Genomic DNA, 54,678 nt, shown 5'->3' on the forward strand with positions numbered 1-54,678 from the left:
TGCGCCGCCTCTCCTCCTGGACTTCGCTGCGCCCGCCACCCGGCGCCGTCGGGCCGCCCGCGTGAGAGCATTCCGGCGGTTGTGCGCGACCATTCTCCCGGATCGGGGTGACGTGGCGCTCTGTGGAGCGAAGTCAAGGAGGAGGGCTGGCGAAGCCAGCCCGGGGGACATGAGCGGAACAGAGCGCCACGGCGCCCCGATCCCGCGAGGTCAATGAGAGAAAGAGCCGCGAAACTTATTCGCCCTCAAGCTTCAACATCTGCGAACCTTCACCCAAAGACAAGAGACCCGACTTGGCGTAGATGCCCAGCTTGGCCCGCGTGTCGGTGATGTCCAGGTTGCGCATGGTCAGCTGGCCGATGCGGTCCAGCGGCGAGAACGGTGCGTCTTCCACCTTCTCCATGCTCAGGCGCTCTGGCGCGTAGGTGAGGTTGGGGCTTTCGGTGTTCAGGATCGAATAGTCGTTGCCGCGGCGCAGCTCCACCGTTACTTCACCCGTGACCGCGCGCGCCACCCAGCGCTGCGCCGTCTCGCGCAGCATGATCGCCTGCGGGTCGAACCAGCGGCCCTGGTAGAGCAGGCGGCCCAGGCGCAGGCCGTTGATGCGGTACTGCTCGATGGTGTCCTCGTTGTGGATGCCGGTCACCAGGCGCTCGTAGGCGATGAACAGCAGCGCCAGCCCGGGCGCCTCGTAGATGCCGCGGCTCTTGGCCTCGATGATGCGGTTCTCGATCTGGTCGCTCATGCCCAGGCCGTGGCGGCCGCCGATTTCATTGGCCTTGAGGATCAGGTCCACCGGGCTGGCGAAGGTCTGGCCGTTCAGGGCGACCGGCTGGCCCTCCTCGAAGCGCACGGTCACTTCCTCGGCTTTCACGGCGCAGTCCTCGCGCCAGAACGGCACGCCCATGATGGGATTGACGATGCGCATGCCGCTGTTGAGGTGTTCCAGGTCCTTCGCTTCGTGCGTGGCGCCGAGCATGTTGCTGTCGGTGCTGTAGGCCTTCTCGGCGCTCATCTTGTAGCCAAAACCATTGGCTGTCATGAACGCGCTCATCTCGGCGCGGCCACCGAGCTCGTCAATGAAGGCCTGGTCCAGCCAGGGCTTGTAGATCTTCAGGCTCGGGTTGGTCAGCAGGCCGTAGCGGTAGAAGCGCTCGATGTCGTTGCCCTTGAAGGTCGAGCCATCGCCCCAGATGTGGACGTCGTCCTCCTTCATCGCGGCCACCAGCATGGTGCCGGTGACCGCGCGGCCCAGCGGGGTGGTGTTGAAGTAGGTGATGCCCGCCGTGCTGACGTGAAAGGCGCCGGCCTGCAGCGCCGCAATGCCCTCGTGCGCCAGTTGCGTGCGGCAGTCGATCAGGCGCGCCTTCTCGGCGCCATAGGCCAGGGCCTTGCGCGGGATCTCGTCGTAGTCCGGCTCGTCGGGCTGGCCCAGATTGGCGGTGTACGCGTAGGGGATCGCACCTTTCTGCTTCATCCACAGCAGCGCGGCCGAGGTGTCGAGACCGCCGGAGAAGGCGATGCCGACTTTCTGTTTCAAGGGGAGGTTCTGGAGGATGGTGGCCATGTGTGCGGGCCCTTCGACGGGCTCAGGGCGAACGGTGGAGAGGAAGACGTCGGTCGATCAGCCGAAGTGGCAGATGTAGTGGTAGGGCTCGGTCACGCGGATGTCGAAGCTGCTGTTGCCGGGGATGCTGAAGGACTCGCCCGGGCCGGACTTGAGCCAGACCTCGCTGTCGGCCAGCTTGTACTCGCAGCCGCCGGCCACGCATTCCATGATCTCGGGCGCGCCGGTCTTGAAGGTGAGCGCAGCGGGCAGCACCACGCCGACCGATTTTTTCGTGCCATCGGCCAGGGTGATGCCGTGGCTGACGCACTTGCCGTCGAAGTACACGCTGGCCTGGGTGTTGACGGTCACGCCGTCGAATTGGGTGGTGCTCATGGTGTGGGGAGTGAGGCGAGGACGAACGAAAGACGAAAGGCGAAACCGGAAAGGCGAAACCGCGATTTTAGGCCGCGGGCCAGCGTGGCGCTTGCGGGCTCAGAGGCGCTGCTGCCAGGCGGGGGCGTCGAAACCCACGGTGATGCGGCCGTCTGCCCACTGAACCACCGGGCGCTTGATCACGCTCGGGTTCGCCAGTGCCACGGCGCGCGCGCCGGCGGCGTCGGTCACCGAGGCGCGCGTGGCCTCGTCGAGCTGGCGCCAGGTCGTTCCCTTGCGGTTGATCACCACCTCCCAGCCAGCGGCAGCCAGCCACTGGTCGAGCGCGGCCTCAGGCACGCCCTGCCTCCTGAAATCGTGGAAAGTGTGCGCGACGCCGTGTTCCGCCAGCCAGGCGCGGGCCTTCTTCACGGTGTCGCAGTTGGGAATGCCATGGACGGTGATCATGGCCGGCATTGTCCGGCATCCGTCAGGGGCGGGCCGCGATGGGACAATCGCGGCCATGCTCGACATCCCGGTTCCCGATCACCCCACCACGCTGGCCGACTGGCTGGACCATGCCGAACGCCTGCACCCGGTCACCATCGACATGGGGCTCGATCGCGTGCAGCGCGTGGCGCGGCGCATGGGCCTGGCGCTGGACTGCCCGGTGATCACCGTGGCGGGCACCAATGGCAAGGGCTCGACCTGCGCCATGCTCGAAGCCGTCTACACCCAGTCGGGCTACCGCACCGGCGTGTACACCTCGCCGCATCTCGTGCACTTCGAGGAACGCTGCCGCATTGCCGGCGAACCGGTGGCCGCCAGCGAGCTGCTGCCGGCCCTTGCCGAGGTGGAGGTGGCGCGCAAGGGCCAGGCCGGGGATGACGAAGGGGGCGAGATCAGCCTGAGCTACTTCGAGTTCACCACGCTGGCCATCCTGCGCACGCTCGCGCGCGCCGGGCTGGACGTGGCGATCCTCGAGGTGGGCCTGGGCGGGCGGCTCGACGCCGTGAACATCGTCGACGCCGACTGCGCGGTCATCACCAGCATCGCGCTCGACCACATGGCCCTGCTCGGCAACGACCGCGAGGCCATCGGTTTCGAGAAGGCCGGCATCATGCGCACGGGCCGGACGGTGGTGGTGAGCGACCCGGTGCCGCCGCAGAGCGTGATCGATCGCGCGCTGGAGGTCGGTGCCGACCTCTGGCGCCTGGGCAAGGACTTCCATTTCGCGGGTGACCAGCAGCAATGGGGCTGGGCCATGCACCCCTCGCACGGCGGCCGTCGCTACGCCGGTCTGGCCTACCCGGCGCTGCGCGGTGCCAACCAGCTGGTCAATGCCGCCGGTGTGCTGGCGGCGGTGGAAGCACTGCGAAGTCGCCTGCCGGTGACGGCGCAGGCCGTGCGCACCGGGCTGGCCCTGGTGGAGCTGCCCGGGCGCTTCCAGATCGTGCCCGGCACGCCCACGCTGGTGCTGGACGTGGCGCACAACCCGCATTCGGTGGCCGCGCTGGCGGAAAACCTCGACGCCATGGGCTTCTACCCGGGCACCCACGCGGTGTTCGGCGCCATGGCCGACAAGGACCTGGGTGCCATGCTCGAACGCATCGCGCCGCTGATCGACCACTGGCATGTGACCGACCTGCCGCTGCCGCGCGCGAGCACCGCCGCCGCGCTGGCCGGCATGCTCGACGCCCATCCGGCCACCGCGCCAGGGGGCAAAAGCCGCGTCGCGGGCCGCCATGCCAACCCCATGGATGCCCTGCGCGCGGCGGTGTCCCTGGCGGACCCCGCTGATAGAATCGTCGTCTTCGGATCGTTCTACACCGTGGGTGGCGTTTTGCAGGACGGCGTGCCCCGCATGTCGGCGAAACACCTGTCCTAGCCCCCCTCAGGAGCGTGCCTCCCGCCAGGCCTTTCATGGCGCCACGGTCCCATCCCGAATGTTCAAATCCCGTTCAGGTTCCCAGGGCAACGCCTCGACCCCACCGCCGCAGAGCATCGAGGCCGTGCGCCGCCGCGCGCGCCACCGCCTGATCGGCGCCTGCGTGCTGGTGTTGCTGGGCGTGGTGGGGTTCCCGCTGCTGTTCGATACCCAGCCGCGCCCGATACCGGTGGACATCCCGATCGAGATCCCCGCCCGGACGTCCACGGCTCCGCTGGCCAGGCCCGCTGCCGAGCCCGCCGCGCCCCGCGAGGAAGTGGCCGAGGTCGCGCCCAAACCGGCGCCTGCTCCCGCGCCGGTGACCGAGACCAAGTCCGCGCCTGCCCCTGCGCCGGTTGCCGAAACCAAACCCTCTCCCGCGCCTGCACCCGAACCCGCGAAAACGCCAGCGCCCGCGGCGGCGGACGCCGAGCGCGCCCGCGCGCTGCTCGAAGGCAAGCCGGCGCCGGTGCCGGCCAAGGCGGCCGCCGACGCCCCCGCCGCCGCCGAGCGGCTGGTGGTGCAGGTGGGCGCGTTTGCCGAGGAAGCTGGGGCGCGCCAGGTGCGCCAGAAGCTGGAGAGCGCCGGACTCAAGACCTACACGCACGTGGCCCAGACCGCGGAAGGCAAGCGCATCCGTGTGCGCGTGGGCCCGTTCGACAGCCGCGCCGATGCCGACAAGGTCGCCGCGCGCGTGAAGGCCCTGGGCCTTCCCGCCGCGGTCCTGACGCTGTGAGCTTCACGCGGGTGCGACGCCGATGGTGCTGACCGACTGGGTGCTGCTGGGGGCTTTGCTGCTGTCGGTGCTGCTGGGCCTGTGGCGCGGGCTGGTGTATGAGGTGCTGTCTCTGGCGGGGTGGGTGGTGGCCTTCGTGCTGGCCCAGGCCTTCGCCGACGAGGCCGGTGCCTGGGTGCCGATGGAGGACCTGTCACCGCCGCTGCGCGTGGCGATCGGTTTCGTGCTGGTGTTCGTGGCCGTGGCGTTCGCGGCCGGTCTGGTGGCCTGGCTGGTGCAGAAGCTGGTGGCCTCGGTCGGTTTGCGTCCGGTGGATCGCGTGCTCGGAGGCGCGTTCGGGCTGGCGCGTGGTGCGGTGATCCTGCTGGCGGTGGCGCTGGTGGTGAGCATGACCCAGATGCAGGCCGCCTCGTGGTGGGCGGACTCCGGCACGGCCGGGGTGCTCTCGGCGGCGCTGCAGGAGGTCAAGCCCTTGTTGCCCGAGGCGGTGGCCCAACATGTGCGGTAGAACCTGTTCGCATTGTTTTTCCTGAGGATCGAATCATGTGTGGAATCGTGGGCGTGGTCAGCAAGGCGCCGGTCAATCAGCTCATCTACGACGCGCTGCTGCTGCTGCAGCACCGCGGGCAGGACGCTGCGGGCATCGTCACGCAGCAGGGACGCAAGTTCTTCATGCACAAGGCCAAGGGCATGGTGCGCGACATCTTCCGCACCCGCAACATGCGCGCGCTGCCCGGCGTGTGTGGCCTGGGGCAGGTGCGTTACCCCACGGCGGGCAATGCCTACAGCGAGGAAGAGGCGCAGCCGTTCTATGTGAACGCACCCTTCGGCCTGGTGCTGGTGCACAACGGCAACCTGACCAACGCCAAGGCGCTGGCGCAGGAACTGTTCCAGACCGACCACCGCCACGTCAACACCGAGAGCGACTCCGAGGTGCTGCTCAACGTGCTCGCGCACGAGCTGGAAAAGGTCACGCGCGGCATCACGCTCAAGCCGGCCGATGTGTTCGCCGCCGTGCGCGGCGTGCACCAGCGCGTCAAGGGCTCCTACGCCGTGGTGGCGATGGTCGCCGGCCACGGCCTGCTGGCGTTCCGTGACCCGCACGGCATCCGCCCGCTGTGCATCGGTCACAACAAGGACGGCGGCGTGATGATCGCCAGCGAGTCCGTCACGCTCGACGGCAACGGCTTCGAGCTCGACCGCGATCTGGTGCCCGGCGAGGCGGTGTTCGTCGACCTCGAAGGCCACATGCAGTTCCAGCAGTGCGCGGACAAGGTCAGCCACAACCCCTGCATCTTCGAGTACGTCTACCTCGCCCGGCCCGACTCCGTGCTCGACGGCATCTCGGTCTATCAGGCGCGCCTGAACCTGGGCGTGACGCTGGCCAAGCGGGTCGTCTCCACGGTGCCACCCAACGAGATCGATGTCGTCATCCCGATCCCCGAGTCCTCGCGCCCCAGTGCCATGGAACTGGCGCAACTGCTCGGCCTGCCGTACCGCGAGGGCTTCGTGAAGAACCGCTACGTGGGCCGCACCTTCATCATGCCCGGGCAGGGCGTGCGCAAGAAGTCGGTGCGCCAGAAGCTCAACGTGATCGGTAGCGAGTTCAAGGGCCGCAACGTGCTGCTGGTGGACGATTCCATCGTGCGCGGCACCACCAGCCGCGAGATCGTGCAGATGGCGCGCGACGCCGGCGCACGCAAGGTCTACCTGGCCAGCGCCGCGCCGCCGGTGCGCTACCCCAATGTCTACGGCATCGACATGCCCACCCCCGGCGAACTCGTGGCGCACGGCCGCACGGTCGAAGAAGTGCGCGAGATCATCGGCTGCGACGCGCTGATCTACCAGGACGTCGACGCGATGAAGCAGGCCATCGGCTCGCTCAATCCGAAACTCACGGGTTTCGACGCTTCCTGCTTCGACGGCGTGTACGTCACCGGTGATATCACGCTGGACGACATCGCCCGCCTCAACGCCGGCCGCGACCAGGGCGAGGAGGGCGAGGAAGACACCTCGCGCCTGGCCCTGCCCAATGCACAGGCCGTTTGAAGGGGCCGGTTCATGACGAAAAAGACACCTGCTGCTCAGGCCCTGCACCGCGACACGCTGGCCGTGCGCGAGGCCGTTGAACGCAGCCAGTACGGTGAGAACTCCGAGGCCCTGTACCTCACCAGCGGCTACGTGCAACCCAGCGCCGATGCATCGGCTCGCCGCTTCGCGGGCGAGGAGGACGGCTACACCTACGGCCGCACCGGCAATCCCACTGTCACCAGTTTCGAACAGCGCCTGGCCGCAATGGAGGGCACCGAGGCCGCCATGGCCACCGCATCGGGCATGGCGGCCATCATGCTGATGTGCTTCAGCCTGCTGCGCTCCGGCGACCACGTGGTGTTCTCGCAGTCGATGTTCGGCTCGACCATCAAGCTCATCGGCACGGAGTTCGCACGCTTTGGCGTCGAATCGACCATCGTCGCCCAGTCCGACACCGATGCCTGGCGCGCGGCGGTGCGGCCCGGCACGAAACTGCTGTTCGCCGAAACGCCCACCAACCCACTGACCGAGGTCTGCGACATCGCCGCGCTGGCCGACATCGCTCACGGCGCAGGCGCGCTGCTGTGCGTGGACAACTGCTTCGCCACGCCGGCGCTGCAGCGCCCGGTGCTGCTCGGCGCCGACATCGTCATGCATTCCGGCACCAAGTTCCTCGATGGTCAGGGCCGCGTGATGGCTGGTGCGCTCTGTGCACCCGAGGCCATGGTGCGCGAGAAATTCCTGCCGGTGCAGAAGAACGCGGGCATGGTGCTCTCGCCTTTCAACGCCTGGGTGGTGCTCAAGGGACTGGAAACACTGAGTCTGCGCATGAATGCGCAGAGTACGGCCACGCTCGCGCTGGCGCAGTGGCTGGAACAGCACCCGGCCGTGGGGCGCGTGTACTACCCGGGGCTGGCCAGCCACCCGCAGCACGAACTGGCCATGCGCCAGATGGGCGGTGTGGGTGGTGCGGTGCTGTCGTTCGAAGTCAAGGCTGCGGACGCCGCGCAGGCGCGTGCGCGTGCCTTCCATGTGCTCGACGCGCTGCAGGTGCTGTCGCTGTGCACCAATCTGGGCGACACCAAGACCTTGCTGACCCACCCGGCCAGCACATCACATGGCAAGCTGGCCGAGGCACAGCGGCAGGCGGCCGGCATCGGCCAGGGCCTGATCCGTGTCGCGGTCGGCCTGGAGCACCTCGACGATTTGAAAGCCGACCTCGCGCGCGGCCTGGACACCCTTTCATGAGCACCGTCAGAACCCGCTTCGCCCCGTCGCCCACCGGCTTCATCCACCTCGGCAACATCCGCTCGGCGCTCTATCCGTGGGCCTTTGCGCGCTCGACCGGTGGTGCCTTCATCCTGCGCATCGAGGACACCGACCTGGAGCGGTCCTCGCAGGCCGCGGTGGACGTGATCATCGAAGGCATGAAGTGGCTGGGCCTCGACCACGACGAAGGCCCGTTCTACCAGATGCAGCGCATGGACCGTTACAAGGCCGTGCTCGCCGAGATGGTGGCGGCCGGGCTGGTGTATCCCTGCTACATGAGCGTGGCCGAGCTCGACGCGCTGCGCGAACGCCAGATGGCCAACAAGGAAAAGCCGCGCTACGACGGCACCTGGCGCCCCGAGCCCGGCAAGACCCTGCCACCCGTGCCCGAAGGCGTGAGGCCCGTGCTGCGCTTCAAGAACCCGCAGGGTGGCGTGGTGGCCTGGGACGACAAGGTCAAGGGTTGCATCGAGATCGCCAATGACGAACTCGACGACCTCGTGATCGCGCGGCCCGACGGCACGCCCACGTACAACTTCTGCGTCGTGGTCGACGACATCGACATGGCCATCACCCACGTGATCCGCGGCGACGACCATGTGAACAACACGCCGCGCCAGATCAACATCTTCCGCGCCCTCGGCAAGGAGCCGCCGGTGTACGCCCACCTGCCCACCGTGCTCAACGAGCAGGGCGAGAAGATGAGCAAGCGCAATGGCGCCAAACCCGTCACGCAGTACCGCGACGAGGGCTACCTGCCGGATGCCATGGTGAACTACCTGGCGCGCCTGGGCTGGAGCCACGGTGACGACGAGATCTTCAGCCGCGCACAGTTCCTCGAATGGTTCAACCTGGACCACCTGGGCCGCAGCGCCGCGCAGTTCGACGAAACCAAGCTGCGCTGGGTCAACGCCCAGCACCTCAAGGCCATGGCCGACGACGCGCTCGCGCCGCTGGTGGCCGAGCAACTGCAGCGACTGGGCGTGGTTGCCGACGCGCGCCTGCCGCGCATCTGCGGCCTGTTCAAGGACCGCTGCGACACCACCGTGGCACTGGCGCAATGGGCAAAAGCCTTCTACGCCGACATCGCGCCCGATGCGGGTGAGCGCGCCCAGCACGTCACCGACGCTGTGCGCCCCGCGCTGGCCACGCTGGCCGACAGGCTCTCGGCCTGCGCCACGTGGGACAAGGCGGCGATCTCGGCGGCCATCAAGGAAGCGCTGGCTGCGCACAGCTTGAAGATGCCGCAGCTGGCGATGCCGGTGCGCGTGCTGGTGATGGGCACGGCCCAGACACCTTCGCTCGACGCCGTGCTGGAGTTGCAGGACAGGCAGGTCGTGCTGTCCCGTTTGCAGAAGGCCTGAAAAAATCGCCTATAATTTGAGGCTTGCTGAAATGCACCGGGGGATGAAGATCGCCAGGGACAGATCGGCAAACCCTGTGGGGGTATAGCTCAGCTGGGAGAGCGCTTGCATGGCATGCAAGAGGTCAGCGGTTCGATCCCGCTTACCTCCACCACAATTTGAAGTCGCAATGGGTCTCTCATCGCGGCAACGGCAGGAAAAACAAGCTCTGCCGCTGCTACAATGCGAGGCTCTTTGAGTCCAGGTTATGACCCTATCGTCTAGAGGCCTAGGACATCACCCTTTCACGGTGAGTACCGGGGTTCGAATCCCCGTAGGGTCGCCAAACTAGCCGCAAGGCAGGCAGGCACAAGTGGTTGGCACTTGGTTCGCAAGAACGAAAGCCATCTACCAGGAGTGGTAGTTCAGTTGGTTAGAATACCGGCCTGTCACGCCGGGGGTCGCGGGTTCGAGCCCCGTCCACTCCGCCATTTTGGCCCAACGTAACCACACGTTGGGCCACAGAAAACCCGCTAAATCTTACGAGAAGTCGTTGATTTTGTGGGTTTTTTTACGCCTGAACCCAGCGAAACCCCACATGACGCCCACTACCCGCACATGGCCCCCACGGGCCTAGTTTGCTGGTATCCCTGCTGGTATCGGTAGGAATCTTTGTGGGCATCCATTCGGCCCCATGCAGGCATCCAGAGTCCGCCATGCCGGCCCACCTTCGCACTTGCCGCAACTCTTGCTTGATTCGCGCAGCGTGAGTATGTAGCTTACTTACTGCTAATCAAAACGCCGCGCCCGCCCGCTCGACACGAATGGGAAAGCTCGACCAAATAGGCCGAGCCGCGACGGCAAAACTCTCACCCCCATCCGCAAGAGACTATGACTTTTGAACGTGACCCCGCGAGTTGTCGGCAATGCAACCCTGCACCTGGGCGACTGCCTGGAGCTGATGAAGGCCATCCCTGACGCAAGCGTCGATCTGATCCTGTGCGACCTGCCGTATGGGACAACGGCCTGCAAGTGGGACAGCGTTCTTCCCTTTGAGGCGCTGTGGGAGCAATACCGACGCATAGCGAAGCCGACAGCTGCCATTGTTCTGACTGCGGCTCAGCCATTCACAACGGCTCTGATCGCCAGCAACATGCGCGAGTTCGCCTATTGTTGGGTCTGGGATAAGAAGTTCGCCGCGAACTTCGTGCAGGCGAAGCGTATGCCGCTGCGCGTGCACGAGGACGTTGTTGTCTTTTGCATCTCGGGGAAAACTCCGACCTACTACCCGCAGATGACCCGGCGCGACACGCCAATCAAGAAGGGTGGCAACAAGCAGTCCGCCGCCATCCCGATACGACAGACAGAAACCTCTGTAGCCTTCTCAGCAGCAGGCAAGACATACGATGAGAAGTGCCCGGAGACGATCATCGAGTTCAACTGTCGTGAAGGGCGCGGGCTTCACCCGACACAAAAGCCAGTCGCCCTGATGGAATACCTGATCCGCACTTACACCAACGAAGGTGAAACGGTGCTCGACAACTGCATGGGCAGCGGAACCACTGGTGTTGCATGTGTGAACACAGGTCGCAGGTTTATCGGAATGGAGCTGATGCCGGAATACTTTGAAATTGCCAGTGAGCGGATCGAGCTGGCTGCTACCCCAGTACAGCCAGAACAGCCAGACCTGCTGGAAATGGCCGGGGCTTGACCAAGCCCCGCTAACAGACTTGCCCGTGATTCCTCACAGCCTCCCACGCGGAGGCTTTTCTTTGCCCGTTACCATCTGTGCGTTCAAGTTCGAACGAAATCCAACTGAGGAGCACACGAATGGCGAAAGCGGCATACAAGGTCGGAGATGTTGTGAAACTGAAGTCAGGTGGGCCTGACATGACGGTCAAGAGAATCATTCCATCAAGCACACAGAGCGACTCTTACGAGTGCCAGTGGTTCGCAGGCAAGGGTTTGCAGAATGGCATATTCGCCCAAGAGTCACTTGAACCCAAGCAGCCGTGACCGCTGACGACGCAGCGAAGTGGATGCTTGGGCAGCTGGACGCAGACGGCTGCATCTACCAAGACGACGTTGTTGACTACTTAGTCAAGGGCGGTGCCGAAGAGCTGTTGCGCGAGAACGCAGACGGCAATCTAGTGCTCGGTCGCCCACTGCTTGATGCGTTCAAGAAGGTATCCGCAACCACGGTTGTGTGGGTTCGCGCTGGTTTCTACTGGCGCTGGCGAGTTGCCGAGGACGAAGACGGTCGCGATGCCATTGGGTAGCCCTTGTTCAGCGCACCAATTTAACCCACTGAACCCCCCAAAAATCCACATCAGATTGACGGTATTCTTGACGGTATCGGAGGTACAATCGCCCCGCAACCCGCATGAATGCTGGGGATTCGGTGTTCGTCCACTCCGCCAGAAATCAACGGGTTGCAGCAGAAATGCCGCAGCCCGTTTTTCTTTTGGCGGCGCCGCGCATCGAAGCGCTCGCTGCCTTCACCTCCCCTCTTGAAATCGTTTCTCCCGCGCCTATCTCCTTGTCCGGAAGCGCTGGAGACGCCTCCGGCGCTCTGTTCAACCCTGAATGGAGGTATTCGCCATGTACCGATCCCTGTTCCCGCGCGACGTGTTCGCCGAGATGGATCGCCTGCAACGCGAGATGCAGCAGGCCTTCGATCTGTCTCCCACCATCCGCGGCTTTGCCCGCAATGGCTTTCCCGCCCTGAATGTCGGTGGGACGCCCCAAACCATCGAGATCTATGCCTTCGCGCCCGGTGTCGATCCGGCTTCGCTCGAGGTGGATCTCGAGCGGGGCCTGCTGACGATCAGCGGTGAGCGCAAGAACCCGTTGCCCGATACCGACAGCAAGGCGACCGTGCACATCAATGAACGCTTCGAGGGCCGCTTCCGCCGGGTGCTGACCCTGCCGGACGACGCCGATCCGGACGCGGTCGACGCGAACCTGCGCGACGGCGTGCTGCACGTCACCATCCAGCGGCGCGCCTCCGCGCAGCCGCGCCGCATTGCCATCCACTGAGAACACGCCGCAAGAAAGGAGCGCACCATGAACAGCAGCAGCAACATCATGCAGATGGCCCAGCCGGCGCGTCAACCGAACGAGGTGGCGCGCCATGCGCGGCCCGGCGGCGAACCGCGCCAGAGCGAGGCTGCATTGACCCCGCCCGTGGATGTGATCGAGGACGCCAATGGCATCACCCTGTACGCGGACCTGCCCGGCGTCAGCCGCGACAAGCTGAACCTGCAGGTGGAGTCGGACACGCTCACCATCGAGGGCGAGTCGGACCTGGCCGCGCCGCAGGGCCTGACGTCCAGCCACACCGAGGTGGGCCTGGCGCGGTTCCGGCGCGCGTTCACCCTGAGCAAGGAGCTGGACACCGAGCGGGTGGAGGCCGAACTGGCGCAAGGCGTGCTGAAGCTGCGCATTCCGAAGGCGGCGCATGCGCAACCCCGGCGCATCGACGTGAAGCTGGCCTGAGGCGTGCGGGCAATCGCAGGCGGGCGCGATTCGAGCAACATGCCGCTCGCCTGCGATTCATTCCGAAAACGTCATCGCGCTCCTCGGGCGTCCAGCGCCACCGCCAGCTGCGCCGCGATGTGGCGCACCTCGGACTCATCCAGCGCCACCAGTTCCAGATGCACCAGGGCGTTTTCCAGGCCATGCTCCATCACCCGGATGCTCGGACGCCCTGATGCGAGGATGCCGACTACGTCCCTGGCCGCGGCCACGCCGCCCCTGAACGCGAGCCGGATCCGCTGAAACGGCATGCCCGCCGGGTCGTCTTCCGCGCGGACATCGAGGTCCTGCCGATGGTGCAGCAGGTCCATCAGCAATGCCACTTTGTTGTCCTGCCGGGCCCGCCAGCCAGCGGTATCCAGCTGCGAGCGTTCCTCCAGCGCCGCCAGCACGCCGAGGACGGCTTCCTTGGAGGGTTTCATGGCGCGGCCGATGCCGCGTTCCTGTGCCCTGAAGGCGTCGATGAAGGCCTGGGTACCGAGGACCAGGCCGGCGGTCGGGGAGGCAAGGTATTTGTGGGCGCTCACCAGGATGGCGTCGGCCCCGGTGCGCAGCAGTTCCGGCACGCGCAGGTCCTGCGCGGCGCCGTCGATGACGGTCGGGATGCGGCGTGCACGCGCCAGGGCCACCGCACCCGCCCAGTCGAAATCCTGGAACGCGGTCAGCCGCGACGACACCAGCAGCAGGCCGCAGACGCCGGGTGTGTCCAGGCAGCGTTCGAGTTCGGCCAGCGGCAGAGAAGACCGGTCGCCCGCCCTGAGCGCGCGCGCGCCGGCCAGGCGGATGTCCGTCAGGATGGGGTGTCCATAGTCCACGCAATGCCCCTCGGGGATCACCACCGTGTGGCGGCGGTCCGCCACATCGGGCAGGTCGGCGACCGCGGCCGCATCGGTGCCCGTGATGCAGGCCGCGACGGCCTGCGTGATGGCGGCGCTGGCGCAGTGCGTGACCGCGCCAGCCTGTGCACCGCTGAACGCCGCCAGTTGCCGGGAGGCCAGTTGCTGCAGTTCCTCGATGACGAAGAAGGCCTGCAGCGCCTGCGCCGTCTGGCGGGCCACGAACGCAGAAGAGCGCGATACCCCGAGCGGGGTGTAGGAGCCGGCGGCGTTGATGACAGGGGTGAGCCCGTACTTGTCGTGCAGGGTGGTCGTCGGGTTGTTCATGTGCGAAACCCGCGTCTCAGACCGCGCGCTCCAGCCAGCGCAGCTTCACCAGCCCGGTGGCCAGCGCCGTGCCGCACACGATCACCATGCCGCAGCCGACCATCCAGGGTGTGATGGTTTCGCCCAGCAGGGTGGCGCCGTAGAACAGCGCGAACACCGGCACCAGGAAGGTGACGGTCAGCGCGCGGCTGGGGCCGGCTTGGGCAATGATGCGGAAGAACAGGATGTAGGCGATGGCCGTGCACAGCAGGCCCACCGCCAGCAACGCGCCCCAGGCAGTGGCGCTTGCAGGCTGGCTGGGCCAGAACCAGATCGTGGGCAGGGCCAGGCCGAGCGCGGCCCCGATCTGGCTGCCTGTGGCCGTGGCCAGAGGGTGGGCGCCCGTGAGGTAGCGCTTGGTGAAGCTGGCCGCCACGCCGTAGCACAGCGTGGCCAGCAGGCAGGCACCCATGGCCAGCAGGGTGGTGGCGATGTCGTCTGCGCCGGCCGCACCAGGGAGGCTGAAGCCGGACTTGCCGAGCACCAGCAGCGTGACGCCGATGAAGCCGATGGCCAGACCCAGCATGCGCGAGCCGTCGGGGCGGTCCTTGAGCCAGAGCCAGGCCACCAGCGCGCCCGAGAGTGGCACCGTGGCGTTGAGGATGGAACTCAGCCCGGTGCTGATGTGCAGCACGGCGAACGCAAACAGGGCGAACGGCAGGCCCGAATTGAGCAGGCCGACGAACAGGATGAGTCTGGCGCGCGCACGGAAGTCGGCCCACACGCCCTTGACCAGGAACGCTGGCAGCAGGAACAGGGCGGCCAGCGTGACACGCATGCCTGCGGTGGGCAGGGCGCCGAACTCCGCCGCGCCCAGGTGCATGAAGAGAAAGGACGCGCCCCAGAGCGCGGCGAGCAGCACGAATTCGAGGGCGAGGGCCGGGGTCATGGCGTCAGATTGTGCATGCCGGCAGGGGCTGGCTGTGCCGGCGATTGATGCCGTGTGGGGCGTGGATTGATGAGTGGGCCGGCACAATGCCGGCCCGGCCGGTCAGACCAGGACAGCGCCCTCCAGTGCCAGCAGCGCGGTCTTGCGCTCCAGCCCGCCGGCGTAGCCGGTGAGCGAGCCGTCGGCGCCGAGCACGCGGTGACAGGGCACGACGATGCTCACCGGGTTGCGGCCGACCGCCGCGCCCAGCGCGCGCACGGCGGCGGGTTTGCCGATGGACGTGCTCAGGCTGCCGTAGCTGGTGGTGGCACCGGGCGCGATGCCCAGCAGCGCCTGCCACACCCGCTGCTGGAACGGGGTGCCGCCCTGCAGGTCCAGCGGCAATTCGAAGCGCATTCGTTGCCCCGCGAAGTACTGGCCCAGTTGCTCGATGGCCTGCTGCAGCACCGGGTGCGCCGGGTCGCGCCGCCAGATCGAGGTGTCGGGCCCATGGCGCTGGCCGTCGAACCAGACGCCGCTGAGGCCGCGCGGCGTGGCAGCCAGCGTCATCGCGCCGAGCGGGCCCGGCCAGGTGGTGAAAACGGTGAAGGGATCGTGCTTCATGGTGACAAGGCTCCAGGGGTGGGGACGACGCGGCCGGCCGACCAGGCCCGCACGACGGCGTAGCTGCGCCAGGGTTTCCAGGCGAGCGAGAGGGCTTCGGCCTCGCGGGCCGGGTGCTTGCTGTCCTGCACGCCCAGCGCCTTGTGCAGGGCCACGTCGCCCGCGGGAAAGGCATCGGGCCAGCGCAGGGCGCGCATGGCGATGTACTGCGCGGTCCAGTCGCCGATGCCGGGCAAGGCCTTGAGCGCATCGAGCGTGGTGGACACATCGGCGCTGCCATTGAGCACCAGGCCCTGCGTGGCCACCGCGCGCGCCAGCGCCACGATGGCCGCCTGGCGCTGCCGGACGATGCCCAGCTCACCCAGCGCGTCGCCGCCCGCCTGCGCCAGCACCTCCGGCGCCGGGAACAGCCGCGTGAGCGGTGCGAACGGTGTCTCGATCGGTTCCCCGAAGCGGTTCACCAGGCGCTGCGCGAGCGTGCGCGCGGCCGCCACCGTGATCTGCTGGCCGAGCACCGCGCGCACGGCCAGCTCGAAGCCGTCCAGCGCGCCCGGCACGCGCAGGCCATCACCTTCGGGAAACGGGCCGTGCAGCACCTCGTTGATGGCACCGGGGTCGGCGTCCAGGTCGAGTGCGGCGCGCAGGCGGTGGATCACCTGGGGCAGCACCTCGCGCAGGGAGTCCCCGACGCGCAGCGTGAGCTGGAAGCGTGTTTCGTCGAAGCTGGCCACCAGCCAACCGGTGTGCGTGCGTCCCCCGACCTCCATGCGCAGGGTCTGGCCGAGCCGCAGGTCGTCATCCAGAAAGGCCACGCCCTCGATCATGCGCTGGCGCAGAAAGCCCAGCGTGGCCGCCACGTCGTACGGGGGCCGGTAGCCCAGGCGCACGGCCGTGCCATGGCCCGTGTCGCGTCCCTTGCCGGTGGCCTCGCGCCGCAGCTGCGTCGGATTGAGCCGGTAGTGGTCGAGAAACGCGGCGTTGAAGCGGCGCACGCTGCCAAAACCGCTGGCCAGCGCGATCTGCGTCACCGGCAGGTCGGTGTCGGCCAGCAGCTGCTTGGCGGTGAGCAGCTTGCGCGTGAGCAGGTACTGCAGCGGCGAGACACCCAGCCGCTCCTCGAAGACGCGGCGCAGGTGGCGGTCGCTCACGCCCAGGCGGGCCGCCAGGCGCGCGCCCAGGGCGCCGGCGTCGTCCAGCCAGTGCTGCGGGTCGTCCAGCCAGCGCGTGGCCTGCTGCGTCAGGATGGCCGAGGCGTCCTCCATCGACCAGTGGCGCTCCAGCGGCGCGAGTTCGGGCCGGCAGCGCAGGCAGGGGCGAAAGCCCGCATGCTCGGCCTGGGCCGCGTGGGCGAAAAAGCGGCAGTTCTCGCGCCGCGGCGTGCGCACGCGGCAGACCGGGCGGCAGTAGATGCCGGTGGAGGTGACGGCGGTGAAGAAGCGCCCGTCGAAGCGCGCGTCGTGCGAGCACAGCGCGCGGTAGCAGGCGTCGTCGTCAATGCGGTCGGTCGGGTTCATGGCAGCCATGGTAGGCCTTGCGGGCGAAGCTGGCTGGCCGTTTCCGGACATGTGCATCCGGGTGCCGGGATACCCCCTCCTACAATCGCGGTTTTGCCCTTCACAGGAACCGTCCATGCAAGTCGCCGCGTCCATCTTCAAGGCCTACGACATCCGGGGCGTCACGCCCACCGCACTCAACGAAGGCGTGGCCGAGGCACTGGGCCTGGCGTTCGGCTCGCGGGCCCTGCAACTGGGCGAGAAGACGGTGGCCGTGGGGCGCGACGGGCGCCTGAGCGGGCCTGCGCTCTCGGCGGCCCTCATCCGCGGCCTGGTGGCCGCCGGCGTGGACGTGATCGACATCGGCCTGGCAACCACGCCCATGCTGTACTTCGCCGCCGCCACGCTGTGCAACAGCGGCATCCAGGTCACGGGTAGCCACAACCCGCGGGACTACAACGGCTTCAAGATGGTGCTCGGCGGCCGGGCCATCTACGGTGAAGAGATCCAGGGCCTGCGCAAGGTCATGGAGGAGGAAACCCACGTGCGCGCCGACGGCGGGCGCGTGCGCCTGGTCAACGTCTCCGCTCCGTACAAGGACCGCATCGTCTCCGACGTGAAACTCGCGCGCCCGATGAAACTGGTGGTCGACTGCGGCAACGGCGTGGCCGGTGCCTCGGCCCCGGCGATCTTCCGCGCGCTGGGCTGCGAGGTGATCGAGCTCTTCAGCGAAGTCGACGGCAACTTCCCGAACCACCACCCGGACCCGAGCAAGCCCGAGAACCTGCAGGACGTGATCCGTACGCTGCGCGAGACCGATGCCGAACTGGGCCTGGCCTTCGACGGCGACGGCGACCGCCTGGGCATCGTGACCAAGGACGGCGCCACCATCTACCCCGACCGCCAGATGATTTTGTTCGCGCAGGACGTGCTCGCGCGTGTGCCGGGTGGCGACATCGTCTTCGACGTCAAGTGCTCGCAGCGCCTCGCCCCGGCGATCGAGGCGGCAGGCGGTGTCGCGCACATCTACAAGACCGGCCACTCGCTGATCAAGGCGCGCATGAAGGAACTCGACAGCCCGCTCGGTGGCGAGATGAGCGGCCACATCTTCTTCAAGGAGCGCTGGTTCGGTTTCGACGACGGCACCTACGCGGGTGCGCGCCTGCTGGAGATCCTCAGCCGCAGCCCGGACGCGAGCGAGGTGCTCAACGCCCTGCCCACGAGCTTCAGCACGCCCGAGCTCAATGTGGCCTGTGCCGAAGGCGAACCGCACGCGGTGGTCGAGAAGCTGGTGGCCGTGGCGCAGTTCGACGCGCCCGCCAGGCTGTCCACCATCGACGGTGTGCGCGTGGACTGGCCCGACGGCTTCGGCCTGATCCGCGCCTCCAACACCACGCCAGTGCTGGTGCTGCGCTTCGAGGGCCACACGCCCGAGGCGCTGCAGCGCATCGAGGGCACGATGCTGGCCCTGCTGAAACAGGCCAAGCCCGACGCGGTCGTCGGCGCGAGCGCGCACTGAACATGAACGATCACGACCTGCTCGATCAGGTCACCGTCGTGCTGGTCACGTACCACAGCGCCCATTGTCTGGACGCGCTGGACGCGCTGCTCGCACACTGCCCGCACATCCTGATCTCGGACAACGGCAGCACCGACGGAACGCCCGGGCAGGCGCGCATGCGCTGGCCGCAGGCCGTGGTGCTCGAACATGGCCGCAACCTGGGTTTCGGCACGGCGAACAACCGCGCGATCGCGCAGGTGAAGACGCCGCTGGCCTTTCTGCTCAACCCCGACTGCGAGGTCACGCCCGACGGCCTGCGCGAGCTGGTGCGCGCAGCGAACGGGCTGCCCGAGGCCTCCATCGTGGCACCGCAATTGCAGGGTGCGCCCGGGCAGGCCGATGTCAATTACCGCTGGCCACGAATGGCCTGGGCCTCGCGCGGTCCCGGTGCCGAAGGCCCGGCCTGTGTGGGTTTCGTGGTCGGCGCGGCCATGCTGTTCCGGCTGGCGCGTTTCGAGGGCGTGGGCTTCTTCGACGAGCGCTTCTTCCTGTACTACGAGGACGACGACCTCTGCCTGCGGCTGTTCCAGGCGCGGCGGCCCATCGTGGTCTGGCCTGCTGTGGCGGCCGTGCACCGCGCGCGCGGCTCGGTCCGGGGCAAGACACCCTGGAGGAGCGAGTACCTGCGCGGCTACCACCATGCGCAGTCCAAGCTGATCTACGCCGCCAAGCACCGCTCGACCGCGGCCGCGCAGGGCCTGCGCTGGAGCGTGCTGCTGGGCACCACGCTGGCCTTGCCACTGCGCGTGATCGTGTTCTCGCCCAAGCTGGTGGCGCGCATGGCGGGCCGCTGGATGGGCTTGTGGCGCTGGAGGCTGCATGACTGAGGCGACGCCGCCAGCGCGCCCCACGCTGGGCATCGCGGTGCTCACGCTCAACGAGGCTCAGCGCATCGAGGCCTGTCTTCGCAGCGCGGCATTTGCCGACCAGGTCGTGGTGATCGACAGCGGCAGCACCGACGACACCCGCGAGCGCGCCGCGCGCCTGGGCGCCGAGGTGCATCAGCACCCGGACTGGCAGGGCTTTGGCGTGCAGCGCTCGCGCGCACTCGATCACCTGCGAACCGACTATGTGTTCTTTCTCGATGCCGACGAGGAGATTTCCGCCGGCCTGCAGGCCGAGATCACGCGGGCCGTCGCCTCGGGCGAGGACGCCGCCTGGCGCGTCTGGTGGGACGAGGTTGCGTTTGGCCGCGCGCTCACGCGCATGAAGTCGCGTGGCGGCATCCAGCGCCTGTTCCGGCGTGCCACGCTGGAGCGCTTCGACGGCGCGGTGCACGAGGCGCCCGTGCTGCGCCATGCTGTGCCGGTCCGCGCGTTGCGTCAGCGCCTGCTGCACCACTCACGCACCACGGTCTATGGCAGCTTGAGAAAACTTGCTCAATACGTGCAACTGGGTGCCGCCAAGCGTGGCGCGCAGGGCAAGAAGGGCGGTGTGTTGCGTGGCCTCGTGATGGGCACCGTGGTGTTTCTGCGGGTGTACCTGTTCCAGCGCGCGTTTCTTTGCGGTGGTCCGGGCTTTCTCTACGCGCAGTTCATTGCGCTCGAAACCTTCTTCCGGTATGCCGCGCTGCGCTATGACATGCACGACGGCCCGGGCGAGCTCGCTCGGCGTTAGCCCAGCCGCATGCTCAGCTTGAGCCGGTAGTACGCCAGCCGGTCGGTCCAGCGCAGATCGAGTTGTGGCCGGGCACGGTCAGGGTTGCGCAGGGCGGGCTGGATCAGGTGTTCGTCGAACAGGCCCATCACCACCTGCGGGTTGTAGCGCGCGGAGTAGCGGTCCCACGATCCCTTCCTGAGGGCGCCGGGGTCCAGTTTCCCGAGGATGTCGACCAGCGACCGGGTGTCCGTGTAGTACATGCCGCTGTCGCCCAGCACGTCGATGTGGTGCCGGTGCTTGCTGCGGGCGTAGGTGATGACAGGCTTGTTGCGGATCGAGAATTCGCCACACGCCAGCCCGAAGGATTCGCCCTGCAGGCGTGCATGCAGCATCGCGTCGCAGGTGTTGATGAAGCGCGTCTTGTAGGCCATGTCGCTGCTGCCGTGCAGGAACAGCGCGCGGGGGTGGTCGACGAAAGGCGTGATGTTGAGGAACACGAACCAGGTGTCGTTCGACTGCGCGAGCACCTGACGCACGGCCTCGATGGCGCAGGGCACGTCGAAGCTGCGAGCGCCGCCATGGCAACCCAGCACACGGGCCGCCCGCGGGATCTGCAGCGCGTCGCGCAAATCGCCGTCGACGTCGGGCAGGGCCACGATGTGCGGCACGCTGGGAATCCGGCTGTTCGCGCAGTGCCGGCTGAGCCACTCGGAGATGTAGGCATAGGAAGCGCCATGCGCTTGCGAAGGGCTGGTGGGAAACACGGCATGCACCATGGTCGGCACCGTGCGCGACCACAGGCCGTCGTTGCGGCCGGCCTTGATCGCGTAGAGCAGGTCCGCCTTGTGCCGCGCGAGCAGGCCGTCGAGTTCAGCCGGTGTCTGGTAGCCGATCACCTCGAAGCGTGCACCGAACTTGGCCAGTGCCTCTGCATCGTTGTGGGCGCTGGTCGCGTCGTACACGATGAGGCTGTCGTGGCCCAGCACGGTCTCGTTGTGCAGCGCGTAGTCATACAGCGCTACCTCCGTGCCGCGGATCGACAACTGATTGGAGTGGAAGGCGATGGTTTTCTTCATGGCGCCTTCACGTCAGGTGCGCTTCTTCGCCGCGCCGCAGCCATGAGCAGCGCCGTCATCAGGATGAAGAAGTGGTTCTCGGTGGAGAGCCAGAAGGAGCTGTGGGTCATGTTGGCGACGAGCAGGATGGTCAGGAAGGCCAGCATCAACGCCCGCCGCCGCGCCTCCTCGCCCCAGCCTTGACGAACAACCGCCAGTAGCAACCATGCAAACAGGGCCAGGCCGATCAGGCCCTGCTCTACGAGGAAAAACGCAAACTGGTTGTGGGGGTGCACGCAGACGACCGAACACCAGTCAGGGTCGACGAAGTGGGCCGTTGCCAATACGGGATACGCGGCGGTGCCGTGCCCGAGCAAGGGACGTTCCCGCGCTTGATCCAGGGTAAAGCCGATCATCGCCATGCGCGATCCCACCGAAGTGACCTCACCGGTGGTGCTGGCCACCTCGGTCCATGCCTGAGTCATGCGTTTCTGAAGCGCCAGTGAGGTGCCGCCCGCAACGACGAGGGCAACGAGCACGCCGGTCACGGTGGTCACGAGGGCTGTCCGCGACCGGGCCACTGTGACCAGCAGGCTGAACACGAACATGGAAAGGAACCCCGCGAGATAGCCGGTCCGTCCAGAAGACAGGAACAGAATGCTGAAGGCGGCCAGTGCCGACACGCACCACCAGATGGTGGCACCTCTCCATGTTCTGGACTGGAGCGCCTGATACGCGCCAAGGCAGGCAAAGAACGACATCATGATGCCCTGAGCAATGTAGTCCTTGAACACCGTGTGGTCCTCGCCGAAGCCCTGGTTGTGCGTCCGTGTCCAGGAAAAATCGAACCAGACGTTCAGCCAGGTGACCACCAGCGTGATCAGCATCGCCACCGCGAACGCCTGCCAGCAGCGGCGTCGCGTGGTCGGGTCCTGCAACAGGCCGATGAAGAGCGGGAGCATCAGGAATTTGCTGTATTTCTGCAAGGCACCCGCGATCTGTCCACCGTCGGCGGGCGACCACAGCGCCGCCACCACCACCCAGGCGAACAGCGCCAGTGCCGGCAGCGCGACCGGGTTCGAGAGCGCCTGGCGGGTGTCGCGCAGCGAACTGCCCCACACGCAGCCCAGCAACCAGAAAATCAGCGTGAACAGCAGCCCGACGTTGGCCAGCGCCACGGACACCGGGAACGCGAAGAACACCAGAACGAGTGAGGCGCGGGCAGCGGGTTGGATGAAGGAAGAAGGGTTCATGGGGCGGAATAAGGAGCTTGATAGCCGGCCAGCAGCGCGGCCCAGTCGGCCTCGCTCCAGTGGTAGGGCGTCACGCGGGTGGCTTCCTTGCGCAGCGAGCGCAGCAGCCGCTGCAGGTTCAGGGGCTTCCAGTCGTCGCCGGTGCGCACCTTGCATTTGTCGAAGTCCACCACCCAGGCACGGCCTGCGCCGTCGAGCAGCAGGTTGTGGGCATTGAGGTCGGCGTGGAACACCTGCCGCTCGTGCAGCCGCCGTATCGCCTGGCCGACCATGGTCCATTCCGGGGTCGCCAGCGGCCGCTGTTGCAACAGCTGCACCAGGTTCGCGCTGTCGGGGATGAGCCCCACGATGATGTCGGCCTGGTAGAACAGCGGCCCGCGCGGCCAGTGGCTGGCGGCGATCGGTTCCGGCACGGGCAGCTGCCACGAGCGCATCAGGCGCAGCAGGCTGAATTCGCGCATGGCCCGGCTGTCATGCGGCGCGGCGCGCCAGAAGCGATCTTCGCTCACGCGCGCCATCAGACCGCCACGCCGGTAGTGGCGCAGCACCTGGCCGCGCCCGCCTTCGGTGATCAGGAGCGCCTGGCCACGGCCGCTGCCGGTGGCCAGGGCGGTGCCGCTGGTGTGTGCCGAGGGGTCGAAGGCCTGCGCCGACACCTGGGTCAGGTGGGTGGGGTCGAACCAGCAGGTGCGCCGCCCCGCCAGCGTGGCGGTATTCATCCGCGAGACGTTGCCGCTGTGCGCCGGCGCCCACATCGGGCGCAGCACCGCCATGCAGCGTTCGGAGGAGCCCTGGTTGCGGCTGATCAGCTGGCGGGCGGCGCTGGCGCGGGCCGCCAGCACGGGCGGGTGAGTCAGCCAGCGCACCGCCGCGTCGGCCAGCTCGCGCGCATCGCGCACGCAGGCTCCCGCGCCGGTGCGTGCGATTTCGTCGAACAGCGGGGCCGCGTTGTGCGTGTGCGGACCGAACAGCACTGGCTGGCCCACCGACATCGGCTCCAGCGGGTTGTGCCCGCCTATCGGAGAGAGTGTTCCCCCGACGAAGCACAGGGCGGCGTGCTGGTACCAGTGGACGAGTTCGCCCATGGCGTCGATCAGCATCACCTGGGTGTCGGCGGCGGGTGCTTCGCCACTGCTGCGGCGCACGTGCCGCAAGCCGCAGTCCTGCAGGCGCCGGGCCACGTCGTCGAAGCGCTGCGGGTGGCGTGGCACCAGCACCAGAAGCCAGTCGGGGTGGGCAGACGAGAGTTCCGGCCAGGCATCGAACCAGACGGTTTCGTCGCCTTCGTGCGTGCTGCCCGCGACGATCAGGGTGCGGTCCTGCAGCTCGGGTGGCAAGGTCACGCGGGCGGCGGGCACCGCGACGTCGAACTTCAGGTTGCCGGTGTCGTGCAGGCGTTCGGGCGGCACGCCGAGCGCGAGCAAGCGCTCGGCACTCACGGTGTCGGCCGCCGCCACCGTGACCTGCGGCCACACCGGGCGCATCAGTGCCGCCCAGCGCTGGTAGGTGCGCACCGACTTTTCCGCCAGGCGCGCGTTGATGAGGGCGACGGGCACGGCGTGCGCGCGGCACTGTTGCAGCCACTCGGGCCAGAGCTCGCGCTCCACCAGGATCAGCAGGCGCGGCTGCAGGCGGTCGAGGAAGCGCGCGACCGCGCCAGGGGTGTCGATGGGTGCGAACACGTGCCGCAGCTGGTCACCCCAGTGCGCGTGCAGGGCGCGTGCGCCGGTGGGTGTCTGGGTGCTGACCACCACGGCATGCGCGGGCCACTCCTGCAGCAGGGCGTGCAGCAGCGGCTGCACCGCCTGGACCTCACCGACCGAGGCAGCGTGGATCCAGATGCAGCCGAACTGCTCGGGCTGGACCGGGATGAAGCCCAGGCGGTGGCGCAGGTCTCGCCGGTAACCGGGTTCGCGCCGTCCGCGCCACCAGAGCCAGCCCAGCAGCGGCAGGGACAGGGCGCGGCTGACCAGCCGGTAGGCCCGATGGGGCAGGGAGACCGCGCTCAGCGCCAATGGTCGGCGACCCATTGGGCAGGCAACACGCGCCGGTACCACTTGCCGCTCACGCCGGCAATGACGTCGGGCGGGTTGGGCTTGCCATGGAACACGATGATCTTCGCGCCCGGCGGGATGGTGGGCGGCGAGAACCATCCCAGGATGCCCGGGCGCATGCAGTGGCGCTTGAAGCTGCGGCACCAGGCGTCGGGCCAGTAGCTGACCTTGCCCTGGCGGTTGAGGAAGCCGGTGATGTATTCCTGCTCGTTGCGCACGTCGGCTATCGATTGCGGGTAGCCGTTCTTCAGGTGGTCGAGCGCGTCGGTGTGCGCGCCAATGGTGAAGAGGTAGCACGAGGTGTTGCCCGTGCCGTCCTTCTTGTCCCACTCCCGGATCACGGTGAAGGCGCCGGGCTGGTCGAAGAACTCGTCCAGGCTGTCGACGATGACGATGTCCAGGTCGAGGAACAGCGTCTTGCCGCTCAGGTCATACAGCGGGTCGGCGAAGCTGGTGAGCTTGAGCCAGCCATGGCCGAAGGTCCAGGGCTTGCGCTGGTCGAATTCGTCGAAACCCACCGCCGGGATGGGCTTGACCTCGACGTCCGGGTGAATGCCCTCGCCGTCGTCGGTCAGGCAGACGAAGCGGAAGGGCCGGTGCAGGTGCCGCGACACCATGCTGTGAAGCTTGTTGACGTACTCGGGGCCGTACTTCCTGCCCCATTTGATGCACAACACGTTGACGGTTTGCACGTCTGGCTCTCCTGGGAGTGCTTGTTGGAAGAATGTGTCCGCACTGACGCCGACCCGCGCGTCGAGTGTAGCGGAGCTCACTTCGCCAGCAGCGCGTCGATCGGTCGCAGATCCTCCGGCTGCAGGCTGCCACTGGCCTGGCGCAGGCGCAGGCCGCTGAGCAGCACGTTGTAGCGCGCCTGGGCCAGGTCGCGCTTGGTCTGGAACAGCTGGCTCTGCGCGTTGAGCACGTCGATGTTGATGCGCACGCCCACCTGGTAGCCCAGGCGGTTCGCGTCCAGTGCGCTCTGGCTGGAGGCCTCGGCCGCTTCCAGCGCCTTGACCTGGCCCTGGCCCGAGACCACGCCGAGGTAGGCGCTGCGGGTGGACAGGTCGACGTTGCGCCGCGCGGCCTCCAGGTCGTTGCGGGCCTTTTCCTCCAGCGCCAGCGTTTCCTTGACCCGGTTCTGCACGGCGTAGCCCGCGAACAGCGGCAGGTTGAACTGCAGGCCCACGCTGGCGGTGTTGGTGCGCACATTGCCGGCGGTGGGCAGGGTGGTGGAGGGGCCGCGTGCCACCTGGTACTGCCCGACCAGGTCGAGCGTGGGCTTGTGCCCCGCCTCGGCCTTGCTGGTCTCCAGCTGGGCGATTTCCAGACTGCGCGTGGCCTGCAGGAGGGCAGGGTGGGCATCGGCCGACCGGTTCACCCAGGCCTGCGGGTCGGCGGGCAACAGCTCGGGCAGGGCCACGGGCGCCACCAGGGGGCGGGGCGCCACGGCATTGCGGCCCACGAGCTGGTCAAGCGCGAGCTTCTTCACGCGCAGATCGTTCTCGGCAGCAATCTCGCGCGCCAGCACCAGGTCGTACTGGGCCTGCGCCTCGCGCGAGTCGGTGATGGTGGTGGTGCCGACCTCGAAGTTGCGTCTGGCGGCGGCCAGCTGTTCGGCCACCGCGGTTTTCTGCGCCTGCACGAAGGCCAGGGTGTCCTGCGCGGCGAGCACGTCGAAGTAGGCCTGCGAGGTGCGCACGATGAGGTCCTGCTCCGCCTGCGTGAGGCGCGCCCTGGCGATGTCCACGCTGAGTTCGGCCTGGTCGTTCGTGAGCTTGTTGACCGGGCGGTACAGCGGCTGGCTGGCCGAGAGCGTGGCACTCTGGTTGTCGCTGGAGCCACTGAGCGCGCTGCTGCCGCTGATATCGCGCCGCGCCCAGCTGGCCACCGCGCCCAGGCCGGCCTGAGGCAGAAGGCCGGCGCGTGCCTGCGCGGCCTGGGCCAGGCTGGCGTCGTACTGCGAACGCGCGGACAGGTAGGTGGCGTCGAAGCCGCGGGCGGCCTCGTACAGCTGCACCAGGCTTTGCGCCCGCGCGCCGGTGGCGAACAAACTGCCCAGCAGCAGTACCGCGCCCAGCGCCAGCGGGTTCAGGGGCATCGGACGGCGGCGCAAAACCGGAAGGCGGGCGGACGGGGCGGCGTTCATGCAGGGATCCTTTGGGGCAGGCAGGTGTGGCCAGGGCGCAAGGCGGGAGACGGCAGGGAGTGAGCTCAGTACACCGGGACGCCCGGATCGCGTTCCTGCGACCAGGCGTGGATGCCACCGTCGATGTTCACCACGTGGGTGAAGCCCAGGCTTTCCAGGTACTGCACCACCTGCGCGCTGCGCGCGCCGTGGTGGCACAGGCAGGCAATGGAGTGGTGGCGGTCGAGCTCCGGGTAGCGCGCGGGGACGCTGCGCATGGGCATGTGGCGCAGTTCGAAGCCTTCGGGCTTGACCGAGGCCGTCTGCAGCTCCCAGGGCTCGCGCACGTCCAGCACGACGGGCAGCGCCTCGGGCTGCGCCGGGTCGCTTGCCTGCTGCAGCCAGTCCTGGAGTTGCGCGGGGCGGATCGAGTTCATGGTCAATGTCCGTGGTGCGGGTTGATGGGCGGCGTTCAGAAGCTGAAGCGCGAGGGCTCCGGGAAGTGGAGCAGGCGCGGCGCCACGGTGTCCCAGGGTTGCGCGGTCTGGTACGCCGCGTCGCCCGTGCGGGTGACGATGGTGACGCGCATCATGGGCTCGTAACCCACGATCGCCGCCAGGCGGCCGCCCGGTGCCAGCGAGGCCAGCAGCGCGGGCGGGATCTCCGCGACCGAGCCGCTGAGCACGATGGCGTCGTAAGGCCCATCGACGCCGCAGGCGGCAAAACCGTTGGCCGCGGCGTCGGCGCAGCGCACATCCGCGTTCGTGATGCCGGCCTGCTGCAGGTTCTGGCGCGCCTGGCGGGCCAGCGCCTCGTCGATCTCGATCGTCACCACGCGTTGCGCCAGGCTGGCCAGCAGGGCCGCCATGTGGCCGCTGCCTGTGCCCACTTCCAGCACCTTGTCGGTGCGCTTGAGCTGCAGGTCCTGCAGCAGGCGCGCCTCGACCTTGGGCGCGAGCATGGCCTGGCCCTCCACTGCCGGGTGGGTCAGCGGCAGGTCCATGTCGGCAAAGGCCAGGGCCTTGTGGGCGGTGGGCACGAAGTTCTCGCGATGGACGCGGTCCAGCAGGTCCAGCACCTGGGCGTCGAGCACTTCCCAGGGGCGGATCTGCTGCTCGATCATGTTGAAACGGGCCTGGCTCAGGCCCGGGGTGGCGGGCGTTTCGGGGGGAGTGGAGGTGGTCATGGCATCGACTCGGTGGAACGGGGTTTCGGGGGGACGGTAACCGGGCAATTTTACGGAGTGGTACCGGCTGGCAGCACGGTGGCGGGGGGCAGGCCAAGCCGGCGGCGGCACCAGGCGGCGAGGTCGTCCATGTAGCAATAGACCACCGGCACCACGACCAGGGTGAGCAGCGACGAGGTGATGACGCCACCGATCACGGCCTGGCCCATCGGGGCGCGCTGCTCGGAGCCTTCGGTCAGCGCGAACGCCAGCGGCACCATGCCGAAGACCATGGCCAGCGTGGTCATCAGGATGGGGCGCAGGCGCACGCGCGCGGCCATGAGCAGGGCCGACTCGCGGTCCACCGGCGGCCCGCCCGCGCGGCCTTCGCGCGCGCGGATGGCGAAGTCCACCAGCAGGATGGCGTTCTTGGTGACCAGGCCCATCAGCAGCACGATGCCGATCACCGAGAACATGCTCATGGTCGATCCGAACATCAGCAGCGTGAGCACCACGCCGATCAGCGTGAGCGGCAGCGAGGTCATGAGCGCCAGCGGCTGCAGGAAGCTCTGGAACTGGCTGGCCAGGATCATGTAGATGAAGATGATGGCCAGTGCCAGCGCCGAGAGCGCGTAGCCGAAGGACTCCTGCATGTTCTTCGTGGAGCCGCCGAACTCGTAGCGGTAGCCGGGGGGGAAGGCGATGCCGTCGAGCACCTGCCGGATGTCGGCAGAGACCTCGCCGGCAGAGCGGCCGTACACGTTGGCGTTGATCGCGACCTCGCGGTTGAGGTTGCGCCGGTTGATCTGGTTCGGGCCGGTGGCCTCCACCACCTCGGCCACCTGGCCCAGGCGCACCACGCGCGCCGTGCCGTCGGCGGCCGTGCCCACCTGGAAGGGCAGTTGCTCCAGGTCGCTGGCGCGCTCGCGCCGCTCGGGAGCCAGGCGCACGTTCACGTCGTAGCTCTGGCCGTCGGCCGCGCGCCAGTTGCCCACCGTGGTACCGGCTACCAGGGTGCGCAGGCTGTTGCCCACGGTCGCCACGCTCACACCGGCGTCGGAAGCGAGGTCGCGCCTGAGCTTCACGTCCACGGAGGGCTTGTCGGGCTTGACGCTGGCGTCCAGGTCGACCAGGCCGACGATGGGCCGGATGCGTTCGAGCACCACCTGGGTCAGGCGGTCGAGCTCGGCCAGGTCGTCACCCTGCAGCGAGAACTCCACCTGCTTGTTGCCGCCCACGGCGTCCAGCAGGCCGGCGTGCGTGACCGTGATGCCGGGCACCGTGCGCAGTCGCTCGCGCAGGCGGGCCGACATGGCGTCGGCGCTGAGCGCGCGCTCCTTGCGGTCGACCAGTCGCACGTAGACGCTGGCGTACATGGTGCCCTGTGCGTTGCCGGTGTTCAGTGTGGACAGCGTGTAGTTCACTTCGGGGAATTCGCGCAGGATCGCCTCGACCTCGCGCGTCTTGGCCTCGGTGGCCTGCAGCGAGGAACCCACCGGCGTGTGAAAGCTCAGCGAGGTTTCCGAGAAGTCCGCCTTGGGCACGAACTCGGTGCCCAGCAGGGGCACGACGAACAGGCTGCCGACGAAGGTGGCCAGTGCCAGCCCCAGCGTGGCCAGCTTGTGCCTGAGCGACCAGCGCAGCGCGCCCTGGTAATTCTCGGCCAGCACGTCCTGGAAGCGGTCGAACCAGCCGGTCACGCGGCCGATGGTCCGCCCGTACAGGGATCGATCGCCCTGACCGTGCTTCTCGATTTCCGGGTCGTGCCACACCGAGGACAACATCGGGTCGAGCGTGAAGCTCACGAACATGGAGATCAGCACGGCGGCCACCATGGTGATGCCGAACTCGTGGAAGAACTTGCCGATGATGCCGCCCATGAAGCCGATGGGCAGGAACACCGCGACGATGGACAGCGTGGTGGCGAGCACCGCCAGACCGATCTCCTGCGTGCCTTCCATGGCCGCGTTGTACGGCGTCTTGCCCATCTGCACGTGGCGCACGATGTTCTCGCGCACCACGATGGCGTCGTCGATCAGCAGACCGACCGAGAGCGTGAGCGCCATCAGCGTGATCATGTTGATGGTGAACCCGAACAGGTTCATGAAGAAGAAGGTGCCGATCAGCGCGATCGGCAGCGTCAGGCCGGTGATGACGGTCGAACGCCAGGAGTTCAGGAACAGGAAGACGATCAGCACCGTCAGCAAGGCTCCTTCGATCAGCGTGCGGCGCACGTTCTCGACCGAGACCCGGATCGGTCGCGAGCCGTCGGCGATCTGCTCCAGTCGCATGCCCGGCGGCAGTTCGGGGCCGATGGCAGCCACGGCCGCCTTGAGGCCGTCGGTGACGGCGATGGTGTTCTCGTCCTGCGCTTTCTGCACCTGCAGCAGCAGCGTGCGCCGGCCGTTGTACAGCGCCAGACTCTCGACCTCCTCGGTGCCGTCCGTCACCGTTGCCAGCTGCCCCAGGCGCACCGGCTGGCCGCCCCGGCGCGCGACGATGATGTCGTTGAAGTCCTGCGGGTCCTGCAGGCGCGAGAGCAGTTGCACCACACGCTCGGACTCGCCGGTCTTGAGCGTGCCCACCGGCAGGTCCTGGTTCTCGTTGCGCACGGCGGTGTTGACCTGCTCGGTGGTCACGCCCAGCGCTTCCATGGCCGAGGGATTCAGGTCGATGTTGATGGCGCGCCGCGTCGCGCCCACCAGCGTGACCGAGCCGACGCCGCGCACATTCTCCAGCCGCTTCTTCAGCGTCTGCTCGGCCCAGGTGGTGAGCTCGACCGCGCTCGGGGCCTTGCCGTTGACCGGCTCGGGGATGACGGCCACCGACCAGATCGAGCGCGCCGCCGGATCGAAGCGCAGCACGCGCGGTTCTTCCACCTCGTCGCGAAACACCGGGCGCAGTATGGCGATCTTCTCGCGCACGTCCTCCGCCGCCTTGCGTCCGTCCACCGTGAGCTGGAACTCGATGATCACGATCGACTGGCCTTCGTAGCTGCGCGAGGTCAGGGTGTTGACGCCGGCGATCGCGTTGACTGCTTCCTCCACCTTCTTCGTGACCTCGGACTCGACGATCTCCGGCGAGGCGCCCGGGTAGGCGACCTGGACCACGACGACCGGGAAGTCGATGTTGGGGAACTGGTCGACCTGCAGGCGCTGGAAGGAGAACACCCCGAGCACCACGAAGGCGACCATCACCATGGTGGCGAACACCGGGTTGCGCAGGGAAACCTGGGTGAACCACATAGGGGCTCAGTTCGCGGCCAGGCGCACCGCCGTGCCTTCGCGGATCAGGCCGGCCTGCGCGCTCAGCACCGGGGTGCCGGCAGGCACGCCCTGCACCGCGCGCATGCGTTCGGTGCCGGACAGGCCGCTGGCGTCCTCGGTGAGCGGGATGTGCGCCACGTTGCCTTCGCGCACGATCTGGATGTAGGGCCGGGGTTTGTCGTTGCGCACCGCCGAGGCCGGTACCGCCAGCGCGTTGAAGCTGCCGGTGACCAGCTGGCCTTGCGCGAACAGGCCCGGGCGCATGCCCTCGGCGGCCGGCACGCGCAGGTAGATCAGCACACTGCGGCTGCTGGCCTGCACGCTGGGGTTGATGCGCGCAACCGTCGCCAGCACGGGCTGTGCGAGGCCCTCGACCTGCAGACGCGCGGTCTGGCCCAGCTTCACGGCGACCGCGTCCGCCGGCGTGATGGCCGCTTCCATCTCGAAAGCCGAGAGATCCACGACCTCGAGCACGCGCGTGTCGATGCCCACGCGTTCGCCGTTCTGCACCAGGCGCGCCGCGATCTGTCCGCTCAGGGGCGAGCGCAGCGTGGTGTCGGCCAGTGCCTTGTTCGCGATGTCGAGCGCGGCCAGCGCGGCCTGGTGCGTGGCTTCCGCGCCGGCCAGGGTGGCCGTGGCGGTTTCCAGTGCGGTGGCGGAGATGAACCCCTGGCGCACCAGGGCCTGGTTGTTGTCCAGCGTGCGCCGCGCGATCGCCACCTGCGCCCGGGCTGACTCGGCCTGGCGCTCGGCCTGGCGCACACGGGCCCGGGCTTCGGTGCTGTCGACGCGCGCCACCACCTCGCCGGCCTGGACTGCGTCGCCCTCGCGCTTGGTGAGCCCCTGGATCTCGCCGGCTGTCCGCGCCTTGATGGCCGCCGTCTGAACGGCCTCGACCGAGCCCGAGATGCCCACCGCCCGGACCAGCTCCAGCGCCCGCACCGCGACCACGTCGTGCGCCGCGAGCGTGTACACCGGCGCCTGCTGCAGCAACTCGGCCGCCGCGCGCGCCGATGCCGCCTGGGACTTGCGCTTGTCCAGCGCGCGCACCACGCCCAGCCCGACGGCCAGCACCAGGACGGCCGCCAGCAGCCAGGGGACCCACTTGGCGCGAGTGCGGTCCATCTTCATGGTTGGCGCACCAGCATGCCGCGCAGCAGCAGGTCGACCTGGTTGTCGAGGAAGGCCACGGGTTCGATCTGTTCGGAGGCAGGACAGCACGGCGCCATGGAATGCTTCCACATCAGCAGGAAGATCATGGGCGCGATCAGGCTGTACACCGCGTAGTCCAGCGGCATGGGCCGGAACTCACCGCGGTCGATGCCGTGCTGCAGCACACGCCGCAGCAGGTCGTGGCCCGGGCCGATCACCTCCTGCTGGTAGAAGTTCGCGATCTCGGGGAACATGCCGGCTTCGCTCATCACCAGCTTGGTGATGCCCGAGGCGGCCGTCATGCCGATGCGCTCCCACCAGGTGTGCATGCAGTAGCGCAGCAACTCGGCGCTGCTGCCACTGAACTGGGCGAGCTCTTCGTTCCACTCGGTGAAGCGCCCGGCGATGGTCTCGCGCACCACCGCCTTGAACAGCTCTTCCTTGCTCGGGAAATATAGGAACAGCGTGCCCTTGGACACACCGGCGCGGGCGGCCACCTCCTCGACCCGGGTGGCGGCAAAGCCCTTCTCGACGAACAACTGCAGGGCGGCGTCCACCAGTTCACCGGGGCGCGCTTCCTTGCGCCGGGTGCGGCGCTGGCGCGGCTCGGCATCGCTGGCGTGCGACAGGTCGTCGTCGGGCAGGGCAGGGGACATGGGAGAAATTAATGACCGATGGGTTATTAATGTAACCGATGGCGCGTCCCGGGGGTGTCGCCCAGGACAGGAAGTGGCCGTTGCCGCGCGCCCGCGCGGGCCTCAGCCCAGCCGCATGCCCACGCGCGTGATCTTCTTGGCCTCGACCTCGCGCACGCTGATCTCCGCGTTGCCCAGCGGGGCAGTGTCGCCCACCACCGGTGGCCGGTTGAGTTCGGTGTGCAGCCACTGCCCGATCGACTGGCTGGCGTTGGCCGGAACGGGCAGTCCGTAGAAGGCGCACAGGCTCTCCAGGGGCGTGCCGGCATCGAGCTCGAAGTCGCCATAGACCAGGCGGGCATGCTCGGTGTCGTCCGGATCGGGCAGGGCCACACCGGTGCGGCGTGCCGCCCAGGCGATGGTTGAACCCTGCAGCAGCAGGGAGGTGAGCACGACCACGAACGCCACGTTGAAGAAGGTGTGCGCGCCCTGCACCCCGGCCATCACCGGGAACACGGCCAGCACGATGGGCACGGCGCCGCGCAGGCCGACCCAGGAGATGAAGGTGATCTCGCGCGGGCTGAAGCGCAGCGGTGCCAGGCACAGCCAGACCGAGACCGGTCGCGCCACCAGCATCAGCACGAGCGAGACGCCGATCGCCGGCCACAGGGTGCGCAACAACTCGGAGGGCGTGACCAGCAGACCCAGCAAAAGGAACATGCCCGCCTGCGCCAGCCAGGCGTAGCCGTCCATGGCCGAGAGCGCGGGCCGCACCAGGCGCCGGGCGCGGTTGCCGGCGATCACGCCCATGGCGTACACCGCCAGGAAGCCCGAACCGCCGAGCCAGGTCGTGAGCGCGAACACCGCCAGGCCACCCGAGACCATGAGCAGCGCGCGGATGCCACCGCCACCGTCCACGCCGCGCCCCATGCGCTTGAGCAAGCCGGCCAGCCCGAAGCCGCAGGCGACGCCCATGGCGGCACCCCAGCCGAACTGGTACAGCAGCGACAGCAGCACCGCCTTGGCGCTGAGCTCGTCGCCCGTGCCGGCACCCATGGCCAGTGCCACGCCGATGAAGGTCAGCGTGAGGTACACCGCCATCGGGTCGTTCATGCCGGACTCGATCTCCAGCGTCGCTGCCACGCGCTCGTTGAGTTTGACGCCCGATGACTTGAGCAGCGAGAACACCGCGGCCGCGTCGGTGGAGCCGACGATGGCGCCCACCAGCAGCGCCAGCGGCCAGGACAGGTCGAGCAGCCAGTGGGCGGCAGCGGCGGTCAGGCCGGTGCAGACCATCACGCCCACGGTGGCCAGCAGCAGCGAGGGCCGCAGGCCGGTGCGGAAGGTGACGATGTCGGTGCGCAGGCCGCCATCGAGCAGGATCACCGCCAGGGCCACGTTGCCCACCACGAAGCTCAGGCGGAAGTCGTTGAACACCACGCCGCCCGGGCCGTCGACGCCGGCCAGCGTGCCCACCACCAGGAACACCAGCAGGAACGAGAAGCCCACCCGTGCCGAGAACACACCGGCCATCACGCTGATGAACACCAGCGAGGCAGCGGCAAGCAGCGGCAGGGAGAGGAAATCGAGCGACAGGGACATGCCCTGAAGCTAACAGAAAGCGTGCCAGCGTTGCCGGCACGCCGCGCTCAGGAGAACGCCTGAATGCCGGTGATCGCGCGACCCAGGATGAGCGCGTGCACGTCGTGCGTGCCTTCGTAGGTGTTCACCACCTCCAGGTTCACCAGGTGGCGCGCCACGCCGAACTCGTCGCTGATGCCGTTGCCGCCCATCATGTCGCGCGCCAGGCGCGCGATGTCCAGCGCCTTGCCGCAGCTGTTGCGCTTGAGGATGGAGGTGATCTCCACCGCGGCCGTGCCTTCGTCCTTCATGCGGCCCAGGCGCAGGCAGCCCTGCAGGCCCAGGCTGATCTCGGTCAGCATGTCGGCCAGCTTCTTCTGGATCAGCTGGTTGGCCGCGAGCGGGCGGCCGAACTGCTGGCGGTCCAGCACGTACTGGCGGGCGCGGAAGTAGCAGTCCTCGGCCGCACCCAGCGCACCCCAGGCGATACCGTATCGCGCGCTGTTGAGGCAGGTGAACGGGCCTTTCAGGCCACGCACCTCGGGGAAGGCGTTCTCCTCCGGCACGAAGACGCTGTCCATCACGATCTCGCCGGTGATGGAGGCACGCAGGCCGACCTTGCTGTGGATCGCAGGGGCACTCAGGCCCTTCATGCCCTTGTCCAGAATGAAGCCGCGGATCGCGCCTTCGTCGTCCTTGGCCCAGACCACGAACACGTCGGCGATCGGGCTGTTGGTGATCCACATCTTGGCGCCCGAGAGGCTGTAGCCGCCGGCCACCTTCTTCGCGCGCGTGACCATGCTGCCGGGGTCGGAGCCGTGGTTGGGTTCGGTCAGGCCGAAGCAGCCGATCCACTCACCGGTGGCCAGCTTCGGCAGGTACTTCTGCTTCTGCGCTTCGGTGCCGAACTCGTTGATGGGCACCATCACGAGCGAGCTCTGCACGCTCATCATCGAGCGGTAACCCGAGTCCACGCGCTCCACTTCGCGCGCCACCAGGCCGTAGCAGACGTAGTTCAGGCCGGCGCCGCCGTAGGCCTCGGGGATGGTCGCGCCCAGCAGGCCGAGCTCGCCCATCTCGCGAAAGATCGCCGGGTCGGTCTTCTCGTGGCGGAACGCTTCGGTCACGCGCGGCAGCAGCTTTTCCTGGCAGTAGGCTTGGGCGGCCTCGCGCACCTGGCGCTCATCGTCGGTCAGCTGCTGGTCGAGGTGGAACGGGTCTTCCCAGCTGAAGCGGGCTTTGGCGGTGCTCATATGTTGTCTCCGGTGGTCGGGGTGGCGATGCCATGATTGTCGGTGGCACATGAATACCTGTCTAATATCGTTCCTGTATTCATTGATACAAATTTCAGATTCATGGAATTCCGACACCTGCGCTATTTCCTGGCCCTGGCCGAAGAGCTGCACTTCGGCCGGGCTGCGCAGCGCCTGGCCATCACCCAGCCGCCGCTCTCGCTCAACATCCAGCAGCTTGAAGCCTCGGTGGGGGCCCAGCTGTTCACCCGCAACAGCCGTGGTGTGCAGCTCACAGCGGCGGGGCAGGCCTTCGTGCCGGCGGCACGCGCGCTGCTGGACCAGGCTGGCGTGGCCGCGCGCGAGGCGCGCGAGGTCGCGCAGGGCCTGGTCGGCAGCCTGCAGATCGGCTTTGCCGGCACGGTGCTCTACCGCGGCCTGCCGCAGATCCTGAAAAGCTTCGCCAGCGCGCACCCGCGGCTGCGCCTGGTGCTGCGCGAGATGAGTTCGAGCGACCAGTTGATCGACCTCATGCACGAGCGGCTCGACCTTGGCTTCGTGCACACCACGCGCGTGCCGGCCGGGTTCTCGCAGATTCTGGTGTCGCGCCAGGCCTTCGTGGCCTGCCTGCCGGCGGGCCACGCGCTGGCGCGGCGCAAGCGGCTGCCGCTGGTGCTGTTGCAGGGCGAGCCGTTCGCCATGGTCTCGCGCACCGTGTCGCCGGACTACCACGAACGCATCCTGGGCCTGTGCGCCGACGCCGGCTTTGCGCCCGAGACCCGTTATGAGCTGCGCCACTGGCTCAGCGTGGTTTCTCTGGTGGCGCAGGGGCTGTGCGTGGCGCTGGTACCGGCCGCGCTGGCGCAGGCCGGCCTGCCCGGCGCGGTGTTCGTGCCGTTGCAGGGCGAGACACCGCCCTACGAGACGCACTGTCTGTGGAAGACCGACAGGGACCAGGCGGCCCTGGGGGCATTCCTGGGCGCCGTGCGCGGGTTTGCGCAACCGCTAGAGTGACGTGCTGTTGAAAGATTCCTGCGAATGGGTGGACCAACGCAAGTGAACAAACCATGGAGAACACGATGAGCGACAAACAGGTGCTGGTGCTGGGCGGTGGCTGCTTCTGGTGCACCGAGTCGGTATACAAGGAAGTGACGGGCGTGACCGACGTCGAGTCCGGTTACAGCAACGGCCACGTGAAGCAGCCGAGCTACGAGGCGGTGTGCACCGGTACGACCGGGCACAACGAGGTGGTGCGCCTCGAATACGACCCGGCGCAGGTCAGCACGCGCGAGATCCTGGAAATCTTCTTCGTGATCCACGACCCGACCACGCTGAATCGCCAGGGCAACGACGTGGGCACGCAGTACCGCAGCGGCATCTACTTCACCACGCCCGAGCAGCAGCAGGTGGCTCAGTCGCTGATCGACGAGCTCACGAAGGACAAGGCCTTCGGTCAACCCATCGTCACGGAGGTGAAGGCGCTCGACAACTATTCCGCTGCCGAGGCCTACCACCAGGACTTCTTCGAGCGCAACCCGGACCAGGGCTACTGCATGATGGTGGCCGCGCCCAAGGTGGCGAAGTTCCGCAAGACCTTCGCGCGGCTGGCGAAGTAGGCCGCCCGTTTACTTCGGCAGCATCACCTTGTCGATGACGTGGATCACGCCGTTGGACTGGTAGACGTCGGCAATGGTCACCGTGGCCACGCCGCCCTTTTCATCCGTCACGGTGACCTTGCCGCCGGCCGCCTTCGCCACCAGCGTGCCGCCGGCCACGGTCTTGATCGAGGCCATGCCCTTGCCGTCCATGACCATCTTGCCGATGGCGGCGGCGTCCCATTTGCCGGGCACGACGTGGTAGGTCAGGATGCCGGTGAGCATGCCCTTGTTCTCGGGCTTGAGCAGCGTGTCCACGGTGCCGGCAGGCAGCGCGGCAAAAGCGGCGTTGGTGGGCGCGAACACGGTGAACGGGCCGGGGCCTTTCAGCGTGTCGACCAGGCCCGCGGCCTTCACCGCCGCCACCAGCGTGGTGTGGTCCTTCGAATTCACCGCGTTGTCGATGATGTCCTTGCTCGCCAGCATGGGCGCGCCGCCCACCATGACTTGCGCAAAGGCTGAGAGGGATGCGCCGCCGATGGCCAGGGCCAGGACGGTCTTGCCGAGGGTGTGCTTGATCATGAAGTCTCCTTGAGGGGTTGAAGCCGGAACTGCGGCTGCAAGGAGATACGCAGTGCGGGCCCGCACTGGATTCAAAAAAATGCGGTGACGGGCCTCAGCGCGACCCGGCCCGGCGCCGCAGGGCCCCGTGCAACAGCGGCCAGCAGACGATCACGGCCAGACCCATCAGCACCAGCGCCGCCGCCCCCAGCTTCCAGCCCGGCAGGGACTCACCCAGCGACAGGGCCGAAGCCCCCATGCCAAACACAGGGATCAACAGCGCCAGCGGCGTGACGGTGGCGGCCGGATGGCGTGCCAGCAGCCAGTTCCACAGGCCGTAGCCGTACAGCGTGTTGCCCACCGCCTGCCACAGCACGCTGGCCCAGACCAGCGTGCTCGCCTGCCGCACGCTCTCGGCCATGAGCTGCGGGCCTTCGATCAGCCAGGACAGCGCGAACAGCGGCGGCACCGCGAACAGGCTGCTCCAGACCATGAAGTGCAGCATGTTCACCGGCCCGAGCGACTTGACCGTGAGGTTGGCCAGCGACCAGAAGAAGGCCGCGCCCAGCACCAGGCCGATGCCCAGCAGCGTGACCGTCGCGTCGAGGTGGGCCGCGATCACTCCCAGGCCGGCCAGTGCCAGCAGCAGGCCGATCACCTGGTAGCCGCGCACCTTCTCGCCCATGAGCCACAGCGACAGGCCGATGGTGAAAAAGACCTGCAGCTGCACCACCAGCGAGGCCAGGCCGGGCGAGATGCTGCTGCGCATGGCCAGGAACAGCAGGCCGAACTGGCCCACGCCCAGCAGCACGCCGAAGGTCGCGATCTTGCGCCAGGGCGCGGTCGGGCGCGGGATGAACAGCAGCCAGGGCAGGGCCGACAGCGCGAAGCGCAGCGTGGCGAAGAGAAAGGGCGGCAGGCCGTCCAGCCCCCAGCGGATCACGACGAAGTTCGTGCCCCAGACGAAGACCACCGAGAGGGCCAGGAGCAGGTGGGTCGTGGGCAATGCAGGCTCCGGTCGCAAGGGGCCCGCAGTATAGCGAGGCCGTGAAGGCGCGCGCTCCCGCGCGCGACAGACCGGTTCAGGGCCGCTGCAACGATGCGCGCGCGGCGACCACGCCAGCGGTCAAGACCAGCGCCAGCAGGCCCAGGGCCAAGGCCTGCCGGATCACCGCGGCCCCCAGGTCCCCCTGCGGCGCGACGAAGCGCGGAAGGTGGTCGAAGTCGTCCGCCGTGAGCCCCCGGTAGCTCATGATGCGCGGCACGAAAAAGTCCCGCCAGGCGTCCTCGTAGTCGTTGACGCGCTGCACGTGGCGCAGGTAGCGGGGTGCATCGATGCCGGCCAACCGGTCGGCCACCATGACCAGGGCCAGGCTCGGTGACGACCAGGCCCAGCGCTCCAGCGCGACAAAACGCCGCGCGCGTGCGCGGTCGAAGTCTTCCATCAAGGGCCTGATCTCCAGATCCTGCTGCAGGTAGCGCGGCAGGAACGACACCGGCCAGGCATGGCTGCTCCGCCCCGCGGGCGCGGCGTCGGGGTGCGCCGCATACCAGTCGGCGAGGTGTTCGTCCATGTGGACCTCGGCCTCCTGCTGGGCATGGCGCACCAGGGCGATGGCGCTCAGCCGCGACGGCATGGAGCTGTCCCGGTCCACCCAGGCGGCCAGGGCGGCGGGGACGACGAAGGTCGACAGCAGCCAGCAGGCCAGCAGGCCCAGTGTGGCCGAACCGGAGGACAGGGGCAGCAGGCAGAACCCGCCTGCCAGAGCCGTCCAGACCGCGCAGAAGGCCGCCAGGGTGATGAGCCAGGCCAACCAGGCGATGCCACTGGCCCCCGGATCGAGCGCGAACGCGACCGAGGAGGCCGCCGCGGCCACACACCAGATGGCGACCGCGCGCAGCCCCAGCGCCCACGCGAAGACGCGGCCGGGCCGTGCGCGCTGCGCCACCACCAGTCGCCACTGCCCCTGTTCCCGCTCTTCCTGCACCAGGCCGCAGGTGAGCCCGAGTATGGCCAGGGGCAGCAGCAAGGCGACCACGGTCGCGAAGTCGGGCAGGCCGAAGTCCTCCAGCAGCGGGTTGCTCAGGCGCTCGGCCTTGCGCGCGTCCGTGTGCCGGCTCTCCACCGTCACGCGGGCGTCCGGGCTCAGCAGCTGGAAGGTCCCGGTGCCCAGTGCCAGACCCCCGAGGGCGGGCAACTGCGCCGGCGGTGCATCGGCGCGGGCGAACAGGAAGGCGGCCATCATCGCCTGCGTGCCGTTGCGTGGCTGGGCGGCCGCGGCCTGGGCCTTCAGGCGCGTGTGCTCCCAGTCCGCCTGCTGCATGAGGGCGGCCGCGCGGTACTCGCGCGCGGCCAGGCCGGACCACACCGCGCTGGTCCCGAGCAGCAGCGCGAACACCGCGAGCACCCAGAGGTTCAGCGCTTGCCGGACGAAGCGGCGCCACTCGGCGCGGGCCAGTGCCGGGGTCATGGATCGAGCTTTCTCAGGCTGGCGCGCAGCAGCCCCGCCGATGCCAGGGCCCAGGCCAGCAACACCAGGAGGTCGGGCCAGGCCGCGCGCAGCGCGAACCCCACGCGCGGTGGCGCGTAACGAAAGGCTTCGACGGAGCGCCACAGGTCGTTGTTGGCGTAGCGGTCGTCAAACGACGTGATGCCCCGGGTGTTGTCCACGTCCCATTGGTCGATGCGGGTGTTGACCTGGCGCCGGTAGCCTTCGGCCGCTTCCTCGAAGTGCCGCTGGTGCGCGAGATCGGTGCCCGCCATCTTCATCGAGATCGCGCGCATGGCCACGGCGGGGCTGAGCAGGGCCGTCGCCCGGAGCCATTGCTCCTGCCGGTGCTGGCGCTGCCACAGCGCGTCGAAATGCAGGGCATGAACCCGGTCCGCATAGGCATCGCGCGCCAGCCGCCGTGCGGCGGCGACCCCGAAGGGCAGGTCCTCCAGGCGCTGCGCCTGGTGGCGGCGCAGCAGCTCGGCCTCGAACGCCTTGCCGCGCGTCGCCAGATCGGCGTCTCCGGGCAGGCCTTGCGTGTAGTCGCGGTGGATGTCGCCCCAGAACCGCTCGGCCGTTGGCAGCGGCACGGCGCGCTGCGCTGCCGCCGCACCCAGGCGCGGCACGGCGAAGACGAAAGCGACCCACAGGCCCAGCAGCACGAAGAGACTGAGCCGGCTGGTGCGCGTCCACGCCGAAACCGCGAGCGCGAGGGCCGCAAACACGCCGCAGTACAGCAGGTACGCGAGCGCCAGCAGCAGGCCGCGCCAGAGGGCATCGGCCGGCGGCAGCGTCCCCGCGGCCGCAAGACCCAGGCCGCCGCCGACCGCGAGCAGCAGCACCAGCGCCACGACAGCGAGCAGCGCCACCAGCTTGCCCACCAGCAGGCTGCCCCCGCGCAGGCCGGCGCTGTGCAGCATGCGCAGCGTGCCGCTTTCGCGCTCCTGGCTGACGGCGTGGAAGGCCAGCGCAATGATCAGGAGCGGCAGCAGGACCACCAGGGCGAAGGCCGGGGTCGGCTGGCCGAAGCGCACCGAGGGCGGCTCGTCGGCGGCGGGTCGGAACCGCGTCATGTTGCGCCGGTGCGGCTCGAGCCAGAGTGCCTGGCCCAGGTAGGGATCGAGACCCGGGTCGATGCCGGCCAGCGGTGAATCGGGGCGCAGCGCGTACAAGCCGAAGTGCGCGCCGCGGTGGGGATGTTTGTCACCCTGGTCATCCCATTGTTCGCGCACGAGCGCCGCCACCTCCGCCTTCTCCTCGGCCAGCCGCTGGTGTTGCTGTGCGGAAGCGGCCAGCAACCCGGCCAGCAGCAGTCCCAGGGACAGCGCGAGAACGGCGAACCGTCCGTCGCGCACGATGGCCCGCCATTCCTTGCGAACGATCGCCAGCATCACGGCGACGTCTCCGCCGTTGCGTTGCGGGTGTGCAGGAGGTAGGCGCGCTCCAGCGCATCGTGGCTGACGGTGTGGGCATCGAATTCGGCCACGAGCCGGCCTTCTCGCATGATCCCGATGCGGTCGGCCACCTGGCGCGCGTTGAACAGGTCGTGCGTCGCCATCAGCACGGCCATGCCGCCATCGGCCGCGGCGCGAACGCGCTGTGCGAAGTCGTTGGCGGCGCCCGGATCCAGCCCGGACGTGGGCTCGTCCAGCAGCATGGCGCCAGCCTGCTTGGCGTGCGCGATGGCCAGGCCCACCTTCTGGCGCATCCCCTTCGAATACGTCGCCACCCGCGCGCCATGCGCCCGGGTCTGCAGCCCGGCCTGCTCCAGCAGCGTGCGCGCCGAGGCGCCCGTGACCACGATGCCCGCCAGCGTGCAGAAGTACTGCAGGTTCTCTGCCCCGCTCAGGTAGGGGTAGAGCGCCACGTTCTCGGGCAGGTAGGCCAGTTGCCGGCGCACCTGTGCCGCGTTCCGGGTCGGGGAGAAGCCGCCAACCCGGGCCTCGCCCGACGTGGGCGCGATGAAGCCCAGGAGCACATCGAGCGTGGTGGTCTTGCCCGCGCCGTTGCCGCCCAGCAGGGCATAGACGCTGCCTGCATGAACATCGAGATCGAGCCGGTCGATGGTGCGCCGTCCGCCGCGCTCGACCTCGATCGCCCGCAGCGAGAGCATGCCTTCCCTCATGCGCTGCACCTAGAAAAAGTAGCGCACCGACGCACCCACCTGGGTGCGGGGTTGCGGCGAGATCATCAGGCCCGCCGAGGTGCCGTAGGCGATGTCCGCGGCGAAGCGGCGCGGCTGGAAGACCGCGAAGACGGAGAACTGGAGCTTCTCGACGTCGTACGTGGCCTTGAGGTCGTAGCGCGTGTAGGTGGGCATGGTGCGCAGCTGGGTCTGCGGCGTTCCCACGTAGTACGGGTTCTGCGCCGTCAGGTACGCATCGGCGTTGAGCGTGAGGCGACCGGCGCCGAACCGCTGGCGGTACTCGGCACCGAGCTTGAGCTGGTGCTCCGGCACGGAGAGCCGCGCCCCCGCGGTGGGCAGGGGGTTGTTGATGCGCGCTTCGAGGATGCGACCGTAGCTGCCGTACACGGACCAGCTCGCGCCCAGCCGCAGGCGCGTTTCCAGTTCGAAGCCCCGGCGCGTGGTGTCGCCCACCGATCGGAAGGAACCGTCGGGCTGGGCCACGATTTCATCCTCGTTGAGCGTGTGATAGACCGCGCCCGATGCGGTCCAGTTCGGCGTCGGGGTGACGGTGAAGCCGATGTCGTGGGACTTCACCTTCGAGGGCGACACGTCGCTGACCGTACCCCCGGCCGCGCCCAGAGGGCCTGTCGAGCCGCTGCCGCTGATCTGTTCGGCGGCCGGCGAGCGAAAGCCCTCGGCCACGTTCGCGAAGACATCGAGCGTGGGCGTGACGCGCCACACCGCACCCAGCCTGGGCGTGGTCACCGCGTCCTTGTAGGCGGTGGATGCGCCCGGCAACTTGCGGTTTTCGATGTCGTAGTCGAACCAGTCGCGCCGCACGCCACCCAGCAGCTTGAAGTCCGGCGCCGGCTTGTACTGGGCTTGCGCGAAGAAGCCGTAGGTGAGCAAGTCGAGCCGCTGGTTGTTGACGTAGTTCGCGGTCGGTGCCCCGGCGATCCAGATCCGCCGGGTGGCGTCGCCCTCGTCGCGGCGCAGCTCGCCGCCCAAGGTGAGCGACGCGCTGTCGTCGAAAACGAAGTTGCGGGACAGCCGGCCGCCGAAGAAGTGGCGGTCGTCCGCACCCACCGTGTGCTGGACGCTGCTGTTGGTCGCGCCGCGCACGCGCTCGAAACTTTCCAGGTAGGCGGTCGCCGACCAGCCTGCCTCGCCCACCGCCGGGGACCGGTTGAACACCAGCGCGGTGCGTTCTCCGCTGCTGTAGCCCGGCAGGTTGGACTGCGTCGAGCGCGGATCGACCGCACCCCGTTGCAGATCGGGCAGCAGCAGATACCCCGCGGCGACCGCGTCTGCCCGGTAGTGGTTGATGCGCAGGCTGTAGAGACCATCACCCACGCGGGTGGAGAGCTTCCAGAAGATGTTGTCGCGCGCGACCTGGCCGTCGCGGCGGTAGCTGTCCGTGCGGTAGCTGTCCGCGATGAGGAGCGACTGGACCTCGCTGAAGGTGTTCGACAGCACCAGCGACGCCCGGCGGCCTCCGTAGCTCTCGAGCGAGAGCCCGACGCTAGAGGGAATGGGGCCGGTCTGCGTGGTGAGGTTCACGGCCCCGGCGCGGTTCTGGTCACCGTACAGCGCGGAAATCGGTCCCTTGATGACGTCGATGCGCCCGATCATGTCGGGCGTGATCCATTCCAGGTAGGCCGGCCCGTGTCCGGCGCCGGCCTGGCTGGAGGGCATGTTCTGGGGCACGCCATCCACGTAGACCGACGTGTCCGCGCCGTGCGTGCCTTGTGTCGCAAAGCCGCGCATGCGAAAGCCGTTGCCCGTTTCGCCCTGGTCGATGCTGTTGGCCACGACGCCCGGCACGCGCCGGAAGACGTTGGAGATGTCCCGGCCCACGTTGAGGGTGTCGATGTCCTCCCGGGTGATGACGGTGAGGGCCGAGGGCAGGCCGGTGCTGTCGTTGGTGACCTGGCTGCGTTTGCCCTGCAAGTCGGCCTGCCCGTGATCGGCGGTGACTCTCACCTCCTGCAGCGTGGGGGCCGACCCGGCGGGCTCACCGGCGGTGGTCTGCGCGGCGCTCACGCCACAGAACGCGGCGCTCATGCCGAGCACAAGGGGCAGGGGGCGCAACAGCGGCGTGGCACGGCGGTGTGGAGGCAGATGTTTCATGGGCGTATCAGGCGGAGAAAAGGACCTGCCCGGCGGGCAAGTGGTGGAAGTCGTTGAGGAGGCGCGCTGCCTGCGCCGTGTTCACTGGCCGCGCACCGCGCGGGTGAGCGCGCGCGTGTTGAACCGCATCAGGTCGATGTAGGTCGCGGCCTCGCCGCCGGGCACGGAGAGCGAGTCGGAATACAGCGCCCCGGACGGCTTCACGCCGGTCTCGCGCGCGATCTGCTCGATCAGCCGTGGGTCCGAGATGCTTTCGACGAACAGCGCCTTGATCTGGTCCTTGCGGATCTGCCGCACCAGCTGCGCCACGCCTTGGGCGGAGGCTTCGCTCTCGGTGCTCACGCCTTGCGGTGCCAGGAACTTCACGCCGTGGTCGCGCGCGTAGTAGGCGAAGGCGTCGTGCGAGGTGATCACCTGGCGCTGCGCCGCCGGGATCGGCGCCCAGGCCGCGCGGATCTCGCCGTCCAGTGCATCGAGTTGCGCGGTGTAGCTCCTGGCGTTGCGGTCGTAAAGCTCGCAGCCACCCGGGTCGGCGCGGCACAGGCCCAGGGCGATGTTCTTCACGAATACCTTGGCGTTGTTCACGCTCTGCCAGGCGTGCGGGTCGGTCTCGCCGTGGTCGTGCGCGCCGCGCGCATGGCCCTTCTTCTGGTGGTCGTGGTCGTCGTGACCGGGTTCCTTGAGCGGCTGAATGCCCTTGCTCACCACGACCTGCTGGCCCTTGTAGCCCGCGGTCTTGAGCAGGCGGCTGAGCCAGCCCTCGAAGCCCAGACCATTGGAGAACACCACCTGCGATTGCGCCACCAGCCGGGCCTGCGCGGGCGAGGGCTGGAACACATGGGCGTCGCTGCCGGGACCGACGAGCACCTCCACACTCACGCGCTCGCCGCCGACCTGGCGCACCAGATCGCCCAGGATGCTGAAGCTGGCGACGGCCTTGACGGGTGTCTGCGCGTGCAGCACCGGTGTGGCGGCGCCCAGCGCCAGGGCGAGGGTGGTGGCCACCAGGGCGTGGCGGCGCTGGAACGACGGGATGTGTGTGGTGTGGGTGGGCATGGGGGTCCTTCTGTTCAGGCTTTGAGATGGGAAAGCGGGGTGCGCTGCTGGCGCAGCAGGCCGTGCGGCGCGAACACCATGGAGAGCAGGTACATCACGCCCAGGCTGAGCACGATGACGGGGCTGGTCGGCCAGTCGGCGTGGTACGAGACCAGCAGGCCGCTGGCGCCGGCCAGCAGGGCCAGCACCACGGCCGTGGCCAGCAGCGGCCCGATGCGGCGCACCCAGAAGCGCGCGGTGGCGGCGGGCAGGACCATCACGCCCACGGCCATCAGAGTGCCCAGGGCGTGGAAGCCGGCCACGAGGTTGATCACGAGCAAGGCCATGAAGCCGTAGTGGGCTGCCGGGCTCCAGCGGCTGTTGCCGCGCAGGAAGCCCGGGTCCAGGCACTCGAGCACCAGCGGGCGGTACAGCACCGCGAGCGACACCAGCGTGGTGGCCGTGATGCCGCCCAGCAGCGCGAGCGCGGCGTCATCCAGCGCCAGCACGGTGCCGAACAGCACATGCAGCAGGTCCACGCTGTTGCCGCGCGTGGAGACGATCAGCACCCCCAGGGCCAGCGAGAGCAGGTAGAACGCAGCCAGGCTGGTGTCTTCGCGCAGCACCGTGTTGCGCGCGACCCAGCCCGAACCCACGGCCACGGCCAGGCCGGCGGCAATGCCCCCGATCGTCATGGCGCCCAGCGACAGACCGGCGGCCAGATAGCCGATGGCCGCGCCCGGCAGGATGGCGTGGGCCATCGCATCGCCGGTGAGGCTCATGCGCCGCAGCATGAGGAACACACCCACCGGAGCGGCGCTCAGCGCCAGTGCCACGCTGCCCAGCAGCGCGCGCTGCATGAAGCCGAACTCCAGGAAGGGCGCCAGCCACAGGTCTGCCCAGAGCGCGCTCATGCCATGACCTCACGGACCGGTGTCCCGGGGGTGGCGTTGCAGGGCGGCGCCTCGTCGTCAAAGGGTTCCTGCATGTGCAGCGCGCGTTGCCAGTTCGCGGGCGTGAGCACGTTGGCGGTGGGCCCCCAGGCGATGGGCTCGCGCGCGAGCAGCAGCGTCTGCGGGAAATGCGCGCGCACCTGCGCCAGGTCGTGCAGCACCGCCACCACGGTCTTGCCCTGCGCCTGCCAGCGGTGCAGCAGGGCCAGCAGGTCGTTGGTGGTGCGCTGGTCGATCGCCGCGAAGGGCTCGTCCAGCAGGACCACGGGGGCGTCCTGCAGGACCAGCCGGGCGAACAGGGCGCGCTGCAGCTGCCCGCCCGAGAGCGTGTCGATGCCGCGCCTCTCGAAGCCCAGCAGGCCCACCTCGGCCAGGGCGTCGTGGCAGGCCTGGCGGTGAGCAGCGGTGTAGCGGCCCAGGGCGCCGACTTCGTGCCACAGGCCCAGCATCACCATGTCCTGCACGGCAATCGGGAAGCTGCGGTCGATGCCCGATGGCTGCGGCAGCCAGGCCACGCGGTGCGTCTCCAGGCCGTCGATCCAGCCCCCGATGGGCCTGAGCCGCCCCGCCAGGGCCTTGATCAGGGTGGACTTGCCCGCCCCGTTGGGGCCCACCACCGCCACCAGCGAACCGGCCGCGACGGCGATGGACAGGTGGTGCACCGCGGGGTGCTGTTCATAGCCCAGGGTCAGGTCGCGCAGGACGAACGTGGTGGCCGGGACGGCGGAAGGCGTTTGGGGTGGCACGGTTGTTTGGGACTAAGATATTGCAACTCGATTGCGATAGCGCGCATGTTAACGCAACTATGTTGCGTTATTCAGGAGATCCCATGTCACCCCGTCCCCCCAGAGAAACGGCCACCGTGCCGCCGCACATCCAGACCCGCCTGGAGGCGGCCGGCCTGCGCCGCACGCTGGCCACGCGCGCGGTGCTGGGGCTCTTCCTGGCCAAGCCGACGGATGGCCTCACGCACGCCCAAGCCCTGGGCGCGCTCACCGCGCGCGGGCTGGAGATCAACCGCGTGACGCTGTACCGCCTGCTGGACCGGCTGGCCGCCTGCGGCGTGCTGCAGCGCCACACCGACGACCAGGCCCGCACCTGGCGCTTCAGCCTGGCGCCGCTGGAGACCGACGCTGCCGACGAGGGCGCGCTGCCGCGCTTCGAATGCGACGCCTGCCACCGCCAGTTCCGCCTGGCCGATGCCGGCGCGCCCACGCGCGCCATCGCGCAGGACCTGCTCGACACGCTGGCGCGCCTGGGCCACCAGGGTGAGCGGGTGGATGTGTCGGTGCACGGCACCTGCTCGAGCTGCGTGGAGTCGGCCGCGTGATCGCATCGCGCGGTGTGTCCTACGCCTACCCGCGCAGCGCAGCGCTGCGCCTGGGCGATGTGTCGGTGCCGCAAGGCGGCGTGCTGCTGCTGCGCGGCCCGTCGGGCAGCGGCAAGTCGACCTGGCTGGCGCTGGCCGCCGGCCTGCTCACGCCGTCGGCGGGTGAGATGGTGGTGGCCGGGCAGTCCGTCGGTAAGCTGCCGCCCGGCGCGCGCGACGCCTGGCGGGCGCGCCACATCGGCTTTCTGCCGCAGAAGCTGTTCCTGAGCGAGGCGCTTGGCGTGGCCGACAACCTGGCGCTGGCGTATTTCGCTGCCGGCTTGCCGGTGGACCGCGGCGCCATTGCGCAGGCGCTGGACAGCCTGGGCGTGGGCGACCTGGCGGCGCGCCGGCCATCGCAGCTCTCGGGCGGGCAGGCGCTGCGGGTGGCGCTGGCGCGCGCCACGCTCCTGCGTCCGCGCGTGATCCTGGCCGACGAGCCCACCGCCAGCCTGGACGACGACGCCTGCGCCGCCGCGCTGCAGCGGCTGCAGGGCCACGCCGCGGCGCTGCAGGCCACGCTGGTGATCGCCACGCACGATGCGCGCGTGCTGCAGGCGCTGCCGCGGGCTGAAGTGCTGGCCTTCCCGGCGGTCGCCGCGCGGATCCCCGCATGAATGTGCTGACCCTGTCCTGGCGCTACCTGTGGTCGCGGCCACTGTCCACGGTGCTCAACCTGTTGCTGCTCGCGCTGGGCCTGGCTTCCATGGCCTTCGTGCTGATCGCGCGCGACCAGGTCGACCGCGCCTTCGAGCGCGACCTGGCCGGCATCGACCTCGTGGTGGGCGCCAAGGGCAGCCCGATGCAGCTCATCCTCGCGGGCGTGTTCCACCTCGACGTGCCACCGGGCAACATCCCGCTGGCCGAAGCCAACCAGCTGGCGCGGCACCCGCAGGTGGCGCAGCTGATCCCGCTGAGCCTGGGCGACAACCTCGGGGGCTTTCGCATCGTCGGCACCACACGCGATTACCCGGCCCACTACGGCGCGCAGCTGGCCCGCGGCGCGTTCTGGCAGGCGCCGCTGGAAGCGGTGCTGGGCGCCCAGGTCGCGCAGCGCACCGGGCTGCAGCCCGGGCAGGCCTTCGAGGGCGCGCACGGGCTGGGAACGGGTGGCGCCGTGCACGGCGCCACGCCCTACACCGTGACCGGTGTGCTCGCGCCTTGCGGCTGCGTGCTCGACCGGCTGGTGCTCACCGCCACCGAATCCGTCTGGCGCGTGCACGACGACATGCACGCCGGCGCGAACATGAGCGAGGCCGAACGCGCCGAGCTGGCCGAGGCGCTGGCGGCCGAACGCGAGATCACGCTGGCCCTGATCCGCTACCGCACGCCACTGGCGGCGGTGAGCCTGCCGCGTTTCATCAACCAGAGCACGTCCATGCAGGCGGCGGCGCCGGCGGTGGAGATCACGCGCCTGCTGAGCATGGTGGGCGTGGGCACGCAGGTGCTGCGCGTGCTCGCGGCCGTGCTGCTGGTGATGGCGGGGCTTTCCGTGTTCATCGCGCTGTGGAGTGCGGTGCGCGAGCGCCGCGCGGACCTGGCCATGCTGCGCATGCTGGGCGCACCGCCCGCGCGCGTGGCCGCGCTGCTGCTGTGCGAGGCGCTCTGGCTCGCGCTGCTGGCCTGCGTGCTGGGCCTGCTGGCCGCGCACGCGCTCACCGCCCTGATGGGCGAAATGTTGATGGCCCGCCATTCGCTGGCCATCACCGGTTGGCAATGGGTGCCCGGGGAAGCCTGGGTGCCTGTGCTGGCCTTCGGGGTGGCGGTGGTGGCGGCCTTCGTGCCGGCGGCCAGCGCCTACCGTGTCGATGTCACTCAACTCCTGAATTCAAGGTGAATCCGATGAAGAAATCGTTCCTGTTCCTGTTCCTGTTCGCGGCCGCTGCGCTGTCCTCCGCCGCGCTCGCCCAGCACTCCGACAAGGAGGTCAAGGAAGACATTGCGCGCCACCGTGCCATGGCCGCCGCGCACGAAGGCGCGGCCAGGTGCCTGGAGGCCGGCAAGGGCGAAAAGGTCTGCATGCAGGAACTGTCGGTGGCCTGCAAGGGTCTGGCACTGGGAAAATACTGCGGCATGCGCCACGCGCATTGACGAACCGAAACCCGAGCGAGAGCACCGATGCCTGACCTGTTCCCAGTTCCCCGCTTCCTCGCCGCACTGCTTGTGGCGGGCGTGGCGTTGCACGGCGGCGTCCAGGCCCAGACCCTGAGTTCACCCGTGCCCTCGGGCAACAGCCCGGCGGCTGCGCCTTCGGGCCTGCCCGGCGGCCAGGGCGCTGGCGTGCACAGCCCGCTGAGCCCGTTTCCCCCGCTGCCCAGGCGCGACGACGTGGTGGCATGGTCGCTGCTCACCGACGTCACGACCAAGGTCGAGAAGAAGCGCATCGTGCCGGTCTACCCCGCGCCGGTGGCCGCACTGAACCAGAAGACGCTTCGCCTGCAGGGCTACATGATGCCGCTGGAGCCGGGCGAGAACCAGCGCCACTTCCTGCTGGCATCCGTGCCGCTGACCTGCAGCTTCTGCACGCCCGGCGGCCCCGAGAGCATGGTCGAGGTGCGCACGCGCAAGCCGGTGAAGTACGTGCTGGAAGCCGTGGTGGTCGAGGGCACCTTCCACGTGCTCAAGGACGACCCGTACGGTCTGTACTACCGCATCACCGGGGCGGTCGGCGTCGAGTAGTCGGTACCATCGCCGGGTGAACCTCGCCACCCACCCCGTCGTTGCCTCCCTGACCCCGGTTTTCATCCTGATCGGCTTCGGCTACCTGGCGGGGCGCTGGCAGTGGATCCGCGACGCGGCGGTGAAGGACCTCTCCAACCTGGTGTTCCTGCTGCTGATCCCGGCGCTGCTGTTCCGCACCATGAGTACGGTGCATGTCGAGGCGCTGGACCTGCGGCCGGTGCTGGCCTACTTTCCGGCGGCGCTGGTGCTGCTGGGCGTCTCGATCGCCTGGCGGGGCTTCAACCGCAGCAGTGTGGTGCTGGGGCTGGCGGGGGTGTTCTCCAACATGGTGATGATCGGTATCACCCTGGTCGAACTGGCCTACGGCAAGGCAGCCCTGGTGACGCTGCTCACGCTGGTCTCGGTGCATGCGCTCATCCTGCTGACCTTCGGCTCCATCGTGATCGAGCTGGCCGTTGCGCGTGAAGCCCGCGCCGGCGGCGAGCGCGCGCCGCACGTGCTGGCCACCGCGTGGTCGGCGTTCAAGGCCTCGCTGATCCATCCGATTCCCCTGCCCATCCTCAGCGGCCTGCTGTTCGCGCAGACCGGGCTCGTGCTGCCCACGGTGGTGGACAGGCCGCTGCAGTTGCTCGGTGCCGCCTTCGGGCCGATCGCGCTCGTGCTGCTGGGTGTGACGCTGGCGCGCACGCCGCTGCGCGGGCATGTGCGGCAGGCACTGTGGGTCACGGTGTCCAAGAACCTGATCATGCCGGTGCTGGTGGGACTGAGCGCCTGGGCACTGGGCATCACCGGCCTGCCGCTGACGGTGATGGTCGTGGCCGCCGCGCTGCCCATCGGCGCCAACGTGTTCCTGTTTGCCCAGCGCTACGACGTGGTGCAGGAAACGACAACCGCCAGCATGGGCCTGTCCACGCTGCTGGCGCTGTTCACGCTGTCCCTGGTCATGCTGATCATGTCCTGGATCAACTGAGCGCCTGCTGGCGCGATCCGCCTCACTGGCTGATCTTGCGCGCCTCTTCCACCTGGTACTCGAAGTAGCGCTGGAAGCCGAAGGCCAGGCTGCCCATGAAGGCGACCGTGCCCAGCAAGAGGGCGGCCACCACGGCGCCGATGGTGAGCCAGTGCGTGGCGCCCGCCACCGCGTCTGCTGGCAATCCGGGGTTGAACCAGCGGTTCCACTTCTCGCGGTCGGTGAGTGCAAAAACGATGGCCGTGAGGCAACTGGCGGCCACTGTCATTCCCAGCAGCGGGATCAGCAACCAAGAGAGCTTGTCGTCCTGCCCGTAGGTGAGCACGCGCTCCACGCCCCACCAGCCCAGCGCGGCGGGCACCGGGTGCAGCCAGCCGATCCAGTCGCCCGGGCCGCGCAGGTAGAAACGGTGCAGGCCGAGCGTGCCGCCCAGCAGCGCGAGCCAGACGGCGACGGTCTTGTTCTTGCCGGCCATGCTCAGGCGCCCTCGACCGGCGGGGCGCTGTCGCCCGCGCCCAGGGTCTTCTGCATGAGCACGATGTCGAGCCAGCGGTCGAATTTCCAGCCGCAGGACTGCACCACGCCCACCATCTCGAAGCCCAGCGCCTTGTGCACGCCGATCGAACCGGCGTTGGCCGAATCGCCGATGACGGCCATGACCTTGCGCGTGCCGGTGCGCTCGAGCACCGCCAGCAGTTCGGCCAGCAGGGCGCGGCCCAGGCCCTTGCGGTGCGCGGCCGGGTCCATGTAGATCGAGTCCTCGACCGAGAAGCGGTAGGCCGGGCGCGGCTTGAACCAGTTGCCATACGCGAAGCCCAGCACCTGGCCGCTTTCCTCGGCCACCAGCCAGGGCAGGCCCTTGGCCAGCACGTCGGCGCGGCGCGCCGTCATGTCGGCCAGGCCGGGCGGGGTGGTCTCGAAGGTGCCCGTGCCGTGCAGCACGTGGTGGCCATAGATGCGGGTGATGGCGTCGAGGTCTTCGTCGCGGCTGGGGCGGATCAGGGGCATGGGAGGCAAAGGAAGAGAGTGAAAAAGGGGGCGCGGGCGGAACCTGCGAACGGGCTATAATCGCGGGTTTCGTGGCGTTTCGCTGGCCGGGTGGTCAGTCGTGTGTCTCAGGCGCTGCAGATAAGCGGATCGCAAGATCCGGTGAAGTACCGATCCTGGTACCTCTCCACCCGAAGGATAAATCATGGTCGTCATCCGACTCTCCCGCGGCGGCGCTAAAGCCCGTCCGTTCTACAACATCGTGGTTGCGGACAAGCGCAACCGCCGCGATGGCCGCTTCATCGAGCGCATCGGCTTCTACAACCCCCTGGCCCGCGGCGGTGAAGAGCCCCTGCGCATCGCCATGGACCGCCTGACCTACTGGACCGGCGTGGGCGCCACGCCCTCAGACACCGTCCAGCGCCTGGTCAAGCAGAACGCCGCCAAGGCCGCCGCGGCCTGATCTCACCGCTTCGCTGGTGAACAGCCCCGCGTCCGGCGCCTTCAAGGCGTCGCCCCTGCCCGACGATGCCGTCGAGCTGGGGCGCATTCAGGACGCGTGGGGCATCAAGGGGTGGGTCCGCATCCTGCCCCACAGCGCCGACACCTCGGCGCTGCTCGCTTCCTCCGAATGGTTCCTGCAGCCACCCGAAGCCCGCTTCGCGCGTGGCTTTTCGGCGTTCACGGGCTGCGTGTCGGTGGCGCTCTCCGAGGTCAAGCCACACACCGACGGCCTGGTCGCTCAGCTGCAGGGCGTGGACGACCGCAATGCGGCCGAAGCTCTCAAGGGCGTGCGCATCTACCTGCCGCGCAGCGCCTTTCCCGCCACGCCCGAGGGTGAGTACTACTGGGTCGACCTGATCGGCCTGGACGTGATCAACCGCGAAGGCGTGCACCTGGGCGTGGTGCGCGACCTCATGCCCACCGGGCCGACCTCGGTGCTCGTGCTCGAATACACCGAAACCGTCGACGGCGCCGAGCAGATCGCCGAACGCATGATCCCGTTCGTCGCGGCCTATGTCGACGATGTGGACAAGGTCGCACGCCGGATCACGGTCGACTGGCAACCGGACTATTAGTCCTCCCGATGCGCTTCGACGTCATCACCCTGTTTCCCGAGCTCTTCGCGCCGTTCCTGCAGCACGGCATCAACCGCCGCGCCTTCGAGTCCGGCCAGGTGGCCGTGCATCTGTGGAACCCGCGCGACTTCGCCGAGGGCAACTACCGGCGGGTGGACGATCGCCCGTTCGGCGGTGGCCCGGGCATGGTGATGATGGCCGAGCCGCTGTGGCAGTGCCTGCAGGCGGTTCGCGCCGCCCGCGCCGAACCCGACGGCGCGCGCGCGCCGGTGGTGCTGTTCTCGCCCATCGGCCAGCCGCTGGATCACACCGGTGTCGAGCGGTGGTCGCACGGCGACGGTGCCGTGCTCATCTGCGGCCGCTACGAGGGCATCGACCAGCGCTTCATCGACAGCTGTGTCGACCAGCAGATCAGCCTGGGTGACTTCGTGCTCTCGGGTGGCGAGATCGCCGCCATGGCGCTGCTCGATGCGGTGGCACGCCTGCAGCCCGGCGTGCTGGGCGACGAGGGCAGTCACCAGCAGGACAGCTTCAACCCCACGCTCGATGGCCTTCTCGACAGCCCGCACTTCACCCGACCCGAACAATGGCAGGGCCCCGAAGGCCCGATGCCGGTGCCCGAGGTGCTGCTGGGCGGGCACCACGAGCGCATCGCCCGCCACCGGCGCGAACAAAGCCTGCTGCTCACGGCACAGCGCCGGCCCGATCTGCTGGCCCGGGCGCGGGCCCGGGGTTTGCTGGACGCGGCGGACCAGGCTTTCCTGCGTTCGCAGGGATTGCTATAATCCAAGGCTTTTCGATCCTCTGACCGGCCGCCGCGACCGGGCCAGCCCGCAGACCCTCAGAGGTCTGGACAGGGCCCCTGCCGGATTCGCGGCCTTTAGTGCAGCGCGGGCATGATCGACAAAACAGGAAATCATGAACCTCATCCAGACCCTTGAGCAGGAAGAAATTGCTCGCCTCGGCAAAGTGATCCCGCCGTTCGCCCCTGGCGACACCGTGATCGTCAGCGTCAACGTGATCGAAGGCACGCGCAAGCGCGTGCAGGCCTACGAAGGCGTGGTGGTG

Annotated in this window: 56 protein-coding genes and 3 tRNA genes (1 of these 59 only partly in view); 29 read left to right on the forward strand and 30 right to left on the reverse strand. The window is 68.5% G+C overall.

Features of this window, described 5'->3' with window-relative positions; all coding sequences use genetic code 11:
• Positions 1 to 235: 235 nt before the first annotated feature.
• From argG to K5880_RS17930, 3 genes are all read right to left on the reverse strand, one after another.
• Positions 236 to 1,567, reverse strand: coding sequence for an argininosuccinate synthase (gene argG, locus K5880_RS17920; protein ID WP_297655452.1), 1,332 nt, complete (start codon positions 1,565 to 1,567; stop codon positions 236 to 238).
• Between the two features lie 57 nt (positions 1,568 to 1,624).
• Positions 1,625 to 1,942, reverse strand: coding sequence for a pyrimidine/purine nucleoside phosphorylase (locus K5880_RS17925; RefSeq protein WP_297655455.1), 318 nt, complete (start codon positions 1,940 to 1,942; stop codon positions 1,625 to 1,627).
• Positions 1,943 to 2,041: 99 nt separating this feature from the next.
• On the reverse strand, positions 2,042 to 2,389 hold the full coding sequence (locus K5880_RS17930) for an ArsC family reductase (RefSeq protein WP_297655458.1): 348 nt from the start codon (positions 2,387 to 2,389) through the stop codon (positions 2,042 to 2,044).
• Positions 2,390 to 2,444: 55 nt separating this feature from the next.
• Between K5880_RS17930 and folC the strand changes: the two genes are divergently transcribed.
• From folC to K5880_RS17995, 14 genes are all read left to right on the forward strand, one after another.
• A complete protein-coding gene (gene folC, locus K5880_RS17935) occupies positions 2,445 to 3,809 on the forward strand; it encodes a bifunctional tetrahydrofolate synthase/dihydrofolate synthase (protein WP_297655461.1) in 1,365 nt (454 codons plus the stop codon).
• A gap of 58 nt (positions 3,810 to 3,867) precedes the next feature.
• Entirely contained in the window at positions 3,868 to 4,584 is a 717-nt protein-coding gene (locus tag K5880_RS17940) for an SPOR domain-containing protein (protein ID WP_297655464.1), read from the forward strand.
• A 22-nt stretch (positions 4,585 to 4,606) separates the two neighbouring features.
• Positions 4,607 to 5,092, forward strand: coding sequence for a CvpA family protein (locus tag K5880_RS17945; protein WP_297655467.1), 486 nt, complete (start codon positions 4,607 to 4,609; stop codon positions 5,090 to 5,092).
• Positions 5,093 to 5,127: 35 nt separating this feature from the next.
• A complete protein-coding gene (gene purF, locus K5880_RS17950; RefSeq protein ID WP_297655470.1) occupies positions 5,128 to 6,633 on the forward strand; it encodes an amidophosphoribosyltransferase in 1,506 nt (501 codons plus the stop codon).
• Between the two features lie 12 nt (positions 6,634 to 6,645).
• Positions 6,646 to 7,863: an O-succinylhomoserine sulfhydrylase gene (locus tag K5880_RS17955; protein ID WP_297655474.1), complete on the forward strand. Its 1,218-nt coding sequence runs from the start codon at positions 6,646 to 6,648 to the stop codon at positions 7,861 to 7,863.
• Positions 7,860 to 9,248: a glutamate--tRNA ligase gene (gene gltX / locus K5880_RS17960; RefSeq protein WP_297655477.1), complete on the forward strand. Its 1,389-nt coding sequence runs from the start codon at positions 7,860 to 7,862 to the stop codon at positions 9,246 to 9,248. The genes K5880_RS17955 and gltX overlap by 4 nt, the downstream gene beginning before the upstream one ends.
• A 78-nt stretch (positions 9,249 to 9,326) precedes the next feature.
• Positions 9,327 to 9,402 (forward strand) — tRNA-Ala (locus K5880_RS17965).
• A 95-nt stretch (positions 9,403 to 9,497) separates the two neighbouring features.
• Positions 9,498 to 9,573: transfer RNA gene (locus K5880_RS17970), tRNA-Glu, on the forward strand.
• 68 nt (positions 9,574 to 9,641) lie between these two features.
• Positions 9,642 to 9,718, forward strand: a tRNA-Asp gene (locus K5880_RS17975).
• A 413-nt stretch (positions 9,719 to 10,131) separates the two neighbouring features.
• Positions 10,132 to 10,938: a site-specific DNA-methyltransferase gene (locus K5880_RS17980; RefSeq protein WP_297655734.1), complete on the forward strand. Its 807-nt coding sequence runs from the start codon at positions 10,132 to 10,134 to the stop codon at positions 10,936 to 10,938.
• A 119-nt stretch (positions 10,939 to 11,057) separates the two neighbouring features.
• Positions 11,058 to 11,243: a DUF2158 domain-containing protein gene (locus K5880_RS23180; RefSeq protein WP_366883196.1), complete on the forward strand. Its 186-nt coding sequence runs from the start codon at positions 11,058 to 11,060 to the stop codon at positions 11,241 to 11,243.
• Positions 11,240 to 11,506, forward strand: a complete 267-nt coding sequence (locus K5880_RS17985; protein ID WP_297655480.1) for a hypothetical protein — start codon at positions 11,240 to 11,242, stop codon at positions 11,504 to 11,506. Before K5880_RS23180 ends, K5880_RS17985 begins: the two co-directional genes overlap by 4 nt.
• 322 nt (positions 11,507 to 11,828) lie before the next feature.
• The gene (locus K5880_RS17990) at positions 11,829 to 12,266 is read left to right on the forward strand and encodes an Hsp20/alpha crystallin family protein (RefSeq protein WP_297655736.1); all 438 of its coding nucleotides are present in this window, start codon (positions 11,829 to 11,831) and stop codon (positions 12,264 to 12,266) included.
• 27 nt (positions 12,267 to 12,293) lie between these two features.
• Positions 12,294 to 12,725 carry an Hsp20/alpha crystallin family protein gene (locus K5880_RS17995; RefSeq protein ID WP_297655484.1) on the forward strand — a complete coding sequence of 144 codons (432 nt, stop codon included), beginning with the start codon at positions 12,294 to 12,296 and terminating at the stop codon, positions 12,723 to 12,725.
• A gap of 71 nt (positions 12,726 to 12,796) precedes the next feature.
• Here K5880_RS17995 and K5880_RS18000 read toward each other — a convergent pair whose 3' ends face one another.
• From K5880_RS18000 to K5880_RS18015, 4 genes are all read right to left on the reverse strand, one after another.
• Entirely contained in the window at positions 12,797 to 13,927 is a 1,131-nt protein-coding gene (locus K5880_RS18000) for a hypothetical protein (protein WP_297655487.1), read from the reverse strand.
• A gap of 16 nt (positions 13,928 to 13,943) precedes the next feature.
• A complete protein-coding gene (locus K5880_RS18005; protein ID WP_297655490.1) occupies positions 13,944 to 14,855 on the reverse strand; it encodes a DMT family transporter in 912 nt (303 codons plus the stop codon).
• A gap of 102 nt (positions 14,856 to 14,957) precedes the next feature.
• Positions 14,958 to 15,458, reverse strand: a complete 501-nt coding sequence (locus tag K5880_RS18010; RefSeq protein ID WP_297655493.1) for a methylated-DNA--[protein]-cysteine S-methyltransferase — start codon at positions 15,456 to 15,458, stop codon at positions 14,958 to 14,960.
• Complete coding sequence (locus K5880_RS18015; RefSeq protein WP_297655496.1) at positions 15,455 to 16,972, reverse strand: Ada metal-binding domain-containing protein; 1,518 nt, start codon at positions 16,970 to 16,972, stop codon at positions 15,455 to 15,457. Before K5880_RS18015 ends, K5880_RS18010 begins: the two co-directional genes overlap by 4 nt.
• 115 nt (positions 16,973 to 17,087) lie before the next feature.
• On the opposite strand from K5880_RS18015, the gene K5880_RS18020 reads away from it, so the two are divergent.
• Genes K5880_RS18020 through K5880_RS18030 form a run of 3 tightly spaced genes read left to right on the forward strand, consistent with a single transcriptional unit; the run spans position 17,088 to position 20,129 of the window.
• On the forward strand, positions 17,088 to 18,470 hold the full coding sequence (locus K5880_RS18020; protein ID WP_297655499.1) for a phosphomannomutase/phosphoglucomutase: 1,383 nt from the start codon (positions 17,088 to 17,090) through the stop codon (positions 18,468 to 18,470).
• A gap of 2 nt (positions 18,471 to 18,472) precedes the next feature.
• Complete coding sequence (locus K5880_RS18025; RefSeq protein WP_297655502.1) at positions 18,473 to 19,339, forward strand: glycosyltransferase family 2 protein; 867 nt, start codon at positions 18,473 to 18,475, stop codon at positions 19,337 to 19,339.
• Positions 19,332 to 20,129, forward strand: a complete 798-nt coding sequence (locus K5880_RS18030; RefSeq protein WP_297655504.1) for a glycosyltransferase family 2 protein — start codon at positions 19,332 to 19,334, stop codon at positions 20,127 to 20,129. The genes K5880_RS18025 and K5880_RS18030 overlap by 8 nt, the downstream gene beginning before the upstream one ends.
• Here K5880_RS18030 and K5880_RS18035 read toward each other — a convergent pair.
• The 12 genes from K5880_RS18035 to K5880_RS18090 form a co-directional block, all read right to left on the reverse strand.
• Positions 20,126 to 21,187 (reverse strand): hypothetical protein, encoded by a 1,062-nt coding sequence (locus K5880_RS18035; RefSeq protein WP_297655507.1) that lies wholly within the window; start codon positions 21,185 to 21,187, stop codon positions 20,126 to 20,128. The genes K5880_RS18030 and K5880_RS18035 overlap by 4 nt on opposite strands.
• On the reverse strand, positions 21,184 to 22,368 hold the full coding sequence (locus K5880_RS18040) for an O-antigen ligase family protein (RefSeq protein WP_297655510.1): 1,185 nt from the start codon (positions 22,366 to 22,368) through the stop codon (positions 21,184 to 21,186). Before K5880_RS18040 ends, K5880_RS18035 begins: the two co-directional genes overlap by 4 nt.
• Positions 22,369 to 22,415: 47 nt before the next feature.
• Positions 22,416 to 24,449, reverse strand: a complete 2,034-nt coding sequence (locus K5880_RS18045; protein ID WP_297655513.1) for a 3-deoxy-D-manno-octulosonic acid kinase — start codon at positions 24,447 to 24,449, stop codon at positions 22,416 to 22,418.
• A complete protein-coding gene (locus K5880_RS18050) occupies positions 24,425 to 25,165 on the reverse strand; it encodes a glycosyltransferase (RefSeq protein ID WP_297655516.1) in 741 nt (246 codons plus the stop codon). The genes K5880_RS18045 and K5880_RS18050 overlap by 25 nt, the downstream gene beginning before the upstream one ends.
• A gap of 77 nt (positions 25,166 to 25,242) precedes the next feature.
• Positions 25,243 to 26,619, reverse strand: a complete 1,377-nt coding sequence (locus K5880_RS18055) for a TolC family outer membrane protein (protein ID WP_297655519.1) — start codon at positions 26,617 to 26,619, stop codon at positions 25,243 to 25,245.
• Between the two features lie 65 nt (positions 26,620 to 26,684).
• Complete coding sequence (locus K5880_RS18060; protein ID WP_297655522.1) at positions 26,685 to 27,035, reverse strand: rhodanese-like domain-containing protein; 351 nt, start codon at positions 27,033 to 27,035, stop codon at positions 26,685 to 26,687.
• A 35-nt stretch (positions 27,036 to 27,070) separates the two neighbouring features.
• On the reverse strand, positions 27,071 to 27,784 hold the full coding sequence (locus tag K5880_RS18065; RefSeq protein ID WP_297655525.1) for a protein-L-isoaspartate O-methyltransferase: 714 nt from the start codon (positions 27,782 to 27,784) through the stop codon (positions 27,071 to 27,073).
• A 50-nt stretch (positions 27,785 to 27,834) separates the two neighbouring features.
• Positions 27,835 to 31,008: an efflux RND transporter permease subunit gene (locus K5880_RS18070; protein ID WP_297655528.1), complete on the reverse strand. Its 3,174-nt coding sequence runs from the start codon at positions 31,006 to 31,008 to the stop codon at positions 27,835 to 27,837.
• Between the two features lie 6 nt (positions 31,009 to 31,014).
• Positions 31,015 to 32,160, reverse strand: a complete 1,146-nt coding sequence (locus K5880_RS18075) for an efflux RND transporter periplasmic adaptor subunit (protein ID WP_297655531.1) — start codon at positions 32,158 to 32,160, stop codon at positions 31,015 to 31,017.
• Positions 32,157 to 32,837 carry a TetR/AcrR family transcriptional regulator gene (locus K5880_RS18080; protein WP_297655534.1) on the reverse strand — a complete coding sequence of 227 codons (681 nt, stop codon included), beginning with the start codon at positions 32,835 to 32,837 and terminating at the stop codon, positions 32,157 to 32,159. Before K5880_RS18080 ends, K5880_RS18075 begins: the two co-directional genes overlap by 4 nt.
• 102 nt (positions 32,838 to 32,939) lie before the next feature.
• A complete protein-coding gene (locus tag K5880_RS18085) occupies positions 32,940 to 34,418 on the reverse strand; it encodes a potassium/proton antiporter (RefSeq protein WP_297655536.1) in 1,479 nt (492 codons plus the stop codon).
• A 47-nt stretch (positions 34,419 to 34,465) separates the two neighbouring features.
• The gene (locus tag K5880_RS18090; RefSeq protein WP_297655539.1) at positions 34,466 to 35,650 is read right to left on the reverse strand and encodes an acyl-CoA dehydrogenase; all 1,185 of its coding nucleotides are present in this window, start codon (positions 35,648 to 35,650) and stop codon (positions 34,466 to 34,468) included.
• 102 nt (positions 35,651 to 35,752) lie between these two features.
• On the opposite strand from K5880_RS18090, the gene K5880_RS18095 reads away from it, so the two are divergent.
• Both K5880_RS18095 and msrA read left to right on the forward strand, forming a co-directional pair.
• Positions 35,753 to 36,643: a LysR family transcriptional regulator gene (locus K5880_RS18095; protein WP_297655542.1), complete on the forward strand. Its 891-nt coding sequence runs from the start codon at positions 35,753 to 35,755 to the stop codon at positions 36,641 to 36,643.
• A 65-nt stretch (positions 36,644 to 36,708) separates the two neighbouring features.
• Positions 36,709 to 37,245, forward strand: coding sequence for a peptide-methionine (S)-S-oxide reductase MsrA (gene msrA, locus K5880_RS18100; RefSeq protein WP_297655544.1), 537 nt, complete (start codon positions 36,709 to 36,711; stop codon positions 37,243 to 37,245).
• Between the two features lie 9 nt (positions 37,246 to 37,254).
• Here the strand turns inward: msrA and K5880_RS18105 are convergent, their stop codons facing one another.
• The 9 genes from K5880_RS18105 to K5880_RS18145 all read right to left on the reverse strand — a co-directional run bounded on the left by K5880_RS18105 (position 37,255) and on the right by K5880_RS18145 (position 47,269).
• A complete protein-coding gene (locus K5880_RS18105; protein WP_297655547.1) occupies positions 37,255 to 37,806 on the reverse strand; it encodes a fasciclin domain-containing protein in 552 nt (183 codons plus the stop codon).
• Positions 37,807 to 37,900: 94 nt separating this feature from the next.
• The gene (locus K5880_RS18110) at positions 37,901 to 38,791 is read right to left on the reverse strand and encodes an EamA family transporter (protein WP_297655550.1); all 891 of its coding nucleotides are present in this window, start codon (positions 38,789 to 38,791) and stop codon (positions 37,901 to 37,903) included.
• 76 nt (positions 38,792 to 38,867) lie between these two features.
• The gene (locus K5880_RS18115; protein ID WP_297655553.1) at positions 38,868 to 40,256 is read right to left on the reverse strand and encodes a DUF3526 domain-containing protein; all 1,389 of its coding nucleotides are present in this window, start codon (positions 40,254 to 40,256) and stop codon (positions 38,868 to 38,870) included.
• On the reverse strand, positions 40,253 to 41,668 hold the full coding sequence (locus K5880_RS18120) for an ABC transporter permease subunit (protein WP_297655558.1): 1,416 nt from the start codon (positions 41,666 to 41,668) through the stop codon (positions 40,253 to 40,255). The genes K5880_RS18115 and K5880_RS18120 overlap by 4 nt, the downstream gene beginning before the upstream one ends.
• On the reverse strand, positions 41,668 to 42,402 hold the full coding sequence (locus K5880_RS18125) for an ABC transporter ATP-binding protein (RefSeq protein ID WP_297655559.1): 735 nt from the start codon (positions 42,400 to 42,402) through the stop codon (positions 41,668 to 41,670). The genes K5880_RS18120 and K5880_RS18125 overlap by 1 nt, the downstream gene beginning before the upstream one ends.
• Positions 42,403 to 42,411: 9 nt before the next feature.
• A complete protein-coding gene (locus tag K5880_RS18130; protein WP_297655562.1) occupies positions 42,412 to 44,535 on the reverse strand; it encodes a TonB-dependent receptor in 2,124 nt (707 codons plus the stop codon).
• Between the two features lie 81 nt (positions 44,536 to 44,616).
• Entirely contained in the window at positions 44,617 to 45,591 is a 975-nt protein-coding gene (locus K5880_RS18135) for a metal ABC transporter substrate-binding protein (protein WP_297655564.1), read from the reverse strand.
• Positions 45,592 to 45,605: 14 nt separating this feature from the next.
• Complete coding sequence (locus K5880_RS18140) at positions 45,606 to 46,484, reverse strand: metal ABC transporter permease (RefSeq protein WP_297655567.1); 879 nt, start codon at positions 46,482 to 46,484, stop codon at positions 45,606 to 45,608.
• Positions 46,481 to 47,269, reverse strand: a complete 789-nt coding sequence (locus tag K5880_RS18145; RefSeq protein ID WP_297655570.1) for an ABC transporter ATP-binding protein — start codon at positions 47,267 to 47,269, stop codon at positions 46,481 to 46,483. The genes K5880_RS18140 and K5880_RS18145 overlap by 4 nt, the downstream gene beginning before the upstream one ends.
• An 83-nt stretch (positions 47,270 to 47,352) precedes the next feature.
• Here K5880_RS18145 and K5880_RS18150 point away from each other — a divergent pair, with 83 nt between their 5' ends.
• Genes K5880_RS18150 through K5880_RS18175 form a run of 6 tightly spaced genes read left to right on the forward strand, consistent with a single transcriptional unit; the run spans position 47,353 to position 51,544 of the window.
• Positions 47,353 to 47,853, forward strand: coding sequence for a Fur family transcriptional regulator (locus K5880_RS18150; protein ID WP_297655573.1), 501 nt, complete (start codon positions 47,353 to 47,355; stop codon positions 47,851 to 47,853).
• Entirely contained in the window at positions 47,850 to 48,509 is a 660-nt protein-coding gene (locus tag K5880_RS18155; RefSeq protein ID WP_297655576.1) for an ATP-binding cassette domain-containing protein, read from the forward strand. The genes K5880_RS18150 and K5880_RS18155 overlap by 4 nt, the downstream gene beginning before the upstream one ends.
• A complete protein-coding gene (locus tag K5880_RS18160; RefSeq protein ID WP_297655579.1) occupies positions 48,506 to 49,729 on the forward strand; it encodes an FtsX-like permease family protein in 1,224 nt (407 codons plus the stop codon). The genes K5880_RS18155 and K5880_RS18160 overlap by 4 nt, the downstream gene beginning before the upstream one ends.
• Positions 49,730 to 49,734: 5 nt before the next feature.
• Entirely contained in the window at positions 49,735 to 49,983 is a 249-nt protein-coding gene (locus K5880_RS18165) for a hypothetical protein (protein WP_297655582.1), read from the forward strand.
• 27 nt (positions 49,984 to 50,010) lie between these two features.
• Positions 50,011 to 50,571, forward strand: a complete 561-nt coding sequence (locus tag K5880_RS18170) for a DUF3299 domain-containing protein (protein ID WP_297655585.1) — start codon at positions 50,011 to 50,013, stop codon at positions 50,569 to 50,571.
• A 16-nt stretch (positions 50,572 to 50,587) separates the two neighbouring features.
• Complete coding sequence (locus K5880_RS18175) at positions 50,588 to 51,544, forward strand: AEC family transporter (RefSeq protein ID WP_297655588.1); 957 nt, start codon at positions 50,588 to 50,590, stop codon at positions 51,542 to 51,544.
• 22 nt (positions 51,545 to 51,566) lie between these two features.
• Here K5880_RS18175 and K5880_RS18180 read toward each other — a convergent pair whose 3' ends face one another.
• Both K5880_RS18180 and K5880_RS18185 read right to left on the reverse strand, forming a co-directional pair.
• A complete protein-coding gene (locus K5880_RS18180; RefSeq protein WP_297655592.1) occupies positions 51,567 to 52,019 on the reverse strand; it encodes an NINE protein in 453 nt (150 codons plus the stop codon).
• Between the two features lie 2 nt (positions 52,020 to 52,021).
• Positions 52,022 to 52,552 (reverse strand): GNAT family N-acetyltransferase, encoded by a 531-nt coding sequence (locus K5880_RS18185; RefSeq protein ID WP_297655595.1) that lies wholly within the window; start codon positions 52,550 to 52,552, stop codon positions 52,022 to 52,024.
• A 184-nt stretch (positions 52,553 to 52,736) separates the two neighbouring features.
• On the opposite strand from K5880_RS18185, the gene rpsP reads away from it, so the two are divergent.
• The 4 genes from rpsP to rplS form a co-directional block, all read left to right on the forward strand.
• The gene (gene rpsP, locus K5880_RS18190) at positions 52,737 to 52,994 is read left to right on the forward strand and encodes a 30S ribosomal protein S16 (protein WP_297655597.1); all 258 of its coding nucleotides are present in this window, start codon (positions 52,737 to 52,739) and stop codon (positions 52,992 to 52,994) included.
• Positions 52,995 to 53,010: 16 nt separating this feature from the next.
• The gene (rimM, locus tag K5880_RS18195) at positions 53,011 to 53,610 is read left to right on the forward strand and encodes a ribosome maturation factor RimM (RefSeq protein WP_297655600.1); all 600 of its coding nucleotides are present in this window, start codon (positions 53,011 to 53,013) and stop codon (positions 53,608 to 53,610) included.
• An 8-nt stretch (positions 53,611 to 53,618) separates the two neighbouring features.
• Positions 53,619 to 54,395 carry a tRNA (guanosine(37)-N1)-methyltransferase TrmD gene (gene trmD, locus K5880_RS18200; protein WP_297655602.1) on the forward strand — a complete coding sequence of 259 codons (777 nt, stop codon included), beginning with the start codon at positions 53,619 to 53,621 and terminating at the stop codon, positions 54,393 to 54,395.
• A gap of 133 nt (positions 54,396 to 54,528) precedes the next feature.
• Positions 54,529 to 54,678, forward strand: partial view of a 50S ribosomal protein L19 gene (gene rplS / locus K5880_RS18205; RefSeq protein WP_297655605.1) — the start only. It continues 216 nt past the right edge of the window; only the first 150 of its 366 coding nucleotides appear in the window; its start codon is at positions 54,529 to 54,531; its stop codon lies beyond the right edge, outside the window.

It is taken from the genome of Hydrogenophaga sp. (assembly GCF_025699295.1).
Classification (GTDB): Bacteria; Pseudomonadota; Gammaproteobacteria; order Burkholderiales; family Burkholderiaceae_C; genus Hydrogenophaga.

Excerpts from the sequence above, each read along its gene's own strand:
- K5880_RS18060 (WP_297655522.1), bottom strand. The coding sequence starts at position 27,035 with ATGAACTCGATCCGCCCCGCGCAACTCCAGGACTGGCTGCAGCAGGCA.
- K5880_RS17925 (WP_297655455.1), bottom strand. The coding sequence starts at position 1,942 with ATGAGCACCACCCAATTCGACGGCGTGACCGTCAACACCCAGGCCAGC.
- K5880_RS18090 (WP_297655539.1), bottom strand. The coding sequence starts at position 35,650 with ATGAGCACCGCCAAAGCCCGCTTCAGCTGGGAAGACCCGTTCCACCTC.
- K5880_RS18065 (WP_297655525.1), bottom strand. The coding sequence starts at position 27,784 with ATGACCACCTCCACTCCCCCCGAAACGCCCGCCACCCCGGGCCTGAGC.
- K5880_RS18125 (WP_297655559.1), bottom strand. The coding sequence starts at position 42,402 with ATGAGGGAAGGCATGCTCTCGCTGCGGGCGATCGAGGTCGAGCGCGGC.
- K5880_RS18135 (WP_297655564.1), bottom strand. The coding sequence starts at position 45,591 with ATGCCCACCCACACCACACACATCCCGTCGTTCCAGCGCCGCCACGCC.
- K5880_RS18055 (WP_297655519.1), bottom strand. The coding sequence starts at position 26,619 with ATGAACGCCGCCCCGTCCGCCCGCCTTCCGGTTTTGCGCCGCCGTCCG.
- K5880_RS18085 (WP_297655536.1), bottom strand. The coding sequence starts at position 34,418 with ATGTCCCTGTCGCTCGATTTCCTCTCCCTGCCGCTGCTTGCCGCTGCC.
- K5880_RS18185 (WP_297655595.1), bottom strand. The coding sequence starts at position 52,552 with ATGCCCCTGATCCGCCCCAGCCGCGACGAAGACCTCGACGCCATCACC.
- K5880_RS18150 (WP_297655573.1), top strand. The coding sequence starts at position 47,353 with ATGTCACCCCGTCCCCCCAGAGAAACGGCCACCGTGCCGCCGCACATC.
- K5880_RS18025 (WP_297655502.1), top strand. The coding sequence starts at position 18,473 with ATGAACGATCACGACCTGCTCGATCAGGTCACCGTCGTGCTGGTCACG.
- K5880_RS18045 (WP_297655513.1), bottom strand. The coding sequence starts at position 24,449 with ATGGGTCGCCGACCATTGGCGCTGAGCGCGGTCTCCCTGCCCCATCGG.
- argG (WP_297655452.1), bottom strand. The coding sequence starts at position 1,567 with ATGGCCACCATCCTCCAGAACCTCCCCTTGAAACAGAAAGTCGGCATC.
- K5880_RS18080 (WP_297655534.1), bottom strand. The coding sequence starts at position 32,837 with ATGTCCCCTGCCCTGCCCGACGACGACCTGTCGCACGCCAGCGATGCC.
- K5880_RS18095 (WP_297655542.1), top strand. The coding sequence starts at position 35,753 with ATGGAATTCCGACACCTGCGCTATTTCCTGGCCCTGGCCGAAGAGCTG.
- K5880_RS17940 (WP_297655464.1), top strand. The coding sequence starts at position 3,868 with ATGTTCAAATCCCGTTCAGGTTCCCAGGGCAACGCCTCGACCCCACCG.
- K5880_RS17995 (WP_297655484.1), top strand. The coding sequence starts at position 12,294 with ATGAACAGCAGCAGCAACATCATGCAGATGGCCCAGCCGGCGCGTCAA.
- K5880_RS17945 (WP_297655467.1), top strand. The coding sequence starts at position 4,607 with ATGGTGCTGACCGACTGGGTGCTGCTGGGGGCTTTGCTGCTGTCGGTG.
- K5880_RS18170 (WP_297655585.1), top strand. The coding sequence starts at position 50,011 with ATGCCTGACCTGTTCCCAGTTCCCCGCTTCCTCGCCGCACTGCTTGTG.
- K5880_RS17990 (WP_297655736.1), top strand. The coding sequence starts at position 11,829 with ATGTACCGATCCCTGTTCCCGCGCGACGTGTTCGCCGAGATGGATCGC.
- K5880_RS18005 (WP_297655490.1), bottom strand. The coding sequence starts at position 14,855 with ATGACCCCGGCCCTCGCCCTCGAATTCGTGCTGCTCGCCGCGCTCTGG.
- K5880_RS18035 (WP_297655507.1), bottom strand. The coding sequence starts at position 21,187 with ATGAAGAAAACCATCGCCTTCCACTCCAATCAGTTGTCGATCCGCGGC.
- K5880_RS18165 (WP_297655582.1), top strand. The coding sequence starts at position 49,735 with ATGAAGAAATCGTTCCTGTTCCTGTTCCTGTTCGCGGCCGCTGCGCTG.
- K5880_RS17930 (WP_297655458.1), bottom strand. The coding sequence starts at position 2,389 with ATGATCACCGTCCATGGCATTCCCAACTGCGACACCGTGAAGAAGGCC.
- folC (WP_297655461.1), top strand. The coding sequence starts at position 2,445 with ATGCTCGACATCCCGGTTCCCGATCACCCCACCACGCTGGCCGACTGG.
- K5880_RS18010 (WP_297655493.1), bottom strand. The coding sequence starts at position 15,458 with ATGAAGCACGATCCCTTCACCGTTTTCACCACCTGGCCGGGCCCGCTC.
- K5880_RS18030 (WP_297655504.1), top strand. The coding sequence starts at position 19,332 with ATGACTGAGGCGACGCCGCCAGCGCGCCCCACGCTGGGCATCGCGGTG.
- K5880_RS18115 (WP_297655553.1), bottom strand. The coding sequence starts at position 40,256 with ATGACCCCGGCACTGGCCCGCGCCGAGTGGCGCCGCTTCGTCCGGCAA.
- K5880_RS18130 (WP_297655562.1), bottom strand. The coding sequence starts at position 44,535 with ATGAAACATCTGCCTCCACACCGCCGTGCCACGCCGCTGTTGCGCCCC.
- K5880_RS18180 (WP_297655592.1), bottom strand. The coding sequence starts at position 52,019 with ATGGCCGGCAAGAACAAGACCGTCGCCGTCTGGCTCGCGCTGCTGGGC.
- K5880_RS18075 (WP_297655531.1), bottom strand. The coding sequence starts at position 32,160 with ATGAAGATGGACCGCACTCGCGCCAAGTGGGTCCCCTGGCTGCTGGCG.
- rpsP (WP_297655597.1), top strand. The coding sequence starts at position 52,737 with ATGGTCGTCATCCGACTCTCCCGCGGCGGCGCTAAAGCCCGTCCGTTC.
- K5880_RS18015 (WP_297655496.1), bottom strand. The coding sequence starts at position 16,972 with ATGAACCCGACCGACCGCATTGACGACGACGCCTGCTACCGCGCGCTG.
- gltX (WP_297655477.1), top strand. The coding sequence starts at position 7,860 with ATGAGCACCGTCAGAACCCGCTTCGCCCCGTCGCCCACCGGCTTCATC.
- K5880_RS18070 (WP_297655528.1), bottom strand. The coding sequence starts at position 31,008 with ATGTGGTTCACCCAGGTTTCCCTGCGCAACCCGGTGTTCGCCACCATG.
- K5880_RS18105 (WP_297655547.1), bottom strand. The coding sequence starts at position 37,806 with ATGATCAAGCACACCCTCGGCAAGACCGTCCTGGCCCTGGCCATCGGC.
- K5880_RS18020 (WP_297655499.1), top strand. The coding sequence starts at position 17,088 with ATGCAAGTCGCCGCGTCCATCTTCAAGGCCTACGACATCCGGGGCGTC.
- K5880_RS17955 (WP_297655474.1), top strand. The coding sequence starts at position 6,646 with ATGACGAAAAAGACACCTGCTGCTCAGGCCCTGCACCGCGACACGCTG.
- K5880_RS18160 (WP_297655579.1), top strand. The coding sequence starts at position 48,506 with ATGAATGTGCTGACCCTGTCCTGGCGCTACCTGTGGTCGCGGCCACTG.
- msrA (WP_297655544.1), top strand. The coding sequence starts at position 36,709 with ATGAGCGACAAACAGGTGCTGGTGCTGGGCGGTGGCTGCTTCTGGTGC.
- purF (WP_297655470.1), top strand. The coding sequence starts at position 5,128 with ATGTGTGGAATCGTGGGCGTGGTCAGCAAGGCGCCGGTCAATCAGCTC.
- K5880_RS18000 (WP_297655487.1), bottom strand. The coding sequence starts at position 13,927 with ATGAACAACCCGACGACCACCCTGCACGACAAGTACGGGCTCACCCCT.
- K5880_RS18120 (WP_297655558.1), bottom strand. The coding sequence starts at position 41,668 with ATGCTGGCGATCGTTCGCAAGGAATGGCGGGCCATCGTGCGCGACGGA.
- K5880_RS23180 (WP_366883196.1), top strand. The coding sequence starts at position 11,058 with ATGGCGAAAGCGGCATACAAGGTCGGAGATGTTGTGAAACTGAAGTCA.
- K5880_RS18140 (WP_297655567.1), bottom strand. The coding sequence starts at position 46,484 with ATGAGCGCGCTCTGGGCAGACCTGTGGCTGGCGCCCTTCCTGGAGTTC.
- trmD (WP_297655602.1), top strand. The coding sequence starts at position 53,619 with ATGCGCTTCGACGTCATCACCCTGTTTCCCGAGCTCTTCGCGCCGTTC.